This is a genomic window from Noviherbaspirillum sp. FW303-A3, from assembly GCF_058788695.1.
The window spans coordinates 2,883,276-2,939,142 of the sequence record NZ_JBYTAZ010000001.1 but is presented as its reverse complement, the minus strand read 5'-3'; the positions used below and the strand labels follow the sequence as shown (position 1 = coordinate 2,939,142).

The 55,867-nt window shown below is 62.0% G+C and carries 56 protein-coding genes (2 of these 56 only partly in view); 17 read left to right on the top strand and 39 right to left on the bottom strand.

The genetic code is table 11. From position 1 onward, the window contains the following. The 3 genes in view from AC3WOY_RS14220 to AC3WOY_RS14210 are tightly spaced (each overlapping or abutting the next) and all read left to right on the top strand, a layout consistent with a single transcriptional unit that may run on beyond the window. On the top strand, positions 1-797 hold the 3' portion of the coding sequence (locus tag AC3WOY_RS14220) for an HlyD family secretion protein (RefSeq protein ID WP_492424836.1). Its footprint begins 157 nt before the window's first position; the window shows 797 of its 954 coding nt (coding positions 158-954); the start codon falls outside the window, past its left edge; its stop codon occupies positions 795-797. Beyond that, positions 797-1,714, top strand: a complete 918-nt coding sequence (locus AC3WOY_RS14215; protein ID WP_492424834.1) for an ABC transporter ATP-binding protein — start codon at positions 797-799, stop codon at positions 1,712-1,714. Before AC3WOY_RS14220 ends, AC3WOY_RS14215 begins: the two co-directional genes overlap by 1 nt. Beyond that, a complete protein-coding gene (locus tag AC3WOY_RS14210; RefSeq protein ID WP_492424832.1) occupies positions 1,711-2,835 on the top strand; it encodes an ABC transporter permease in 1,125 nt (374 codons plus the stop codon). The genes AC3WOY_RS14215 and AC3WOY_RS14210 overlap by 4 nt, the downstream gene beginning before the upstream one ends. A 61-nt stretch (positions 2,836-2,896) precedes the next feature. Here the strand turns inward: AC3WOY_RS14210 and AC3WOY_RS14205 are convergent, their stop codons facing one another. The 3 genes from AC3WOY_RS14205 to AC3WOY_RS14195 form a co-directional block, all read right to left on the bottom strand. After that, on the bottom strand, positions 2,897-3,712 hold the full coding sequence (locus AC3WOY_RS14205; RefSeq protein ID WP_492424830.1) for an amidohydrolase family protein: 816 nt from the start codon (positions 3,710-3,712) through the stop codon (positions 2,897-2,899). After that, positions 3,709-3,921, bottom strand: a complete 213-nt coding sequence (locus AC3WOY_RS14200) for a hypothetical protein (protein ID WP_492424828.1) — start codon at positions 3,919-3,921, stop codon at positions 3,709-3,711. The genes AC3WOY_RS14205 and AC3WOY_RS14200 overlap by 4 nt, the downstream gene beginning before the upstream one ends. 78 nt (positions 3,922-3,999) lie before the next feature. Next, on the bottom strand, positions 4,000-4,341 hold the full coding sequence (locus tag AC3WOY_RS14195; RefSeq protein ID WP_492424826.1) for a DUF2917 domain-containing protein: 342 nt from the start codon (positions 4,339-4,341) through the stop codon (positions 4,000-4,002). Positions 4,342-4,515: 174 nt separating this feature from the next. Here AC3WOY_RS14195 and AC3WOY_RS14190 point away from each other — a divergent pair, with 174 nt between their 5' ends. The 5 genes from AC3WOY_RS14190 (at position 4,516) to AC3WOY_RS14170 (ending at position 10,263) form a co-directional block, all read left to right on the top strand. After that, on the top strand, positions 4,516-6,009 hold the full coding sequence (locus AC3WOY_RS14190) for an aminotransferase-like domain-containing protein (RefSeq protein WP_492424824.1): 1,494 nt from the start codon (positions 4,516-4,518) through the stop codon (positions 6,007-6,009). A gap of 118 nt (positions 6,010-6,127) precedes the next feature. Continuing rightward, positions 6,128-6,826: an ABC transporter ATP-binding protein gene (locus tag AC3WOY_RS14185; RefSeq protein ID WP_492424822.1), complete on the top strand. Its 699-nt coding sequence runs from the start codon at positions 6,128-6,130 to the stop codon at positions 6,824-6,826. Further along, on the top strand, positions 6,823-8,220 hold the full coding sequence (locus AC3WOY_RS14180; RefSeq protein WP_492424820.1) for an ABC transporter permease: 1,398 nt from the start codon (positions 6,823-6,825) through the stop codon (positions 8,218-8,220). The genes AC3WOY_RS14185 and AC3WOY_RS14180 overlap by 4 nt, the downstream gene beginning before the upstream one ends. Before the next feature lie 13 nt (positions 8,221-8,233). Then, a complete protein-coding gene (locus AC3WOY_RS14175) occupies positions 8,234-9,022 on the top strand; it encodes an outer membrane lipoprotein-sorting protein (protein ID WP_492429307.1) in 789 nt (262 codons plus the stop codon). After that, positions 9,019-10,263 carry a hypothetical protein gene (locus tag AC3WOY_RS14170; protein ID WP_492424818.1) on the top strand — a complete coding sequence of 415 codons (1,245 nt, stop codon included), beginning with the start codon at positions 9,019-9,021 and terminating at the stop codon, positions 10,261-10,263. The genes AC3WOY_RS14175 and AC3WOY_RS14170 overlap by 4 nt, the downstream gene beginning before the upstream one ends. Positions 10,264-10,269: 6 nt before the next feature. On the opposite strand, the gene AC3WOY_RS14165 is transcribed toward AC3WOY_RS14170, so the two are convergent. After that, positions 10,270-10,719, bottom strand: a complete 450-nt coding sequence (locus AC3WOY_RS14165; protein WP_492424816.1) for a DnaJ domain-containing protein — start codon at positions 10,717-10,719, stop codon at positions 10,270-10,272. 84 nt (positions 10,720-10,803) lie between these two features. Here AC3WOY_RS14165 and AC3WOY_RS14160 point away from each other — a divergent pair, with 84 nt between their 5' ends. Genes AC3WOY_RS14160 through AC3WOY_RS14150 form a run of 3 tightly spaced genes read left to right on the top strand, consistent with a single transcriptional unit; the run spans position 10,804 to position 12,698 of the window. Beyond that, the gene (locus AC3WOY_RS14160; RefSeq protein WP_492424814.1) at positions 10,804-10,953 is read left to right on the top strand and encodes a hypothetical protein; all 150 of its coding nucleotides are present in this window, start codon (positions 10,804-10,806) and stop codon (positions 10,951-10,953) included. A gap of 17 nt (positions 10,954-10,970) precedes the next feature. Continuing rightward, entirely contained in the window at positions 10,971-12,182 is a 1,212-nt protein-coding gene (locus tag AC3WOY_RS14155) for an EAL domain-containing response regulator (RefSeq protein ID WP_492424812.1), read from the top strand. A 42-nt stretch (positions 12,183-12,224) separates the two neighbouring features. Next, a complete protein-coding gene (locus tag AC3WOY_RS14150) occupies positions 12,225-12,698 on the top strand; it encodes an SRPBCC family protein (protein ID WP_492424810.1) in 474 nt (157 codons plus the stop codon). A gap of 127 nt (positions 12,699-12,825) precedes the next feature. On the opposite strand, the gene AC3WOY_RS14145 is transcribed toward AC3WOY_RS14150, so the two are convergent. Both AC3WOY_RS14145 and AC3WOY_RS14140 read right to left on the bottom strand, forming a co-directional pair. Further along, entirely contained in the window at positions 12,826-13,950 is a 1,125-nt protein-coding gene (locus AC3WOY_RS14145) for a DUF2382 domain-containing protein (protein WP_492424808.1), read from the bottom strand. Positions 13,951-14,032: 82 nt separating this feature from the next. Next, on the bottom strand, positions 14,033-14,671 hold the full coding sequence (locus AC3WOY_RS14140; protein WP_492424806.1) for a YsnF/AvaK domain-containing protein: 639 nt from the start codon (positions 14,669-14,671) through the stop codon (positions 14,033-14,035). Positions 14,672-14,891: 220 nt separating this feature from the next. Here AC3WOY_RS14140 and AC3WOY_RS14135 point away from each other — a divergent pair, with 220 nt between their 5' ends. Further along, a complete protein-coding gene (locus AC3WOY_RS14135; protein ID WP_492424804.1) occupies positions 14,892-15,491 on the top strand; it encodes a hypothetical protein in 600 nt (199 codons plus the stop codon). Here AC3WOY_RS14135 and AC3WOY_RS14130 read toward each other — a convergent pair whose 3' ends face one another. The 4 genes from AC3WOY_RS14130 to AC3WOY_RS14115 are packed head-to-tail and all read right to left on the bottom strand — an operon-like array spanning position 15,492 to position 19,715. Beyond that, positions 15,492-16,238 (bottom strand): endonuclease/exonuclease/phosphatase family protein, encoded by a 747-nt coding sequence (locus AC3WOY_RS14130; protein ID WP_492424802.1) that lies wholly within the window; start codon positions 16,236-16,238, stop codon positions 15,492-15,494. It lies immediately after the preceding gene. Then, positions 16,235-18,490 carry a VTT domain-containing protein gene (locus AC3WOY_RS14125; RefSeq protein ID WP_492424800.1) on the bottom strand — a complete coding sequence of 752 codons (2,256 nt, stop codon included), beginning with the start codon at positions 18,488-18,490 and terminating at the stop codon, positions 16,235-16,237. Before AC3WOY_RS14125 ends, AC3WOY_RS14130 begins: the two co-directional genes overlap by 4 nt. Positions 18,491-18,508: 18 nt before the next feature. Continuing rightward, entirely contained in the window at positions 18,509-19,066 is a 558-nt protein-coding gene (locus tag AC3WOY_RS14120; protein WP_492424798.1) for a dihydrofolate reductase family protein, read from the bottom strand. Further along, positions 19,047-19,715, bottom strand: a complete 669-nt coding sequence (locus AC3WOY_RS14115; protein ID WP_492424796.1) for a glutathione S-transferase family protein — start codon at positions 19,713-19,715, stop codon at positions 19,047-19,049. Before AC3WOY_RS14115 ends, AC3WOY_RS14120 begins: the two co-directional genes overlap by 20 nt. Positions 19,716-19,973: 258 nt before the next feature. Here AC3WOY_RS14115 and AC3WOY_RS14110 point away from each other — a divergent pair, with 258 nt between their 5' ends. Next, positions 19,974-20,387, top strand: a complete 414-nt coding sequence (locus tag AC3WOY_RS14110) for a hypothetical protein (protein WP_492424794.1) — start codon at positions 19,974-19,976, stop codon at positions 20,385-20,387. A gap of 130 nt (positions 20,388-20,517) precedes the next feature. On the opposite strand, the gene AC3WOY_RS14105 is transcribed toward AC3WOY_RS14110, so the two are convergent. From AC3WOY_RS14105 to hemE, 7 genes are all read right to left on the bottom strand, one after another. Continuing rightward, complete coding sequence (locus tag AC3WOY_RS14105) at positions 20,518-21,477, bottom strand: alpha/beta hydrolase (protein WP_492424792.1); 960 nt, start codon at positions 21,475-21,477, stop codon at positions 20,518-20,520. Positions 21,478-21,562: 85 nt separating this feature from the next. Further along, a complete protein-coding gene (locus tag AC3WOY_RS14100) occupies positions 21,563-21,925 on the bottom strand; it encodes a DUF2784 domain-containing protein (protein ID WP_492424790.1) in 363 nt (120 codons plus the stop codon). Positions 21,926-22,510: 585 nt separating this feature from the next. Continuing rightward, a complete protein-coding gene (locus AC3WOY_RS14095) occupies positions 22,511-23,869 on the bottom strand; it encodes a hypothetical protein (RefSeq protein ID WP_492424788.1) in 1,359 nt (452 codons plus the stop codon). Further along, complete coding sequence (locus AC3WOY_RS14090) at positions 23,838-26,633, bottom strand: type VI secretion system Vgr family protein (RefSeq protein WP_492424786.1); 2,796 nt, start codon at positions 26,631-26,633, stop codon at positions 23,838-23,840. Before AC3WOY_RS14090 ends, AC3WOY_RS14095 begins: the two co-directional genes overlap by 32 nt. 128 nt (positions 26,634-26,761) lie before the next feature. Further along, positions 26,762-27,511, bottom strand: a complete 750-nt coding sequence (locus AC3WOY_RS14085) for a hypothetical protein (RefSeq protein WP_492424784.1) — start codon at positions 27,509-27,511, stop codon at positions 26,762-26,764. Beyond that, positions 27,512-29,536 (bottom strand): primosomal protein N', encoded by a 2,025-nt coding sequence (locus tag AC3WOY_RS14080; protein ID WP_492424782.1) that lies wholly within the window; start codon positions 29,534-29,536, stop codon positions 27,512-27,514. It abuts the gene before it with no gap. Positions 29,537-30,369: 833 nt separating this feature from the next. Next, positions 30,370-31,458, bottom strand: a complete 1,089-nt coding sequence (gene hemE, locus AC3WOY_RS14075) for a uroporphyrinogen decarboxylase (RefSeq protein WP_492424780.1) — start codon at positions 31,456-31,458, stop codon at positions 30,370-30,372. A gap of 238 nt (positions 31,459-31,696) precedes the next feature. Here hemE and AC3WOY_RS14070 point away from each other — a divergent pair, with 238 nt between their 5' ends. Then, entirely contained in the window at positions 31,697-32,797 is a 1,101-nt protein-coding gene (locus tag AC3WOY_RS14070) for an ABC transporter substrate-binding protein (RefSeq protein WP_492424778.1), read from the top strand. Further along, positions 32,794-34,662 carry a GGDEF domain-containing protein gene (locus AC3WOY_RS14065; protein ID WP_492424776.1) on the top strand — a complete coding sequence of 623 codons (1,869 nt, stop codon included), beginning with the start codon at positions 32,794-32,796 and terminating at the stop codon, positions 34,660-34,662. Before AC3WOY_RS14070 ends, AC3WOY_RS14065 begins: the two co-directional genes overlap by 4 nt. Position 34,663: 1 nt before the next feature. On the opposite strand, the gene gabD is transcribed toward AC3WOY_RS14065, so the two are convergent. The 6 genes from gabD to AC3WOY_RS14035 form a co-directional block, all read right to left on the bottom strand. Beyond that, a complete protein-coding gene (gene gabD / locus AC3WOY_RS14060) occupies positions 34,664-36,118 on the bottom strand; it encodes an NADP-dependent succinate-semialdehyde dehydrogenase (protein ID WP_492424774.1) in 1,455 nt (484 codons plus the stop codon). Positions 36,119-36,128: 10 nt separating this feature from the next. Then, positions 36,129-36,965 carry an ABC transporter permease gene (locus AC3WOY_RS14055; protein WP_492424772.1) on the bottom strand — a complete coding sequence of 279 codons (837 nt, stop codon included), beginning with the start codon at positions 36,963-36,965 and terminating at the stop codon, positions 36,129-36,131. Positions 36,966-36,968: 3 nt separating this feature from the next. Next, positions 36,969-38,252, bottom strand: coding sequence for an ABC transporter permease (locus tag AC3WOY_RS14050; protein WP_492424770.1), 1,284 nt, complete (start codon positions 38,250-38,252; stop codon positions 36,969-36,971). A gap of 351 nt (positions 38,253-38,603) precedes the next feature. Further along, positions 38,604-39,635 carry an ABC transporter substrate-binding protein gene (locus AC3WOY_RS14045; RefSeq protein WP_492424768.1) on the bottom strand — a complete coding sequence of 344 codons (1,032 nt, stop codon included), beginning with the start codon at positions 39,633-39,635 and terminating at the stop codon, positions 38,604-38,606. Between the two features lie 37 nt (positions 39,636-39,672). Next, the gene (locus tag AC3WOY_RS14040) at positions 39,673-40,776 is read right to left on the bottom strand and encodes an ABC transporter ATP-binding protein (protein ID WP_492424766.1); all 1,104 of its coding nucleotides are present in this window, start codon (positions 40,774-40,776) and stop codon (positions 39,673-39,675) included. A gap of 28 nt (positions 40,777-40,804) precedes the next feature. Further along, positions 40,805-42,076, bottom strand: a complete 1,272-nt coding sequence (locus tag AC3WOY_RS14035; protein WP_492429305.1) for a 4-aminobutyrate--2-oxoglutarate transaminase — start codon at positions 42,074-42,076, stop codon at positions 40,805-40,807. A gap of 186 nt (positions 42,077-42,262) precedes the next feature. Here AC3WOY_RS14035 and pdxR point away from each other — a divergent pair, with 186 nt between their 5' ends. Then, the gene (gene pdxR, locus AC3WOY_RS14030) at positions 42,263-43,780 is read left to right on the top strand and encodes a MocR-like pyridoxine biosynthesis transcription factor PdxR (RefSeq protein ID WP_492424764.1); all 1,518 of its coding nucleotides are present in this window, start codon (positions 42,263-42,265) and stop codon (positions 43,778-43,780) included. Here pdxR and AC3WOY_RS14025 read toward each other — a convergent pair. From AC3WOY_RS14025 to AC3WOY_RS13970, 12 genes are all read right to left on the bottom strand, one after another. Beyond that, entirely contained in the window at positions 43,769-44,263 is a 495-nt protein-coding gene (locus AC3WOY_RS14025) for a hypothetical protein (protein ID WP_492424762.1), read from the bottom strand. The two genes, pdxR and AC3WOY_RS14025, sit on opposite strands and share 12 nt — an antisense overlap. Before the next feature lie 68 nt (positions 44,264-44,331). Then, a complete protein-coding gene (locus AC3WOY_RS14020) occupies positions 44,332-45,093 on the bottom strand; it encodes an SGNH/GDSL hydrolase family protein (RefSeq protein ID WP_492424760.1) in 762 nt (253 codons plus the stop codon). A gap of 27 nt (positions 45,094-45,120) precedes the next feature. Continuing rightward, positions 45,121-45,552, bottom strand: coding sequence for a CoA-binding protein (locus tag AC3WOY_RS14015; protein WP_492429303.1), 432 nt, complete (start codon positions 45,550-45,552; stop codon positions 45,121-45,123). A 105-nt stretch (positions 45,553-45,657) separates the two neighbouring features. Further along, entirely contained in the window at positions 45,658-46,080 is a 423-nt protein-coding gene (locus tag AC3WOY_RS14010) for a F0F1 ATP synthase subunit epsilon (protein ID WP_088710632.1), read from the bottom strand. A 110-nt stretch (positions 46,081-46,190) separates the two neighbouring features. Further along, the gene (gene atpD, locus AC3WOY_RS14005; protein WP_492424758.1) at positions 46,191-47,588 is read right to left on the bottom strand and encodes a F0F1 ATP synthase subunit beta; all 1,398 of its coding nucleotides are present in this window, start codon (positions 47,586-47,588) and stop codon (positions 46,191-46,193) included. A gap of 32 nt (positions 47,589-47,620) precedes the next feature. Next, positions 47,621-48,490: a F0F1 ATP synthase subunit gamma gene (gene atpG / locus AC3WOY_RS14000; RefSeq protein WP_492424756.1), complete on the bottom strand. Its 870-nt coding sequence runs from the start codon at positions 48,488-48,490 to the stop codon at positions 47,621-47,623. A 27-nt stretch (positions 48,491-48,517) separates the two neighbouring features. Continuing rightward, complete coding sequence (gene atpA / locus AC3WOY_RS13995) at positions 48,518-50,053, bottom strand: F0F1 ATP synthase subunit alpha (protein WP_492424754.1); 1,536 nt, start codon at positions 50,051-50,053, stop codon at positions 48,518-48,520. A gap of 54 nt (positions 50,054-50,107) precedes the next feature. Continuing rightward, positions 50,108-50,641, bottom strand: coding sequence for a F0F1 ATP synthase subunit delta (locus AC3WOY_RS13990; protein WP_492424752.1), 534 nt, complete (start codon positions 50,639-50,641; stop codon positions 50,108-50,110). A 2-nt stretch (positions 50,642-50,643) separates the two neighbouring features. Next, the gene (locus AC3WOY_RS13985) at positions 50,644-51,114 is read right to left on the bottom strand and encodes a F0F1 ATP synthase subunit B (RefSeq protein ID WP_492424750.1); all 471 of its coding nucleotides are present in this window, start codon (positions 51,112-51,114) and stop codon (positions 50,644-50,646) included. 74 nt (positions 51,115-51,188) lie between these two features. Then, positions 51,189-51,434 (bottom strand): F0F1 ATP synthase subunit C, encoded by a 246-nt coding sequence (gene atpE / locus AC3WOY_RS13980; protein ID WP_088710626.1) that lies wholly within the window; start codon positions 51,432-51,434, stop codon positions 51,189-51,191. Between the two features lie 80 nt (positions 51,435-51,514). Further along, the gene (atpB, locus tag AC3WOY_RS13975) at positions 51,515-52,336 is read right to left on the bottom strand and encodes a F0F1 ATP synthase subunit A (RefSeq protein WP_492424747.1); all 822 of its coding nucleotides are present in this window, start codon (positions 52,334-52,336) and stop codon (positions 51,515-51,517) included. A 1-nt stretch (position 52,337) separates the two neighbouring features. Beyond that, a complete protein-coding gene (locus tag AC3WOY_RS13970) occupies positions 52,338-52,676 on the bottom strand; it encodes an ATP synthase subunit I (protein ID WP_492424745.1) in 339 nt (112 codons plus the stop codon). Positions 52,677-53,099: 423 nt separating this feature from the next. Between AC3WOY_RS13970 and AC3WOY_RS13965 the strand changes: the two genes are divergently transcribed. Continuing rightward, on the top strand, positions 53,100-53,600 hold the full coding sequence (locus AC3WOY_RS13965; protein WP_492424743.1) for an acyl-CoA thioesterase: 501 nt from the start codon (positions 53,100-53,102) through the stop codon (positions 53,598-53,600). Between the two features lie 8 nt (positions 53,601-53,608). Here AC3WOY_RS13965 and AC3WOY_RS13960 read toward each other — a convergent pair whose 3' ends face one another. The 4 genes in view from AC3WOY_RS13960 to leuE are tightly spaced (at most 8 nt apart) and all read right to left on the bottom strand, a layout consistent with a single transcriptional unit that may run on beyond the window. Further along, complete coding sequence (locus AC3WOY_RS13960; RefSeq protein ID WP_492424741.1) at positions 53,609-54,154, bottom strand: RBBP9/YdeN family alpha/beta hydrolase; 546 nt, start codon at positions 54,152-54,154, stop codon at positions 53,609-53,611. Further along, positions 54,151-55,032, bottom strand: coding sequence for a ParB/RepB/Spo0J family partition protein (locus tag AC3WOY_RS13955; RefSeq protein ID WP_492424739.1), 882 nt, complete (start codon positions 55,030-55,032; stop codon positions 54,151-54,153). Before AC3WOY_RS13955 ends, AC3WOY_RS13960 begins: the two co-directional genes overlap by 4 nt. Positions 55,033-55,040: 8 nt before the next feature. Continuing rightward, a complete protein-coding gene (locus AC3WOY_RS13950) occupies positions 55,041-55,811 on the bottom strand; it encodes a ParA family protein (RefSeq protein WP_492424737.1) in 771 nt (256 codons plus the stop codon). Between the two features lie 6 nt (positions 55,812-55,817). After that, positions 55,818-55,867 carry the 3' end of a leucine efflux protein LeuE gene (leuE, locus tag AC3WOY_RS13945; protein WP_492424735.1) on the bottom strand. Its footprint extends 583 nt past the window's final position, so only the last 50 of its 633 coding nucleotides appear in the window; its start codon lies beyond the right edge, outside the window; its stop codon occupies positions 55,818-55,820.

Below are 55,867 nucleotides of genomic sequence, written 5' to 3'. Positions count from 1 at the left end.
AGGTGGAGCCGAACGTGCCCGCCTTCGTGCTGGAACAGGACAGTGAACGCGCGGCTCGCGAGGAAGCGGCATTCCGGGTGCAGCGCGCGGAGGCGCAGCTGGCCAACCTGAAGAAAGGCCGCCGCCCTGAAGAAGTGGCCGCGGTGCAGGCGCAGCTCGTGCAGGCGGAGGCGGCGCTGAAGCTGGCGAACAGCAATTACGCGCGCCAGAAACAGCTGGTGGAGGACAAGTTCATCGCCCCGGCGCGGCTCGATGAAGCACGCAGCGCGGCGGACCGCGACCAGGCGCGTGTCAATGAATTGCGCGCGCAGGTGCGTATCGCCAACCTCGGCGCACGTTCCGATGAGATCGCCGCCGCCGGGCAAGAACTGAAGGCGGCACGCGCACAGCTCGCGCAGGCCGAATGGCGGCTCGCGCAAAAGACGCAGAACATTCCGGTCGCCGGCAGCGTTACCGACGTGCTGTATCGCGAGGGCGAGTTCGTGCCGGCAGGCAGCCCGGTCGTCAGCGTCCTGCCGCCGCAGAACATCAAGCTGCGCTTCTTCGTGCCCGAGTCGCAATTTGCGACGCTGCGGCTCGGGCAGGACGTGGTCGTGCAATGCGACGGCTGCAAGGGCCCGATCCCGGCGAAGGTCAGCTATCTTTCGAGCGCGCCGGAATACACGTCGCCGCTCATCTACAGCAAGGAAAACCGCGCGGCGCTCGTGTTCATGATCGAGGCGCGCCCCGATCCCGGCCAGGCGACCCTGCTGCATCCCGGCCAACCGGTCGAAATCCGTCTCGCGCAGGCACGGTGATGGATGCCGTCATCGACGTGCGCGGCCTGACCAAACGCTACGGCGGCCGCACCGTCGTAGACCGGGTCGACATGCAGGTCGCGCGCGGCCGCATCTACGGCTTCCTCGGTCCCAACGGCAGCGGCAAGACGACCACCATCCGCATGCTGTGCGGCCTGCTCACGCCGGACGAAGGCAGCGGCACCTGCCTGGGTTTCGACATCCGCAAGGAATCGCGCAAGATCAAGCGCCAGGTCGGTTACATGACACAGAAGTTCGGCCTGTACGAAGACCTGAGCATCGAGGAAAACCTGTCCTTCGTCGCGCGCGTGTACGAGATGCCGGATGCGGATGCGCGGGTCGATGCGATGCTGGCGCGGCTCGGACTCGCGGGCAGGCGCACGCAGCTTGCGGGCTCACTCTCCGGTGGATGGAAGCAGCGCCTCGCGCTGGCGGCCTGCCTGCTGCATGACCCGCAATTGCTCCTGCTCGATGAACCGACTGCAGGCGTCGATCCCAAGGCAAGGCGCGACTTCTGGGACGAGCTGCACGAGCTGGCGGCGGGCGGCCTGACGGTGCTGGTCTCCACCCATTACATGGACGAAGCCGAGCGCTGCCACCAGCTCGCCTATATTGCCTACGGCAAGCTGCTGGCGCAGGGCACGGCCGGGCAACTGATCGCCGATGCCGGACTGACTACGTATTCGGTGGCGGGACCGGGGCTGTCCACGGTCGCGCATGCGCTGCGCGCAAATCCCGCGCTCAACGTCGCTTCGTTCGGCACTGCCCTGCATGCCAGCGCAGCCACCGCGGCCGAACTCGACGCGGCACTGGCGTCCTGCCGCAATGCGGACACAACGATCACCCCGGTCGACACCAGCCTGGAAGATGTCTTCATCGCGCTGATGCAGCAGTCGAAGGACAACTTTTCATCATGAACTGGTCGCGCTTCCTCGCCATCCTGATCAAGGAGTTCCGGCAAATCCGGCGCGACAGGCTGACCTTTGCGATGATGGTCGGCGTCCCGATCATGCAGCTCGTGCTGTTCGGCTTTGCGATCAATACCGATCCGAAGCAGCTTCCTATGGCGGTGGTCTCCGCCGACGAAAGCGAGTTCTCGCGCAGCCTCATCGCCGGGCTGGAGAATTCGCAATACTTCCGCGTGACGCAGCGCCCGCGCAGCGAGACCGAAGGCAACCGGCTGCTGGACGAAGGCCGCGTGCAATTCCTGCTGGTGGTGCCGCCGGATTTTTCGCGCCAGCTCGTGCGCGGTGAGCATCCTGTCCTGCTGCTGGCCGCCGATGCGACCGATCCCTCCGCTTCGGGCAATGCACTGGCTTCCGTCAATGCGATTGCGCGGCAGGCGGTGGGACGCGACCTGAACGGGCCGTTGCGCAACCTCCAGCCCGTCGATGCACCGTTCGAAATCCGCGCCCAGCGCCGCTACAACCCGGAAGGCATCTCTCGCTACAACATCGTACCGGGGCTGATCGGCGTCGTGCTGACCATGACGATGGTGATGATGACTTCACTGGCAATGACGCGCGAACGCGAGCGCGGCACGATGGAAAACCTGCTCGCCACGCCGGTCAGGCCGCTCGAGGTCATGGTCGGCAAGATCGCGCCCTATATCCTGATCGGCTACGTGCAGGTGGTCGTGATCCTCGCCGCGGCCCATGTGCTGTTCCAGGTGCCGATGGTGGGCAGTCTCTTCCTGCTGTCGGCCGCGCTGGTCGTGTTCATGGCGGCCAACCTGGCTGTCGGTTTCACATTTTCGACAGTCGCAAAGAACCAGTTGCAGGCGATGCAGCTGACGTTTTTCTTCTTCCTACCGTCGATGCTGCTGTCGGGATTCATGTTCCCGTTTCGTGGCATGCCGGAATGGGCGCAAATGATTGGGGAAGTTTTGCCTCTGACGCATTTCCTGCGTGTGGTGCGGGGGATCATGCTGAAGGGAAATGGCGTTGCTGAAGTGCTGCCGAATGTTTGGCCGATGGCGGTGTTTATGCTGGTGGCGGGAGTGATTGCTTTGAAGCGTTACAGGCAGACGTTGGATTAGCTTGTTTTTTCTTCGGTGACCCGGTGCTGTAGCTCTCCGTGCAGGGTCATCGAAGAAAAAATCAAGGCACAGCAAACATCGCCATCCCATTCCGGTACGCAATCTTCTCCGCCACCTCACGCGGCAGATGTCCCAACATGCGCCGATAGAAGGCCGCGAGTTCCTCCACCTGCCCCCAGCGCGGCGTGATCCAGGTATCGGTCCCCACAACGAAGCGGTCCGGATACTTCATCATCAACGACTTCCAGCGCGGACTGAGCGCGCCGTCCTGTTCGATGTCCATGCGATACGACAGCTCGCCGACGATATTGGGATACTGCGCAAACATCTGCTCCACCTTGTCCATCGGCGTGCTCATGCCGGTATGCGCCCAGATCAGCTTCACGCCAGGCGCATGCTTCAGGATGCGTTCCACCGCGTCCTCGTCGGCGTGCGCATGCAGCCACATGCCGCGCTCCTTCGCCAGCCGTGCGATCTTTGCCATATAGGGAGCATCCGCGTCGGCGCCGAAGATGTGGAACTCGCCGATGCCGCGATAGATGCCGCGTGCGAGCTCCTTCTCCACGTACTCCGCGACGCCGGCGCTGGCGAACCAGTCGTAGCGGTCCGGCTGCACGCGGTACGGACGCAGGAATGGCACGATGACGATGTCCTTCGCCTTCTGCGCAATCAGATCCAGCGTGCCGTCATTCGGACGGCTGGTGGCCAGCACGGCGCGGATGCCGGCCTTGCGCCACAGCGCAACCACCTGCTCCGGCGACAGGAGCGAACGCGCCTCGATGTTGTAATGCATGTGCGCATCGAACAGCGGCAGGGGTTCCTGCGCCTGCGCATTGAAGGCACACGCGGCTGCGAGAAGAAGGACAAGGCGTTTCATTCGACCACCCCCGGTTTTCCGCTATCGCTGCCCATGTGCCAGAGACGGCCCTTCGCATCGACGATCGTCTTGCGTATGCCTTCGTTCTTCGTCGGCAGCGGGAACACTTGGAACTTCTCGCTCGCCGGGTCGAACAGGGCGATGGTGTCGTTGGAGCCGCCCGCGTGAACGATGGCGGGCAGCAAGAGCAGGGACAGAACGGTTCGCATGCTGCGCTCCTTTCTCGAAGCGTTCATTGTCGCGCATCCCGGCCGGACTTGCAGGGGGGGGGGCGCCACCCCCTGGTGTTACGCGGTCCGTTTCGGGCGCAGCTGCAGCAGCCTGACGATGCGGCCGATCAATGCCGGCAGCCTGAGGCGGTAATGCGTGTAGTCGAAGGCGCGCGGCAGGTCGACGCCGATACGGCAGACACCGACTGCCTCGGCCAGCACCAGTCCCCCGTTCGGAACCGTATAAGTGCTTCCCGGGCGCAGGAAGATGTCGACTGGCTGGCCGTAAGCGGTAATCCACACCACGCCCGAAACGCAGTGGATGCGGCGGCCCCCGGCGGCGACCAGTTTGAGGGGGTGGTTTTCGTGCAGTTCGCACTCGACCTGGCTGCGCGAGGCGGCGAGGATCTTCGGCTGCATGGTGCTCTCCTTTCTGTGGGTTGGAGAACCATCCTACGTTGTTGCATTGCAGCGCAACAGGTGCAGCAAGGCGGAATTGTTACCATCACAGGGCCTTTGCATGCAAACTGTACTGGTCGAAAAACCACCGAACTGTATCTTTGTGCCGCAGTGCGGCAAGGTCACAATCAACGCATGTCCGCACAAACCAACCTCTACGAGCACCTTGCCGACGAACTCGCGGCACTGATCGCGAGCCGGGTCTTCGCCCCCGGCGACCGACTGCCGTCGATCCGGCACCTGGCGCAGCAGAAGAGGCTATCGATCAGCACGGTGATGCAGGCGCTGCGCCTGCTGGAGGATCGCGGACTGGTCGATGCGAAGCCGCAGGCGGGCTATTACGTGCGCCCTCGCGCGCGCGGGCTGGTGGCGCTGGCCGATGCGCAGGACATGAAGGAGCCGACCTACGTCGGCATCAACAACCTGCTGATGGAAGTGCTGCGCGCGATGAAGACGCCGGGCGCCCTGCAGCTCGGACTGTCCTGGCCGCCGGATGAACTGCTGCCGGTGAAGCGCATGCAGCAGGTGATGAGCGCGGTGGCGCGGCGCAGCCCGGAATTGCTGACCCGCGAAGGCTGCTTCGATACCAACGAACCCAATTTTGTCCGCCAGGTCATCCGCCGCGCGGTGGACTGGGGGCGCATCAACCCGCAGGAAATCATCGCCACCAATTCATGCACGGAAGCCCTGAGCCTGGGGCTGCGCGCCGTGGCCAAACCGGGCGATACGGTCGCGATCGAGTCGCCGACCTACTTCGTACTGCTGCAATTGATCGAAAGCCTGGGCATGAAGGCGCTGGAGATCCCCACCGATCCGAAGACGGGCATTTCCGTGGACGCGCTGGAGCTGGCCATGCGCGAGGGACTGGTGCAGGCTTGCCTGCTGGTGCCGAACGCGAACAACCCGCTCGGCTGCATCATGCCGGAGGCGAACAAGAAGCGGCTGGCCGGCCTGCTGGCACAGTACGACGTGCCGCTGGTGGAGGACGATGTCTACCGCGACATGTGCTTCCCGGCCGAGCGGCCGTGGCCGGTCAAGGCTTACGACCGATCCGGCCATGTCCTGCTGTGCTCGTCGTTCTCGAAGGTCGTCAGTCCGTCGGCGCGGGTCGGCTACATCGTCGCCGGCCGCTATACCGAACAAGTCGCCTACCTCAAGAATGTGTCCAGCGGCGGCACCAACCACTTCACGCAGGCGGTGCTTGCCGATTTCATCGGCAGCAGCAGCTATGACAGCCAGGTGCGCAAGATGCGCCGGGCCGTGACGCAACGCGTCGCGCGCATGTCCGATGCGGTGTCGGCGTTCTTCCCGGACGAATGTTCCGTCTCGTCGCCGCAGGGCGGATTCGTGCTCTGGGTGCAGATGCCGGACGAGGTCGATGCGCTGGCCTTGCACCGGCAGGCGATTGAAAAGGGGATTGCCTTCATGCCGGGGCAGCTGTTTTCCGCGTCGGGCAAATTCGGCAATTGCATCCGTCTCAACTGCGGCAACGCGTGGAGCGCGGATATCGAGCGCGCGGTTCGCACCATTGGCGAACTGGTCTATCGGCAACTCGACCAGGGCAACTTGCGCGCAGCGCGCGAGCGGCCGCGTGTCATTGAATTTACACGATTGGGCTGCAATCCCTGACATTCCACGCCCTTTTTCCACCATTTCATCGCCGCCACCAACATTTCGTCGCAAACCCCTCGCCTGCATTGCATGCAATGGCTATAGTGGCAACGTTTTCTTTCCCGGAGAGCATTGCATGCATCCTGTCGTCCTCAAGCAAGTCGGCAAGACCTACCATCTCGACGCGGTCGATGTGCCGGCATTAAGCGATATCAATCTCGAAATCCGCCCCAACTGCTTCACCGTGATTTCGGGTCCTTCGGGCAGCGGCAAGACCACGCTGCTCAACATCATCGGCTGCATCGACCGGCCGGATGCCGGCGAAATCATGGTGGCCGGACAGGCGGTGCAGAAGATGCCGGACGACGCGCTGTCCGATTTCCGCGCGCGCCATCTCGGCTTCATCTTCCAGAACTTCAACCTGCTGCCGGTGCTGACGGCCTACGAGAACGTGGAGTATCCACTGCTGCTTGCGAAGATGCCGGCCGCGCAGCGGCGCCAGCGGGTGCTGGCCCTGCTCGATGCGGTAGGCCTGGCCGACCGCGCCAGCAATCGCCCGGGACAGTTGTCCGGCGGGCAGCGGCAGCGGGTGGCGATTGCTCGCGCGCTGGCGCCTGCGCCGAAGCTGGTGCTGGCCGACGAACCGACCGCCAACCTCGACAGCCAGACCGGCGCCGCCATCATCGCGCTGATGCGCAAGATGCAGCGCGAGCACCATGTGTCCTTCGTGTTTTCCTCGCACGATCCGCAGGTGCTAGCGGAAGCCGACGACGCGGTCTTCATCCGCGACGGCCGCATCACCGGCATCGAACGCCGCACGGAGGCGACAGCATGAATACCTTCCCGCTCGCCCTGCGCAACCTGTTGCGCAACCGCCGCCGCTCGCTGACCACGCTGCTGGCGATGATCGTCGGCCTGGTGGCCATCCTGCTGTTCGGCGGCTACAGCCGCAACGTCATCCTGGCGATGCAGACCGGCTATGTGCAGTTCCACGGCCATTACCAGATCCAGCGCAAGGATTACTTCCTCTACGGCAGCGGCAACCCCACCGCTTACGGCATCCCGGATTACGAACGCATCATGGACAGCGTCAAGCGCGATCCGGTGCTGGCGCCGATGCTGACCGTCGTCACGCCGAAGATGCAGCTGGGCGGCATCGCCGGCAATTTCGCGGCGGGCGTATCCAAGACCGTGCTGGCCAGCGGCATCGTGGTCGACGAGCAGAACAGGATGCGCGCCTGGGACGATTTCGGCAGCATGAGCTATTCGCGCCCGCTGGCGCTGACCGGGACGACACCGGATGCCGTGGTGATTGGCCAGGGGGTTGCGCGCATCCTGCAACTGTGCGGCCCGCTGGAAGTCCCCAATTGCCCGCAGGCGGCGGCAAAGCCGGAAGCTTCCGGGCCGCAGGCGCCGGATGACATTGCCGCGCTGTCGGCCATGGAGAAGCCCGTCGATACACCTGCCGGCGCACAGAACGCGACCGCAATCGAGATGCTGGCGGCCAACCTGCGCGGTGCGCCCAACGTGACGCGGCTGAATGTCGTGAAGGCGGAGAACCAGGGCCTGAAGGAAGTCGACGACGTCTTCATGATCATGCACCTGCAGCAGGCGCAGCGCCTGATCTACGGCAGCGAGAAGCCGCAGGTCACCGCGATCCAGCTTCAGCTCAAGCACAGCAGCCAGATGCCGGCGGCCAAGGCGCGGCTGGAAGAACTGCTGGCGACGACCTTCAAGGATGCGCAGCTGGAGATCCAGGCTTTCCAGACGCTGGCGCCGATCTATGGCCAGACCATCCAGTTCTTCAATTCGGTATTCGGCTTCATCTCCATCCTGATCGGCGTGATCGTGCTGTTCACGGTGGGCAATACGATGAGCATGGCGGTGGTCGAGCGCACGGTCGAGATCGGCACGCTGCGCGCCATCGGCCGCCGGCGCGGCGGCATCCGGAGCATGTTCATGTGCGAAGGCCTGCTGCTGGGCCTGATCGGCTCCCTGCTCGGCGTGGCGATCGCGCTGCTGTTCTCGGCGCTGATCAACAACAGCGGCCTGACGTGGACGCCGCCGGGCTATGTCTATGCGTATCCAGTGAAAACGCGGGTATGGGGCGAGGCCGGCCTGATCCTCTCCAGCGTGCTCGGCATGGTGGCGGTGGCGGTGATCTCCGCATGGTGGCCTGCCAACCGCGCATCGAAGATGGTGATCGTGGACGCATTGCGGCATGTATGAGGATGAGATGAACATGCAGAAAAAGAACATGCGAAGAATGACGCTCGCCGCACTGCTGGCAAGCGCCCTGCTCCACCTGCCGGCCATCGCATCTCCCGATGCGCAGGCGATCCTTGCCGCCAGCGACGCGGTGCGCAATCCCGGCTTTGCATTCGGGCTGACCACCACGCTGATCGAATACCGCAACGGCAAGCAGGCCGACACCAGCACGTTGGCGGTCTACTCGAAGGAAGACAAGACCGGCGGGCAGTTCCGAAGCCTGATCCGCTTCGTCGCCCCGGCGCGCGATGCCAACAAGCTGATGCTCAAGAACGGCAACGACCTGTGGTTCTACGATCCATCCAACAAGGCCAGCATCCGCATTTCGCCGCAGCAGCGCCTGCTCGGCCAGGCGGCCAACGGCGACATCGTGACGGTGAACCTGGCCAAGGATTACAAGGCCACCCTCGCCGCCGAGGAAGAGACGCAGGATGGCGAACGCCAGGCGCGGCGCTGCTACAAGCTCGCGCTGGAAGCCATCAGCCCCGACGTCACCTACCACCACATCGAAATGTGGATCGACGTGACCAACAACCGGCCGGTGAAGGCGCGCTTCTACACCGAGAGCAACCGCCTGCTGAAGACCGCCTATTACCGCAAGTACCAGAACCAGCTCGGCGCGGAACGGCCGACCGAGACCGTCATCATCGACGGGCTCGATCCCAACTGGGTGACGGTGATGCGCTTCTCGGATTACGCGAAGCGCGACGTGCCGGAAGCCTGGCTGCAGCGCGACTACCTGCCGCGCTTCAAGCCCGAATGATGCGCCGCCTCGCTTTCCTGCTCGCGCTGGCGGCAGGTCCCGCGCTGGCCCAGGACGCGGAACTCGATGCCCTGCGTCTTGCCGACGAAGCCCAGGCGGAGATCGCGCGCGCATCCGACGGGTCCGCCTTCATCGAAGGCGCGGCCGGCCGCACGATCCTGCGCAACGGCATCGGGTCGTGGGACCAGCGACTGTCGCTCGACGTGCAGCTCGACAAGCGCTTCGCCCCCGGCTGGCGTTTCGTGTTCGCCGACCGGCTGGACATGTTCTGGCAGGACGAACCGGCGCGGCAGCACGGCATCAACACGCTCAAGGAGGCCTATCTCGGCTGGCAGGCGCGCGACGACCTGCTGATCGATCTCGGCCGGATCAATGTGCGCAACGGCGTGGCAACCGGCTACAACCCGACCGACTATTTCCGCACGGGCGCAAACCGGTCGGTCATCTCCGCCGATCCGGCCAGCCTGAAGAAGAACCGCCAGGGCAGCGTGATGCTGCGCGGGCAGACGCTGTGGGATAGCGGATCGATGACGGGACTGGTATCGCCCAAACTGGCCTCGCAGCCGAATCCGGCGGCGCTGAATCCCGATGTCGGCTCCACCAACAACCGCGACCGCTGGCTGCTCGCGTTCAGCCAGAAGCTGTCCGACGGTCTCACGCCGCAGTGGCTGCTGTACAAGGAAGAAGGATTGGCGACGCAGGCCGGTTTCAATCTCTCGCTGCTGCTCAACGATTCCACCGTCGCGCATGTCGAGTGGTCGGGCGGCCGCAGCCCTTCCCTCCTCGCCCAGTCGATGCAAGACGGCGACACGGCCTTTCGCAACCGGGTCAGTACCGGATTGACCTACACCGCGGCCAGCAAGCTGTCGGTGACGGTGGAGGCGCAATACAACGGCGCCGGACTGCACGATGACGAATGGCGTGCGCTGCCGCGCACTTCGCCGCTGGCGTATGCGCGCTACCGGCCCCTGCTGCAGGCGCTGCAGGAAATGCCGACCAGGAAATCGGTGTTCCTGTACGTGTCCTGGCAGGATGCGCTGTTCAGGCATCTCGACCTGAACGCGATGGTGCGCCACAACCTCGCCGACAGCAGCCGCCTGTCGTGGCTGGAGGCGCGCTACCACCTCGACCGGGCCGATCTTGCGCTGCAGTGGCAGCTAAACAGCGGCACGCCGTTCAGCGAGTTCGGCGCCGCGGGACAACGGCGTGCTGTCCAGGCGCTGGTGCGGTATTTTTTCTGAGGAAGGTCAGTCTGCGCGGGAATGCAAGGCCTGAGGCGATGGACGGCCCTCGGCGAGAAGGGCATTTTCGCGCAGTGCGGTCGCGGAGCTGTCCCTGCTTGCCGCCGCCTGTACGCTGGTTTGCCCGTCATAGACCTGCCGGTAGTAACCGCGTGCGATAAGCACCAGTCCCGCAACCAGCAACACCAGGCCGACGGCGGTGCCGAAGCGCTCGATCCTGCGCAGCCGCGCATGCTCCAGCTGGTCGAGCTTGAGGTCGTATTCCATGCGGCGGCTCGGCGATGACAGGATGAGATAGGCCTGGCGCATCTGCTGCAGCCGCAACTGGTCCTTCTTGCGCAATGGGTAGCTGCGGTTGCCTGCGATGTGCTGGCTCAAGCTGTGCCGGTAGCTCAGCTCGATATCGGACGCGCTCGCTTGCCGTGTCACGCCCAGCTTGTCGTAGAGGGTTTTCATCTGGCAGTCATTCCTGCTTTGGCAAGCGGGCACTTTATCGAATGCGGCAGGCCCCAACAATCCCGCGGATATGGGAATTCCGGCATGGCAATTTCCTGGAGAATGGTTCTCTCGCGCAAACCGCTTGTCGCGCAGTGTCGACCATTTGATCTGCTGCCCTTTACAAACAGCGGCAATGCAACCAAACTGACAAAACCGTTGACGGATATCAACATCGCTGTCGCCTCCGGTTGACAGAACAGAAACACGCCATGACCAAAGACAATCCGGTCCCGATTGCCGACCTGCATTTCCTCATTGCGGAGGACGATGAATTCCAGCGCCACTGGCTGCATGTCATGCTGCAGAAGCTGGGTGCGCAGCACGTTATGGAAGCGGAAGACGGCAAGGCGGCCCTCGACATCCTGCAGGCGAAGGACCAGCGGATCGACATCAGCTTCATCGATCTGAACATGCCGAAGATGGATGGCATCGAACTGGTGCGCCATCTCGCCAACAATGAAAGCCAGACCGCGATCGTGCTGACCAGCGCGCTCGGGTCGGCATTGCTGCTGTCGGTGGAGACCATGTCCGAGGCGTATGGCGTCAACCTGCTCGGCACCTTCGAGAAACCGGCCACCCCGGAAATCCTGCAGAAGCTGATCGACAGCTACCAGCCACCTGCGGCGCGACTGGCGCGCAAGAGCCTGCCCGTGTTCACCCTGCAGGAAATCCGCGACGGCATCGCCGCCGCGCAATTCGAACCCTTCTTCCAGCCCAAGGTGGAGCTCGCGACCGGCAAGGTCAAGGCGGTGGAAGCCTTCGTGCGCTGGCGTCATCCGCAGCACGGCATCGTCACGCCGCCGGCCTTCATTCCGGTGCTCGAAGCCAGCGGACACATGGAAGACCTGACCTGGCTGGTCGTGGAGCGCGCGGTGGCTGCCTGCCGCGGCTGGCACGACCGGGGGCTGATGCTGTCGGTATCGATCAACCTGTCGGCCACCTCGCTGGCCGAACCGGGCCTGGCGGAAAGAATCCTCTCGCATATCGGCCAGCACGGCATCGATCCGCAGTACCTGACCATCGAGATCACCGAGCTGATGGCGATGACCGACGTGCCGGTCTGCCTGGAAAACCTGGCGCGCCTGCGCATGAAGGGCTTCGGGCTGTCGATCGACGATTACGGCACCGCCCATTCCAACGTGCAGCAGTTGCTGCGCATCCCTTTCCTCGATCTCAAGATCGACCGTTCCTTCGTCGCCGGCGCATCGCAGAACAAGCAGATGCACATCGCACTCAGTTCCTGCCTGGAACTGGCCAGGAAGCTGCGCCGCAACTCGGTCGCGGTCGGCGTGGAAACGCGCGAAGACTGGGACTTGCTGCGCGACCTCGGTTGCACCTATGCACAAGGCTTCTACATCGCCAAGCCCATGGAGCGCGATGCGATCCCCGGCTGGATCGAGGAGTGGTCGCAGTTTTTCTGACCAGGGGTTACACTGCCCGGATTGAACCGGCACTCCCTCGTCATGAAATTCGAACACCTGATTGAAATCAACGATCCGCTCAACCCGCTGATCGACCGCCTGTCGCGCGAACAACTCTGGCGCGGCCTCGTGCTGCGCGCGGAAACGCCGATGGACTTCGTGCCCCATCTCGACAACTGCAGCATCCTGGAACGCGACGACCGCACCCTTTCGCGCGAACTGCGCTACGGCGATCTCGTCGTGCGCGATAGCGTCACGCTGGAGCCGCTGCACAAGGTGACCTACCACGTGCCGCCGCAGAAGGACATTCCGGAATCACGCCTGACCATGACCATCGAGGAGCCCGAGCCGGATATCCTGTTCGTGCGCTTCGTGTACGACGACGGCGCGAGCGAGGAGCAGGATACGGCCGCAGCGTTCTACAACGACTTCCGCCGCTCGGCGTACAAGGAATCGGATATCGATACGATACGCACCATCCGCGAGATGGCGGAGGCGGGGCGGCTGGGGGAGTAGTGTCGCTCCCCTCTCCCGCCTGCGGGAGAAGGGAGCAACGACCAACATGGCGCGGGGAGCCGCGCTCCGCTTTGGCTCCCCGCTTTGCCCCTACCCGCCAGGGGAGGGATCGTCAGACTGCTCTGTCTTACTGGCCGCGCTGCCGGCCGGTGACCCGCTCAGCGCCATAACGCACCGCATCCTTCACCTTGTCCCATGCGCTCTCGGGATGGTCGCGTTCCCAGTCGCTGCGCAGGTTGGATTCTGCATCTTCCCAGCGGTAGTTCCTGTAGCGCTCGCTGCCGCCGGCCATCGACCCGTAGCGGTATGCGGCATCGTAATCTTCATACCGGCCGCCGGTAGCGCCATAGGCGTTCTGCCAGTGCGTGCGGTAATCCGAATCGTCGGACGTCATTGCCGTGTCCGCAAAATCCTCGCGCATGCCGGTGCCCGATGCCATCGACGTGTCCGCCGCGGTCGTTGCGCCGGTTGTCGACCGGTCGGCCGCGCCGAGCTGCTCGACGTCAACCTCGGTCCTGCGCACGGCGTCGTTGACGTTTTCGGTGCGCTCGGTGGCCTCCTTGAGGGCCGCCATGTCCGCTTCGGATGCAGGCTGATCGACCGGATGGCGTTCGATATTCACATGCTCTTCGCGCAGATTCACCGATTCCTGCACCGGCGTTTCGGTCATGCGCTGGTAGATGCGCACGCCGCCGCGCTGCACCGCGCGCTTGCCGACCTGCAATTCTTCCTCGACGATGGGGATGCGCTGCTGCTCGCCGCGCATCGACTCGGCGGGCGACTCCGTCGTACGGTTCTGGCCGTACAATGCACGATCCTTTTCGATCTCGCTGTCGGAGAATATCGGCGCCGCCTCGTCATAGCCGGTCCACCCCTGGCTCCGCCAGTGCGTTGCCCGTTCGTCAATATCAACCGGATCGAAACGGTTCATCACCTCGATGGCACGCTCGCGATCCTCCTCGCTGTCTGCATCCACCGTGACCACGCAACTGCCGCGCCGCGTCGCTTCGGCATAGATGTCATGATGCTGACGGTACTCGTCATCCTCCATCCCGAACAGCGAACGGAAGAAATGGCCGATGCCCGAACCGGAATGCTGGCTGCCGGTTGTGTCGGTTGCCGCGGAAGTCCTCTCAGACGCCTCCGGGCTAAGCTGGATCTCGTCGCGAGAAAAGCCGCAGGCGATCAGTTCGTTCATCACGTTCTGCGCTTGGGCATAACTGTCGTACACGCCCACTACCGTGTTTTCCATGATCACTCTCTCCTAACATATGTTGTCTGTCCGCCGGAAGGGCCAGGGATGGGCAATGCAGGCATAACCCGTGCCTGCATCATTACGGGTGCCTGCCCTCGTCGAAATGCTCCACCTGCACCTGCTCCGAACGCAGCACGACCGTCTCCGGCTTGCGCACTTCCTCGCGGCGGCGGGTGATGCGCACCTCTTCCTTGAGCAGCAACTGTTTCTGCACCACCAGCACTTCCTCCAGCACGGGCACCACCAGCGTGTCGCCCTCGTAGCGCATCTGGGGCTGGTCGGATTCCGCCACCACGCGGCCGATCTGCACATGCTCGACTTCGAGCCTGTCTTGCAGCAGCGGCTGGTCGAGCACCTGTTCGCGCTCGGCGACGGTCTTGTGGATGCGCACGCCGCGACCGGTATCGACCACGCGTTTGCCGACCTTCACGTCCTCCTCCATCACGGGGAAACTCATCTGCATCGGATGCCGCGTGTCGGCGGAGATATGGAAGGTGAACGGCAGGCGATAGCCACCATCGTGCTGCGCGAGCAGGCTGACCGGCACCAGCACCTGTGTGCCATCGATGAGGCGTATCCATGCCTGCGGTCCGGTGCTGCTGTCGCCGCCGCCCTGCTGGATCGAAACGATGGATGCCGCATTGCCGCCGGCATCGGTCACCTGCGCGCCGACGAGGTCATCCGGCATACCGGGCAGGCTTTCGGAAATGGTCGCCATGAGCTGTCTTCCCTCTCGGGTCAAAGGAAGACATGGGCATGCAATTAGCAGACCGGGCGAAGGAGACGCCGCGCGGCGCTTTGGCATGCGCTGCACGGCGGGCTCTTTTTACCACCCAAGCGAAAAAATTACATGTGCGATGTGAAGCCAGGTGCAGCCGAACTTCTCGAAGTCGTTGCACTCTCACACCTATTCACTTTCGACAATGAAAGGGGCAACCGTGAGCACCATTATTGCCGGACGATTCCTGCAGCAAACGCAGATCGAATACACCATCGAGGAGCTGGTGCGCGCCGGTTTCGCGCGCGACCGGATTTCCACCTTTTACGTGAATCCGCCGGGGCAGCATGACAGCTATCCCATCGGCGGCGACCATGCCGTGTCGCCGGGTGCGCATGAGTCCGGCAAGGGCGTGGCAATCGGCGCAGCGACCGGTGCTGCCGTGGGCGTAGCGGCCACGCCTTTCCTCGGCCCCGTCGGCGCCATCACCGGAGGTTTGGTCGGCGCCCATGTGGGTGGATTGATGGGCAGCCTCTCACAGATGAAAGAGCGGGGAGAAACCGGCGAGCATGCGGAAGACGCCGGCAACGCCATGCCTCTCCGCCATTCGGGCTTGCTGCTGGCAGTCGCCATGGGCGAGCAGGATGATGCAGACCATGCGGCCAACCTGTTGCGTTCCATGGGAGCGATGGAACTTGAACGCGCCGAAGGCACGATCGAGAACGGCGACTGGAACGATTTTGACCCGACCGCGCCCCCACACTTCCTGCAGCATGCGCCACAGCAGCCGCTTCCTGGCGGACCGAACCAGAGGAGGTAATCAACCGTCGATATGCGCGACCAGCGGCAAGTGATCCGATGCGATCCTTGCCAGCGGCGTCGCATGCACCTCCACGTGCACCAGCCGGTGCCGCGGCCGGATCCAGATACGGTCGAGCGCGAACAGCGGACGGCGTGAAGGAAAGGTCTTCGGCGCCGGCACCGGCTGGAAGTGCGACACCAGCCAGCGCAGCGACCTTCCCCACACGAACCACTCGTTGATGTCGCCAAGCAGGATGACCGGCATCTCTTCCGTATCGAATACCTGCAGCAGGCGGCGTATCTGGTCGCGCCGTTCGGCCGGCCGCAGGCCGAGATGCGTCGCGACAATGCGCAGCATGTGGCCGTGGCAATTGACGTCCGCATCCAGCGCGCCGCGCGGTTCGCGGCTGCCGAAACTCAAATCGATGGAACGCAGCGACAGGATGGGATAGCGGGTCAGCACGGCGTTGCCGTAGCGGCGTTCCGGCCTGTCGCAGGCAGGTCCTTCCGCTGCGGCATAACCTGTCGCCTCCTGCAGCAGGTTCAGCACGTTCGGTGTCCTGGTGCCGCCCAAGGGGACTTCCTGCAGGGCGACGATGTCGGCATTCATTTCCTTCAGCACTGCCGCCACCCGGTCGGGATTGAATTTGCCGTCGCAGCCGACGGCGCCATGGATATTGTAGGTGGCGATCGTCAGCGGCCAAGGGTTAAGGGCTGGCACAGCGTCGCGGACCGGCGGTTCCACAAGGGTCAGGTCATCCATCATGCAGTGCGGTCCTCCCTGCGTTTGAGAAGTTTCTGCAGACCCAGTGCCAGCAGGATGAGACTGCCCGCGACGGCAATCAGCACGGCCACGGTGCCGGGACTTGGATTGCGTACCGCCTCGGCGAGATGGTGCACGAAGGTGACCGTCATGGTGATGCCGGGCAGCATGCCCAGCAGCGTGCCGATCATGTAGTCGCGGAAGCGAATGTGCGATGCGCCGGCCACCATGTTGACGACGGTAAAGGGCGCAATCGGCAACATGCGGATCACCACCATCGCAAGGATGCCTCGCCGGGCGATGCGTTTGCTCAATGTGTTGATGCGTGTGCCGAGCAGTTTCTGCACCGCTTCCCGTCCGAGCCAGTGCCCGATGCCGTAAGCCACGGCGGCGCTCAGCATCGAGCCGCCGATGGCATAGAGCGCACCGAACACCGGCCCGAACACGATGCCGGTGACGGCAATCAGCAGCATCACGGGCACCATCATGAGGCCGGCGGCAACATAGCTGCCAACGACTGCCAGCGGCGTGAATGGCATCGCCTCCAGCTGCCGCGCAAGGCCGATCAGCGCGGCAAGGTTGATGGTTTCCCGCAAGGGCGTCCAGCGCCAGGCGACCGCGAGCAGGGCCAGGGCAATGGCGAGCAGGCCTACGCCGATCAGGCGGCGCGGCACCGGCTTGCGTTCTTCACGGGGGACGAATTCGGCGACCAGCTTGTCCGGGTCGATGGGCTGCTCGGGATCGAACAGGGCCTGCTCCGGGATCAGCGCATCCAGCTCCGGCGTTGTCTCGGGTTCCATCGGGCACAGCGTGCGTTCGGAGCGGCGCAGGGAATCGATGGCGGCGTGCAGGCTGCGGCATTTCCGCGCTTCGGCCTCGACGGTTTCCGTCGTCGTATCGAGATGCTCCGCGAGAAGGCGTGCCCGCAGGCGCGCGATAGCGGCCCGAATGCGCGGCGCATCCGGGCCGCGCGCCTCGATGGTGACGTTGCATTCCGTATCGAGCGCCATCGACCGACTGCTCAGGTTGGCCGAGCCGATTGAAAACACATCGTCGTCGATGGCGAACACCTTGCTATGCACGTTCAGGCACTGCTCCAGGCCGGGGATGTGCGGGCAGTACATGCGGTAGCGGCCATGGCGGTCGGCCGCTTTCAGGCGGCGGTGGACGCGGGCGCGCAGCACGCCCATGGTTACCTGCTCGAGCCAGCCGCTCTGCGTCCTGGGCGAGATGATGCAGACTTCCGGGCCGTCCGGTTCGTCAAGACGACGGGCCAGCGCATCGGCAAGCATGCCCGAGGTGAAATACTGGTTCTCGAAAAACAGGGTCCGGCACGCGGCGGCGATCGCGTCGAGATGCAACTGCCGCACCTCATGCACGCCGGCATGTTGCTCGAACACGGGCTCCGTGCGCGAAATGGCGACATCGACATCGTCCAGGTCCGGCACGACATCCGCCGGCCAAGGGTCCGGCCCGTTGCCGATGGCTGGCGGAACGATTTCTCCCGTCGCACGTTGCCATCGCGTACGGGCCAGCTGGCCAAGTGCGCGTGCTGCATCGCCATCGGCCAGCGCCTGCACATCATGAAAGGGACCGTGCGGCCTGCCGTCGCTGTCGCAGCGCAAGGGAGCGCGGCAGGCGTGTTCCGGCGTGTCCCAGCGGCTGCGGGTGAGGTCCAGGCCGCCGACGAAAGCGACGCGGTCGTCGACCACGACCACCTTCTGGTGATGGGAGCCGCCGATGGGGTGCTTCGCATCCATGCGAAAGGCAAGGCGCTGGTGGGTGCGCCAGTCGAGCTTGACCACCGGTAACCACTCGCGCTCGAGCGCATAGAGCATCGCAAAATCCCAGTTGAGCACATAGGCGTGCAAGCCGGGCCGCGCTGCCACGATGGCGTGCAGGAAATCGCCGAGCGGTTCCGGAAAACCGTCGTTGGCGCCGCCGGGGACGAGGCGGGTGCGGCTGTCGATATCCCAGCTCAGGATGAAGATGCTGTGGCGCGCGTTACGGATCGCGGCGCGCACGGCACGGAAGTAGGCATCCGCGTCCACCAGCATGGAAAACCGGTGCGCACGCTCGATGCGCCAGCAATTGCGTCCCGGTTGAAGCAAGGCAGGCGAAACGGGTCGCCGGGTAGTCTGTTCCTCGGGCAATGGCAGGTTCACGATGTCGATTGGAAAATACTGCTTTTCCTCTTCGACGCGCGGCCTCTGCGTTAGTTTCTCCGTACGCAGCGTTTCCCTGGGGCAGGACAAGCCCGCGCTGCGTTGTGATCACTCCCGGCTGATGCGGTAGATACTCTGCACGAAGCCGTTCGGAAAGGCCTGGGTGCGCACATGCTGCAGCGGCAGGTCGCCGCCGGTCGGCCCGAACAGGGGAATGCCATCGCCGAGCAGCACGGGGATGCGCGTCACCGTCAGCTCGTCGATCAGGCCGGCGGCGATGAAGCGCTGGATGGTGAGGCCGCCATCGACATAGAGATGCCGGGCGCCCTCGCCTTCCAGCCGCCGCACCAGCGCGGCCGGCTCCTCCGATGAGGCCGACACGGTGGCGGGCACGTGCGGCGGGAACACGAGCGGCCTGCGCGTCAGCACCACCACGCGCTTGTCGTCATACGGCCAGCCGCCGAAGCCGAGCACCGTCTCATAGGTATTGCGGCCCATGACCAGCACATCGACCGACGCGAAAAATGCCTTGTACCCATAGTCCTCGCCGCTCGCCTCGGGATCGCCGAGCCAGTCGATGCTGCCGTCCCTGCGTGCGATGAAGCCATCCACGCTGGCGGCGATGTAGACCGAGGCGCGCATGGCGTCAGCCCAGTCCGTAGGCACCGCCGCGCTCCAGCGCGCGCTTGTAGGCGGGGCGCTTGTGGATGCGGTCGAGGAAGTCCATCAGCTTCGGCCGGGTCGCATTGAGCCCGCCGCGCGCGGCTGCCGCTTCGAGGGGAAAGCTCATCTGGATGTCGGCGGCGCTGAACGACTTGCCGGCAAACCACTTGTTGCGGTCGATCTCGCTTTCGAGATAGTCGAGATGACGATTGATCTGCGGCTCGATAAAGGTGCGCTTGGCGCGCTGCGCGATGGCCTTGGCAATCGGCTTCACGATGAAGGGCATGGGTCCCTTCTCGATACGGTCGAAGACCAGCTTCAGCAGCAGCGGCGGCATGGCGGAACCTTCCGCATAGTGCATCCAGTAGGTGTAGCGCAGGCGCTCGGGGCTGCCGTGCGCGGGTGCGAGCCGGCCGGCACCGTAGCGTTCGACGAGATACTCGATGATCGCGCCGGATTCGGCAATCGTGAGTCCATCGTCGGTAATGACCGGCGACTTGCCCAGCGGATGGACTTCACGCAGTTCGGGCGGCGCCAGCATGGTCTTCGCGTCGCGCTCGTAACGCTTGACCTCGTAGTCGAGGCCGAGTTCTTCCAGCAGCCACAGCACCCGCTGCGAACGGGAATTGTTGAGGTGGTGGACGATGATCATGGGGAGTTTTCTTTTTTAGGTTGAGCGACCTATTCTCCCACGGACGGGGAAAGTCTTCAGGGTGTTATTTGAACAACGGGAACACGGGTATAAACTTGGTGGCGTATTTCACGGTTAATTATTGCTGTGTTTTTATGCAGCACATCGTTAAGACACCACGGTGTAACGGTTTACGATGGATTCCGATTCCAGGTTATACGGAGAGCGAGCCGGGTTAATCAGACAGCCGTTGCCTGATTAACTAGAAAGTTAGCATTTATGATCACTGATCCCATTTCATTGACCGCAGTTCGCGAGAACTGGGCTGGTGTTGAAAAACTAAAGGCGCACGACCGTGTTGTAACCATGATTCCTGGTTATTGCTTTGTCGACGCGGGAAGTCTTGCACCAGAAGGCTTCTGGAATCTTCCATTCGTTCTCGCATATTCGGTGCTAGATCAGGTATTGACTGCGTTAAAAGACGAGGGCGTTTTTGTTTGTGGATCTTGGATGCTTGGGGCGAAGATGGAGGCATCGAAACTGCATCTTCCATGGCAGGACTATGACTTGATTGCGCGAGGACGCGATGCGCGAAATGACTTGGCGCACGAAGCAGTACTGCTAAATAAGGGGGACTGTTTCCTATACATTGATGCTATAGGCATTGAGTTAAAGGTTTGGGGCATACTTTAACGATAAAAATGGCTCACCGCTTAGCAGAGCTAACCCACCAATCAACTGGACGTTCTAAAGCGTGCCAGTTATCGCCACGTTGCGGCACCCGGTATGGTGCCTGCACCTTTATCAAAGAATCCACCAGCGGCTATTTGAACAACGACGCTATGTAGCCATCGACTGCGGCCGTGTAAGCGCCGCGCAAACCCAGCTGCTCGTTGATCTCGCGATGCGTCAGCGCCTGTTCCAGAACCTGCACGCGGACGCCCAGTGATACCGCCTTCCCGGCGAAATGGCGGGCCTGCGGCACGGCGCTCTTGCGTTCGGTGGACGCGACGGCAAGCATCGGGGGCGCGCCTGCGGTGAGGTGGTGATAAGGCGATGCACGCCGCCAGTACGCCGGATCGCTGCCGAAGGCGCGGTCGTGCAACGGCAGGTGCGGCCCTTCCATGGTCTGCACCACGTCCAGCGAGGCGCTGTCGAGCAGGATGGCGCCGAGCCACGGCGTCGCGCCCTGGCGTAGCGCACGCTCCGGCGCAGCCGAGACCAGTGCCACAAGATGCGCCCCGGCTGAATGCCCCATCAGGATGAACTTCGACGGATCGCCGCCCCAGGTGGCCGCATTGCGCTGCGCGGCGATGAGGGCGCGCGCAATATCCTCGGCCTGCTCGACAGGCGTCGCCTGCGGCAGCATACGGTAATTGGTCGAGATGAAGACATAGCCCTTCGATACCCAGTGCGCCATCTTGTTGGCGACCACGGAGCGCATCGCCTTGTCGCCGCGATACCAGCCGCCGCCGTGCGCCATGAAGATCACCGGCGCGTTCTGCACACTCCGGCGCGGAAGGTAGACGTCGAATCGCTGGTCGTTGTCGCGGCCGTATGCCACGTCGCGGATGACCTGCACGTCCGGCCCGATTTCGTTGCCCGCCATGGTGTCATTATCGGCATCGTCAAGCTCGTCCCCGCGCCGGTTCGCGATCCGCTCGCGCAATGTCTGCGCAAATCCGGAGGGGCTGGCTGCCGCCAGCATGAGCATGGCGAGGATGATGCGGCGCTGCTGGTTGTCGCTGGACTGCATGTCGCGTTCTCCCGGGCTGGTTGTCATGCCGGAAGCGTAGCGCGGCGGGCACGTCCGCTTCAACACAGGATTTGTATCGGAACGTAGGTTCCTGCAGCGGGATGTAAGCAAGTTATGCGCGCTTGCGAAAGATCAACCATGCATAGACCGCGACGTTGACAATGAGCAGCACCGCGCCAAGGATATAGCGCAGCTCCAGAGTGAGGTTGCCGGGATAGAGCAGCAGCATCAGGTAATGCTCGATGAAGCCGCCTGCGTAGCCCGCTTCGCCTCCGAGCAGGCGGAGGTGGTTTTCGAGCGGCGTCAGCGGGCAGATCCAGTCCGCCCATTGCACGGCGATACCCCACAAGAGCGCAGGCAGGTGCAGCCAGGCGACGCGCGGCCGATGCAGGACAAGCAGTCCGCCGAGCAACGCAAATGCGACGAAGGCGAAGTGCAGGACCAGGACAGTATCGGCAAGCAGGCGGTAGAACATGGTGAAGAGGGCGCTAGTGGATCACTTGGCAACCAGATCATTTGTAGGACTTGGATTCTTTAGCGATTTGCTGTAGTCCTCTAATTTCTCAGTTTATGGACGATGCATTTCGTACTGTCGTGTGTAATTGTGATTTTCTCCGCGATGCCACTTGAATGCCCGCAATTCAATGGGCTGACTTCCTTGAAGTCAAACGTATATCCTGCCTTTGTTCTTTTTATGGCCACTTGGTCGTCTACATTCGCGGAATTGACTAACTTGACGACGTATCCGAATGTAGTCTTATTCCAGATCGAGTCTTTTTGACCTCTCTTGTTCTCAAGTTTTGAGGCGTCGATACTGCACGAGGGATTCGGCCCGCCGTTATTGATGTGTGTGACGGCCGTATAACTAAAACTGACCAGATCGCCCTCGGCTACCTTTAGTTCCAAATGGTTGGCTAGCCCTCCAGACTTAACGGTACATGTCATTTCCGGCACTGCGGCATATAGTGCGCTACAGCACAAGAGAGAAAGTACAAAAACATATGCTTTCAAATGAGCCGATGTGCGATGTGCATTCAACATTATCGATATCCTTCTGCGCTTAAACGGAAAAGTTCTCCGGATGACTTCCGCCTATGTCGACGACTAATTTAAACATCGGACGGGCAGTTGCAATTTTCTCAGCGTCACAAGCAAAGCTTCTTGGCACGATGTTGCGATCGATGAATTCAATCAACCATCGGCGGTGAGCGAGCATATAACTTTGATTTTGTTCTGCTTCCGCTTTTTTTTCTGCCGCTTCTGCACCGATCTGATCCACGAAAATTCTTTTGGCCTTTGATTCACTAATCTCATTATTTATGAATTTGACGCCGTCCCCATCTCCCAAGTGATGCATTAAGTAAAACAGCTTCGCCTTCTCTGAATCATTGATGCCCGATAGCTTGAATTTGTTTCTTTCAAGTATCCTGAAGTTTTGCAGCCCATAGTCGACTGAGACGATGATTGCCGTTTTTGGATCATCGCGCATGGCAAGAAGCTTTGCGTCATTTTTGATTACCAGCTTTTTGGTTTCAACTTCTTCGACGGTTCCTTTTTTCTTGCCCGGCTTATTAATTTTCTTGACTTCCTCAACTACGTATCCGCGATTAATTGCTTCGGTATTGAGGTAACTTCCCTTAAGTAGGGCCTGGCCTCTCCATGAGCCAACGAGGAATTGCGTTAGCCCGCGTGCGGTTGATCTCGGATTGGTCGAGGTCGGTAGCCATTCATTTGTCGAGACTTTGACTTTCCTGCTTTTGGGTTGCCCGTCTTTCCCGGGTACTGGCTTGCCCTTCTTGTCCAGTACGGGCTTCTCGTACTCGTAAGCAATTCGCCCTGCTTCGGTATTGATAAGTACCGCTACTCCTTGCGGAATCATATTGCCGTGCTTGGCGGCTGCCAGGATATATTCCTTGTATTGCTGGTTCGGACATAGGCGCAAGTTATCTGTATTGGGACAATCCTGACCAGTACATTGCTTGACGGGATTTCCTGCCTTGCTTCGTTTGTCCTCGGTATCGCCGGGGGATTCTTTCTTATCGCTCTTGACTTGAGGGGTAGGTGTGCCGTTATGACCAAACGTCTTACCTGGTATTAGCAAATATGGGCTTTGGCACACATAGCTGTTCATCCCAAGTGAAAGTTCAAATTTTAGAACCGGCTCTTCGTTTCCTGTCGGGAGTAATGCGCAAATCTTGCCTTTAGCTTTGCCTTCACCAAGACTAATGACGGGGATGGTTCCGTTTTGATCCGTTTGCAATTCAAGTACGTCGCTTCCGGATTCGATTTTGATCTTGAGGTCGGCAATTGGGCGTCCAATTGCATCTATGAACGCGGCAAATAATTCCGCGTCTTGGGACTGATTGTCGTCTTGGTCAAGAATTTCTTCACTCGTTTTTGTCGATGTCTTCGAGTTCATTTTGCTCGTGCTCTTTCTTGTTAAACAGAGTGGGTTCCGCACTATGAGTTGACCAGCTGCCGGAGCCAAGAAGAACTTTCATCGGCATGCTCCATGTTTCGCTGAAAAGTCGATCTGTTCTTCCATCCGAGCCTGTTTCTCCCTCGCTTATGATTTTGTTTTCACTGATTACCTGATATCGCATTGCAGCAAGCGGCTTGCCGGTGTCGGGTGAAATTGCTTGCCAGCGTAAGCTTGATTTCTCTGGTGGTGACGTCGGTAATTCCGGTAACCGTGGTGTTACTCCGGCAGGTCCGGTCAAATTCTTTACACTGCCATGAATGTTGACTGGCCCTGGTGCCTTCAACGTAATCTGGCCGTTACCAACCTCGATCTGACATCCGCCTGCAGTAAGGCGGATGGTTTTCGGTGCAGTGATTTCGATATGGCCGTCAACTGAAGTAACCTTGATATCCTTCTTCGCAATCGCCTCGATCTCATCGTCCTGTGCCTGGATCTGCACCTTGCCCTTGCCGGCGAAGAGCTTGATGCCGGACTTGGCGACGAACACGCTCCAGGCTTCCTTGATGGCCATCGACAGCTTGTTGCCGACCGCGATGTTGGTGTCCTGCTGGCTGGAGAAGTGGATGTGCTCGCCGGCGGCGATTTCATGGCTCTTCGGCGTCGCATTGATGATGCCTGCCGGGCTGGAGAAGGCGAGGATCGGTTCTTCATAGCCCGGCACATCCGCCTTCTGTCCTGTGCCGCCTTGCTGTGTGTACGTCTTGCTGGCGGCCTTGATCAGTCGTTCCGCTTCCGCATTCGCTTCCAGCGGATCGGCGTTGTGGTCCTTCGCCGCATCCGACAAGGTCTTGGATAGTTCCAGGTTGCTCGTGAGCTGGTTGGTCAGTTCCTTGCTGTCCAGATGCGTGCTGCTTTCATTGTTCCTGGCATCGGTGCTGATGAGCATGCCTCGACCTGCACGCAGCGCACCGTACTGGTCGGTCCTCAGTTCGAATCCCTCGCCCCGCGGTTCACCTTTTCCATCCCTTCGCGGGTGGACGAGGTAGCCTTGATTGAGTGCGGTCTTGCCATGATCCGTCGCGACCCGGATGCGCTGCTCGTTCGTGCTGTCGTCCCAGACCACTTCGTTGAGCCCCCGCCCCTTATACATCTTGCTCTTGATGCCGGACAGCGCCTTGTTGCCGGGGAGATTGCCGGCATCGGTAAAGGCCGCCGGACGGTGCGTGCTGTTGTAGACCGAGCCGATCACGATCGGCCGGTCGATGTCGCCGTTGATGAACTGGATCAGTACTTCGTCGCCGATGCGTGGAATCCACACTTGCCCATAGTGGCTGCCGGTCCAGGATTGCGCCACTCTGATCCAGAGGGAATCGCGGTCGGTGCCGCTTGCGCCCGCGCCTTCGGCAAATGCGTGGTCCAGGCTGCGGGTGAACGGCATTCTTATCTTGATGCAGCCGTACTCGTTGACGTGGATCTCTTCGCCGGGCGGGCCGACGACGATGGCGGTCAAGAGTGTTGGTGCGACCGGCTTCGCATGTTCGGTGGTGCTGAACGCGGGAATGATGGGGATGTGACGACGAGTGGCGTCGAAGTCGGTGCGGAACACCGGTTCACCACCCTTGTCCTCCTGCAGCAGGTTGTTGCGGGCGAACAGGCGGGTGCGCAGCACCGTGAACTGCCGGTCTTCCGGCGCATCCTGGTCGTGCACCGGGTGGTCGGCCAGTTCGAAAAATCGACCGACGGCCAGTTCACGGTGGCTGCCGCTGCCGTTGAAGGACTTGCTGGCGAATTCATGCGCGCCGATGCGCAGCTTGCCGTAGCGCGCGTAATCGTCGTCGTCGTTGGCGCTGTGGTGCGGTTCGTAGCGCACGTCTTCCAGCGTGCTGGCCAGTTTCTCGCCGTGCTCTCCCTGGTCGATGCCGGCGCCATCCTGCTGGGTGCTGGTGACGACGGACTTGTAATCGTAGCTGGCGCGTTCGGTGCCGCCGGGTTGTAAAGTCCGTACCCCCTGCCATGCGGTGATGCTGTCTTCCGACTCGGTGCCGTCGTCGCGGTGGAAGCGGATCTTGTCTGCAGAAGCCGGTTCCAGCACCGATACATCGTCGAACAGCACCAGCGTCAGTTTCGGGTGTTCTCCCGGCAAACCCGCATCGCCATGCTCGAAGTACCAGGAAATCCCCTCCTGCGCGAGCCAGCGGCAAATGAACGCGGTGTCGGATTCGTTGTACTGGGTAACCCAGGACTGGGCGGGATGCTCTCCCATGCAGCGGTCGTCGAGATCGAAACAGGACGCCAGGACAGGATTGTTCTGGCGGTGTTCCTGCAGCAGCACATCGACAAACTCGCGCACCGACAGGTCCTGGAACACGCGGCTGTTGACGCGGCGGGACAGCACCGCGAAGGGATCCTGCAGGGTGAGCACATAACGGGTGAAGCCGCCGTCGGAGCCGCCGAATTCGGCGCGGGTGACCAAACCGCACAATGCACGCTCCTCGCCGCTATCCGTCAGCAGTGAAACCTGCACCGGCAAGCCGATGAACTGCTTCAGTTCGAGGTGGGCATCGGAAGACAGGCAAGTCAGGGAGTAGGTGAAGCCTTCGGAAACAGCTTCATCGCCGGACAGCTCCTGCGGCAGCAGCGTGCCTTCGTCGATGCCGGAACCGGGCGCAAACGACAGCGTGAACAGGCGGTCGGACTGCGCAAAGGCCAGAGCGTCGGATAAGAGTGAGGTCAGCCGGTCGGCGCTGGGAGAGGGGTGCATGATTGCCTTTTTTGAAACAAATCAAGGCCGCAAACAATATCATGCAGTTGTCACAAATACAATTAACTACTCAGCTTACGTCACCTTTTCAACAACTTCTATTTCGATCTGGTTGCCAAGTGACTGACTTAGCGCGAGAGCACCTTGCCAATGGAGTTTGCATCCGGTGCGACTGTTTGCAAGCCCCATCCGGCAGCGGCGACGAAGCAGGCCGTGACGAGGAACGGGAGGGCGGTACGGCGCAAGGCGGTTTCCAGCCAGTGCCGCGCATCGATGCCGCGCAGACGGCGATACAGGCTGGCGGCCAGCGCGCCGTCTATGAGCAGTTCCGCAAAGAGCAGCGGTGCGGAGTAGATGACGAACAGGGAGGACAAGGCGATCGCGGCGACCAGGACAATGGCAACCAGGGGAATGGCAAACTCGTCCGCCTGTGCGGCCGATCCCAGCGCCTCGCCAACCGGGTCCGCCGCGTCGGACACAGAAAGGCTCCCGTCGTCCGGCAGGTCGAAGTTCCCGCTTGCGCCACCTCCGTCGGCCTCGCCGCCCTTTCCAACAAATGGCTCTTCCCTGGCCCCTGCTGACGAGCGCCGCGGCATGGGAAGGAACGAGGGATCGAGTCCGTCCGCATAGTCGCGTGCGCTCGTACGCAGCCACAGCCAGAGCAGGAAGAGAAAAACGAGATAGGCGATGCCGACAGCCACCGGATAGCGCATCGACATCGCGTCCACGCCGGCCTCCAGCAGCGAGAACGAGGCAAGAAATCCCGCGCCGCCGGTCAGCAAGACGAGAAAGGACATCTGCAGGCGCGGATAGCTGTCGCGCTCTATCTGCAGGCGCATGCGGCTCACTTGTTGCTGGCGAAGGCGTTCGTTGTGCATTCAGATATCCACGGGGTCCACTTCCAATGACCATTTCGCCCGCGTCTTCGTCGCCCGCAGCGTCTCCATCCATACTTTGAGGAAGGCCTGCAGCGCCGGGCGCGAGGGCGACTCGACCAGCAGTTGCGCGCGCTCGACGTTGGCCACGCGCGTCATGGTCATCGGGATCGGGTCATTGATGGTGATGCCCTGGTGTTCGACACATTGCGCGGCGTGCTTGAGGAAGGCGATCGCGGTGTCCAGCTCGCGCGCCTCGGCACGCATCAGCGCCTGGTACATGAAGGGCGGAACGCCGGCCTGTTTGCGCTCTTCCAGCAGGTCGCCGGCAAAACGGTCGTAGTCGTGTGCCATCACTGCCCCGTACAAGGGATGCGTCGGGTAGCGCGTCTGGATCAGCACCTCGCTGGCATTGCCGCCCTCCCGCTGCCCTGCCCTGCCCGCGCGTCCCGCGACCTGCATCAGTTGCGCGAACAGGCGCTCGCTGGCGCGGTAATCATGCGAGAACAGCGCGGTGTCGGGATTGAGCACGCCGACCAGCGTGAGGTTGCGGAAGTCGTGTCCCTTGGCGACCATCTGCGTGCCGATGAGGATGTCGACCTCGCCCCGGTGCACGCTCTCGAAGGCGGCCTGCGCGCTGCCCTTGAGGCGCGTGGAGTCGGCATCGATGCGCAGGATGCGCGCCTGCGGAAAGACATTCTGCAGCCCTTCTTCGATGCGCTGCGTGCCGCGCCCGAGCGGCTGGAGGTCGACGTTGCCGCAGGTGGGACAGGATTTGGGAATGCGCAGTTCGAGGCTGCAATGATGGCAGCGCAGCCGGTGCTCCGGTTTGTGCAGCACCATGAAGGCGGTGCAGCGCGGGCAGTTGCCGATCCAGCCGCAGGCGTCGCAGGCGAGCACGGGGGCGTAGCCGCGGCGGTTGAGGAAGAGCAGCGATTGCTCGCCGCAGTCCAGCCGGCGCTTGACCGCGCTGACCAGCGAGGAGGTCAGGCCTTCGCCCGGCTTGTCGCGTTCCATGTCGACCAGCCTGACCTTTGGCAGGACCGCGTCCTTCGACGCGCGCTCGCGCAGTTCGAGCTTGCGGTAGCGGCGCGACTGCACGTGCTGCCAGGTTTCCAGCGAGGGGGTCGCGGAGCCGAGCACGATCGGAATCTGCAACTGGCGCGCGCGCCATACGGCGAGGTCGCGCGCGGAATAGCGCAAGCCTTCCTGCTGCTTGTAGGAAGGATCGTGCTCTTCGTCGATGATGATCATCCGCAGGCGCGGCAGCGATGCGAGGATGGCGAGCCGCGTGCCGAGGATGATGCGCGCATGGCCGAAGTGGGCGGACAGCCAGTTCACGAGGCGTTCGCCCTCGGCGAGGCCGCTGTGCAGGGTGGCCATGCGCACGCCGGGGAAGCGCGCCCGCACGTTGGTTTCGAGCTGGGGCGTGAGATTGATTTCCGGGACCAGGATCAGGATCTGCGCATCGGGATGCTGCGCCAGGACTTGCGCGGCCGCCTGCAGGTAGACCTCGGTCTTGCCGCTGCCGGTGACGCCGTACAGCAGCGTCGGCGCGAATCCTTCGACCTGCGCGATGGCATCGGCCGCCTGCTGCTGGGCGGGATTGAGCGCGGGGGCGCCGGCGGGCGCGGGATCGTGCGACAGGTCGAGCTTCGCGATTTTCTTCAGGGCGCGCTCGAGGGAAACCGGATTTTCCGCCCGCAGGTTCTTCGGCAGGCCGGGCACGGCGACTTCTCCCAGCGGCCGCTGGTAATAGTCGGCGGCGAATTCGCACAGGGCGAGCCATTCCGCCGGCAGCGGCGCAAGCTGCGAACGCACGGCCAGCACATCCTTGAGCTTGTCCGCCGGGACCTCGGTGGACTGGCTCACGCCGACGATGAGGCCGACCACCTCGCGCCGGCCGAAGGGGACGAGCGCAAGCTGTCCCGCCACCGGAACGGCGGCATCCGGGTCGCCGCTCCAGCGGTAATCGAAGCAGGTATCGAGCGGCGTATCGAGTGCGATCTTCAGGTAAAGCGGGGTCACGGGATCTCGGTGCGGGGACGGATGCACATTGGCATCCTGTCAGCTGTTGTTAATGTAATGCTTGAAGAAAAGGGCTAAAGCCACGATTCATAAAGACTTTTTGAGAAACCCACAGAGTCTGTGGATAACTTTGTGGGCAACTCCCTCTTGACAGGCGGAAAGCCCAGAATTCATGCGGGTTCCAACAAATTGCCCATTTGAAAAGCAGAAAAAATATCCTTTAAAATCAATCACTTAAAATGTCAACTTGGCGACAAAAAATATTTCTTTCCACGAAATCGCATTGGAGGATACAAGCATGGCGGCAATTAGTTTGTGTGAGTAAGTCCGGCGCGCCCCTACAATTTCTGCCCGATTTTTTCCTACAACGCTTGACAAAACGACTCTTTTTTCCATTGCAAAATTGGAAACGGAAAACTGTTTTTGCCATTCGCTTATCCTGGATCAAGAACCGATTCCGGTTTGCAATTCCAGCAATACTTAATGTGATTGTTGAAGAATCGACCTAAATATCCGTTTCATAAGCGATTTTTCCGCTATCCACAAAGTCTGTGGATAACTTTGTGGACAAGCCCCTATTGACAGCCCGCAGAGCCCGATTTTATGCGGGTTCCGACAAAATGCTAAATTGAAAAGCAAAAAATTAACCCTTTAAAATCAACCACTTGCAATTACGATGTGAGCCGGAAAAATTAATCAGAATAAATTTTTATGCTGCTTTGCACCATAGCCGCCAATGTGAATAAGACGAAGCCGCCCTGTCCGAATGTGTCCATTGGTGATAGTTTCTTTCTACGCCGAATCGCTGGCGATTGCAGCATGCAATGGCCAGTTCAATTGTCCTGGCACAACGCCCGGCTCATCTCGTGCACGGCCTCGACCAGCACCGACACCGATTCCGGCGGGGTGAATTGCGAGATGCCGTGGCCGAGGTTGAACACATGTCCATGCCCGGCCGCCGGCTTGCCGTACGAATCCAGCAGGCGCGCCACTTCGTCGCGGATCTGCTCCGGACCGGCGAACAGCACGTTCGGGTCCAGGTTGCCTTGCAGCGCCACCTTGTGGCCCACGCGCTCGCGCGCCTGGCCCAGGTTGACCGTCCAGTCCAGGCCCACCGCATCGGCGCCGATGTCGGCGATCTCTTCCAGCCACAGGCCGCCGCCCTTGGTGAACACGATGGCCGGGATCTTCGCGCCGTCGTGTTCGCGCTTGAGCTGCGACACCACGTCGCGCATGTAGGCCAGCGAGAAGCGCTGGTACACGCCGTCGGCCAGCGCCCCGCCCCAGGTGTCGAAGATCATCACGGCCTGCGCGCCGGCGTCGATCTGCGCGTTCAGGTAGGACGCGACCGCCGCCGCATTGGTCTTGAGGATGTGGTGCATCAGGTCCGGGCGGTTGTACAGCATCGCCTTGACCTTGCGGAAGTCGTCCGAGCCGCCGCCTTCGACCATGTAGCAGGCCAAGGTCCACGGGCTGCCGGAGAAACCGATGAGCGGCACGCGGCCGTTCAGTTCGGTGCGGATCTGGGTCACGGCATCGAACACGTATTGCAGCTCGGAGAGTTCCGGTGCCTTGAGCGCCAGCACGGCTTTCTCATCCTGCAGCGGACGCTCGAACTTGGGGCCCTCGCCTTCGGCGAAATACAGGCCCAGGCCCATCGCATCGGGTACGGTCAGGATGTCGGAGAACAGGATGGCTGCGTCCAGCGCGTAACGGTCCAGCGGCTGCAGCGTGACTTCGGTGGCGTAGTCCGGGTTCTTGGCCAGGCCGAGGAAGGAGCCGGCGCGCTTGCGGGTGGCGCAGTATTCCGGCAGGTAGCGGCCGGCCTGGCGCATCAGCCACATCGGCGTGTACTCGGTCGGCTGGCGCAGCAGCGCGCGCAGGAAGGTGTCGTTCTGGAGGGGAGCAAACTTGGATGACATGGCAAAACCTTTCACGAATCCGCCATTATCGCCGATGCCGACGCCACCCGCGCATGATGAAAATCCCGCATCCACATCAAGGAAATCGCTGCGCGAAGCGAAGCAACCGGAAAAAAGCTTCAGCTCCGGTCGGCCCGGCGCTATAGTGATATTTCCAATCCGCAATCCATAACAAGAAGTCGCTGCTCCGTACGGGCAGCGTGACCAGACTTGCGGTCGTGTCTGACAAGGAGGAGCCATGCGCCGATGGATCGCCGCAGGCTTGGGGGTCGTGCTGAGCCTGGCAGGTCCTGCCGTGTGGGCTGCCGCTATCAATGTCGTCTTCATCAATCCGGGACGCTCGGACGAGCCGTTCTGGCGCAGTGCCACGCGCTTCGCGCAACCGGCCGCGCAGCAGCTCGGCATCAGGTTCGAGGTGCTGTATGCGGAACGCGACCACCTGGAAATGATCGAACTCGCGCGCGAGGTCGCCTCCCGCGCGAAGAAACCCGATTACCTGATGCTGGTGAATGAAAAACTGGCGGCCGGCGAAATGCTCAAGCTCGCCGATCATGCGGGCATCAAGTCGCTGATCGTCTACAGCGGGATAGTCGAGTCGCAGCAGTCCGAATACGGCAAGCCGCGCCAGCACTTCCGCCACTGGCTGGGCTCGCTCACCCCCAACGCAACCGAAGCCGGCAGGCTCACCGCCGAGGAGCTGGTACGGCAGGCGCTCCAGCTGCACGCCATTGCCGACGACGGCAAGATACACATCGCCGCCATCGCCGGCGACAAGGCGACGCCGACCGGCACGCTCAGGCTGCAGGGCGCAGTCGATGTCTTCGCCGCCCATCCTTCCGTGGTGCTGGAGCAGGTGGTCTACGGCAACTGGGATCGTGCGCGCGCCAATGAGCAGGCGGCGGCGCTGCTGCTGCGCTATCCGAAGCTCAACGCCTTCTGGGCCGCCAGCGACCTGATGGCCTTCGGCGCCATCGATGCCGCGGAGGCGGCGGGACGCAAGCCCGGCGCCGACCTGCTGGTCTCGGCCATCAACAATTCCCCGCCGGTGCTGCAGGCGCGCATGCAAGGCCGTATTTCCGCGCTCGCCGGCGGCCACTTCACCACGGCGGCATGGGGTCTTGTCATGCTGTACGACTACCACCACGGCAAGGACTTCGCACGCGAAGGCACCGATATCGTCCTGCCGCTGTTCGTCTTGATGGATGAAGAGCGCGCCCAGCGTTTCCTGGCCCGCTTCGGCGACGAGGATTTCAGCAGCATCGACTTCCGGCAATTTTCCAAGCACCTGAACCCGCAACTGCGCAGCTACCAGTTCAGCCTGCTGCCTGCACTGAAATGACCAAACCTGTTTCGCCCGTCGTCAAGCCTTTCCGCCCGTTGAGCCGCCGCGTGGTCATGTGGGCACTGTTCTACAGCACGCTCGTCACGGTGGCCATGACGGCCATCCTGATCGCGATCGACTACCAGGAAGAGCGCAGGGATGCCATCGACCAGTTGCGGTTCGCCGCCGCCAGCTATCGCAAGAGCCTCGCCAACAGCCTGTGGGACCTGGACATGGCCGCGGTGCGTCTGCAGATGGACGGGCTGGCCAGTTTCCCGATGGTCGGCCATGCGGTGCTGACGACGACAATAGGAAAAAACGTCCATACCCACAAGCGCAACGCCACCATGTTCCGCGACCACGCCACCGAACATGACCCGGTCGATCCGCTGTCCTGGAGGGAAACGCTGATCAGCCCGTACAACCCCGACCTCGTGGTCGGTCATCTGCACCTGTATGTCGACCGTCCTGCCTTCCTGCACCGCATCGAAATCAGCGCCATGCGCATCCTTGCAGGCGAGGCGTTCAAGGGGCTGGTGCTCGGCCTGCTGATCGCCTTGCTGATCGCCCGTCTTGTAACGCGCCACCTGTCGTACATGGCCAAACAGGTCGCGTCGCTGCGTCCCACGGCACTCGGACTGGCGCTGACCCTGCAGCGCCGTGAGAGGCGACATGCGGACGAACTCGACCAGCTGTGCGGCTCCTTCAACCAGCTCAACCATCAACTGGTGGAGTACATCGATAACCAGCGCGTACTGGAAGACGAACTGCGCAATCATCGCGACCGCTTGTCGGAGATGGTGGGCGAACGCACCCGCTCGCTGGAACGCCTGCGCGGATTCCACGGCCTGATCATTCGCGTGCTGACGCGCTTCATCAACCTGCCGCCCGGCCATGCGAACGAAGCGGTCGATCACGGGCTGTCGGCGTTCGGCGATTACTTCGGCGCACGCCGCTGCCTGCTCTACACCTATGCCATGGAAGCGCGGGGATTCAGCGTCGCCAACGCCTGGCCGCCGCTCGCCATGGACAGCGGCCTGCGGGAAATGTTCGTGGCCGACGATGTCCTGCCGCGGCGCATGCTGGCCGACCGCCGTTCGCGGGTCTGGCTGTGCGGCGAGAAAGCGGCAAATGCGGACGATCCCCTGCTCGCGCTGTTGGGCTGCGATGCCTATACCGCGGTCGGAGTAGAAGTGAAAGGCAACACGGTTGGCCTGCTTTGCCTCGTAGGCCGCACGATCACGCAGGACAGTGAGAGCGCCACACTGGTGGAACTGGCCGCGCGCGTGTCGGCCAACATGCTCGATCACAAGGCGGCGCAGATGACCCTGCTCGACACCCAGCAAGCCCTGCAGAAGGCCAACCGCGAACTGCACTCGCTGAGCCGGCACGATCCGCTGACAGGGCTCGCGAACCGCCGCCATTTCGATGAAATGAAGGATGTCGAATTCCGCCGCGCCATGCGCGCCGCCTCGTCGCTGTCGGTGCTGATGTGCGACATCGACGAATTCAAACGCTACAACGACACCTACGGACATGCGCAGGGCGACCGCTGCCTGCAGACGATCGCCGAAAAACTCGCGCCTTTGTTCAACCGCGCCGGCGAACTCCTTGCGCGCCTGGGCGGGGAGGAATTCGTGGTGCTGCTGCCCAATACCGCGCCGGAGCAGGCGCAGGTCCTGGCCGAGCGGATGCGCGAAGCGGTGTGGGAAGCAAATATCCCCCACGAGTCATCCCATGTCGCGGACCGGGTGACGGTCAGCGTCGGCATCGCCTCGCTGAAGCACGGCCTGCACCAGGACTTCGATTCGCTGCTGCAGGATGCCGACCTGGCGCTCTATCGCGCCAAGAACGGCAGGAACAGGACGGTGCTGGCTGAATGAGTCAGATGCCGCCCATGCAGAGATACTTGATCACCAGGTAATCGTCCATCCCGTACTTCGATCCTTCGCGCCCGAGGCCGGACTGCTTGACGCCGCCGAAGGGCGCCACCTCGTTCGAGATCAATCCGGTGTTGATGCCGACCATGCCGCTCTCCAGCGCCTCCGCGACGCGCCAGATGCGGCCGATGTCGCGCGAGTAGAAATAGGCGGCCAGGCCGAACTCGGTATCGTTGGCCATCGCGATCGCATCGGCATCCGTCTTGAAGCGGAACAGCGGTGCGACCGGCCCGAAGGTTTCCTCCTTCGCCACGCGCATCTCGGTCGTCACGCCGGCGATCACCGTCGGCTCGAAGAAGGTATGGCCGAGTGCATGGCGCTTGCCGCCGGTCAGGACTCGGCCGCCTTTCGCCGTTGCGTCGGCGACGTGCAGCTCCACCTTCTTCACCGCATCCTCGTCGATCAGCGGTCCCTGCGTCACGCCGGGTTCGATGCCGTTGCCGATCTTCAGCTTGCGCACGGCCGCAACCAGTTTGTTGGCGAAGGCGTCATACACGCCGTCCTGCACGTAGATGCGGTTGGCGCACACGCAGGTCTGACCCGCGTTGCGGTATTTCGACGCCATCGCGCCTTCCACGGCCGCGTCGAGGTCGGCATCGTCGAACACGATGAAGGGTGCGTTGCCGCCCAGTTCGAGCGACAGCTTTTTCACGGTGGCAGCGGATTGCTGCATCAGCAGGCGCCCCACTTCGGTGGAGCCGGTGAAACTCAGCTTGCGCACCGTCGGGTTCGAGGTCATCTCACCGCCGATGGCGCGCGCGTCGCCGGTGACGACGGAGAACACACCGGCGGGAACGCCGGCACGCTCCGCCAGCACGGCCATTGCGAGCGCGGAGAACGGCGTGCCTTCCGCCGGCTTCACCACCATCGGGCATCCTGCCGCCAGAGCCGGGCCCACCTTCCGCGTGATCATGGCGGCAGGAAAGTTCCACGGCGTAATGGCGGCGCAGACACCGATCGGCTCCTTGGTGACGACGATGCGCCGGTCGGCCCAGGGCGATGGCAGCGTGTCGCCCGACACGCGCTTGGCCTCTTCGGCGAACCATTCGATGAAGGATGCGGCATAGGCGATCTCGCCTTTGGATTCGGCCAGCGGCTTGCCCTGCTCCACCGTCATGATGAGCGCGAGGTCGTCCGCGTTGGCTAGCATGAGGTCGTTCCACTTGCGCAGGATGGCACTGCGTTCCTTGGCGGTTTTCGCGCGCCAGCCGGCCCAGGCTTCATTGGCGGCGGCAATCGCGCGGCGCGTTTCCGCGGCGCCCATGTGCGGCACGGAGCCGATGGTTTCGCCCGTGGCGGGATTGGTGACGGGAAAAGTTGCGCGCTCGTCGGCATCGCACCACTGGCCGCCGATGAAGGCTTGCTGGCGGAACAGGGAAGGATCTTTCAGGTTCAGCATGATTTACTCCTCAGAATTTGGCGGCGGCCTTGTTGCGCCCGCGCAGCCATTCCAGCGCGAGCAGCAGGCAAGTTGAGAACACAATCAGGATAGTCGCCAGCGCGGCGATTGTCGGGCTGATGTTCTCGCGGATGCCGGCGAACATCTGGCGCGGCAGCGTGGACTGTCCCGGGCCGGCGACGAACAGCGTGATCACCACTTCATCGAACGAGGTGGCGAACGCGAACAGCGCGCCCGACACCAGTCCCGGCGCGATCACCGGCAGCGTGACGCGGAAGAAGGTCGTCAACGGGCTGGCGCCGAGGCTGAGGCTGGCGCGCACGAGGTTGTGGTTGAATCCCTGCAATGTCGCCGACACCGTGGTCACCACGAAAGGTGCGCCGAGGGCGGCATGTGCAAGGATCAGTCCCGTGTAGCTTTCCGACAGGCCGATCTGCGCAAAGAACAGGTACACGCCGACGCCGACCACGACCACCGGCACCACCATGGGCGAGATCAGCACGGCCATTACCAGCGCCTTGCCGCGGAACTCGGCCTTGTTCAGTCCGACCGCTGCCAGCGTGCCGAGCACGGTGGCGATCAGCGTGGCGGCGGGCGCGACGATGAAGCTGTTCTTCGCGGCGCGCATCCACTCATCCGATTCGAACAGGTTCTGGTACCAGCGCAGCGACACGCCGGGCATCGGATAGGACAGGAAGGAACTCTCGGAAAACGAGAGCGGCACGATCACCAGGATGGGCAGTACCAGGAACAGCAGGGTCAGCCCGTTCAGGCCGCGCAGGATGAAGAACCAGGCGCGTTCGGTGAACGACTGGTACGGTGCAAAGACAGGAAGGAAATGTTTCATCGCTTACCCCATGCTCACATCGATCTTGGCGAAACGCCGGTACACCCCATACAGCAGCAGCGTCGCGATGAACAGCAGCGCCCCCAGCGCGCAGGCCATGCCCCAGTTGATCGTGACGTTGATGAAATATGCCACGTAATAGCTGACCATCTGCTCGTTGGTCCCGCCCAGCAGCGCTGGCGTGATGTAGTAGCCCAGCGCGAGGATGAACACCAGCAACGCGCCGGCGCCCACGCCCGGATAAGTCTGCGGCACATACACCCGCCAGAACGCGGCAAAGGGATGGCTGCCCAGCGACACCGCCGCGCGCAGGTAGCTCGGCGGGATGGACTTCATCACGCTGTACAGCGGCAGGATCATGAACGGCAGCAGGATGTGCGTCATCGAAATGTAGGTGCCGGTACGGTTGAACAGCAGCTCCAGCGGCGCGTCGATGAGGCCGGTCGCGATCAGCGACTTGTTGACCAGGCCTTCCGCCTGCAGCAGCACCATCCATGCGGCCACGCGCACCAGGATCGAGGTCCAGAACGGGATCAGCACGAGGATCATGAACAGGTTGGCGCGGCGCTCGGACATCGTCGACAGCCAGTAGGCAAGCGGATAGCCGAGCAGCAGGCAGCACAGCGTCACGCCGAGGCTGATCATGAAGGTGCGTGCAAAGATCGCGCGGTAGGCGGAGTGCGTGTCGTCGACCTGCTCGATGCGGCCAAAGGCATCCTGTTTCAGGTCGAGCGACGCCAGCAGGTAGTACGGCGAATAGTTCGAGCCGTTGCGGGCGATCGCCTGCCAGTATGCCGGCTGCCCCCAGTGTTCGTCGATATCGACCAGCGCCTGCCGTGCCTCGGCCGCCTTCAGCCGTTTGCCTTCGGCATCCTGCAGCGGCATGGCGCGCGCGGTCTTCATGATGATCGAGCGCGAGCCGGGAATTTCGGCATTGATGCGGCGGGCCAGCACGCCGGCCACATTCTGTTCCTTTGCCAGCGCGAGGTCGTCCGCCAGCGCGGCAAATGCCTCGTCCGGAGGCATGCCATGCCGGTCCCATGCCGCAAGCACCTGCACGGTCTTCGGCAATACGGTGACGACTTCCGGATTCTCCACCGCACGCTTGAGCAGGATGACGATGGGCGCAACGAAAGTGACCAGCAGGAAAATCATCAGCGGTGCGATCAATGCAATCGCAGCCATGCGCTTGCGCAGCTGCGCACTGCGCAGTTCACGCTTGAGCTGGGCCGTGGAAGGTTCGGCCGGGAGGGTGTCGAAGGCAACCCCGATGGCGGGAGAAGTCATGTCTCTGTCACTCGTTCTTGTTAGGGAAAAAGGTGCCACCCCGAAGGGCGGCACCAAACGCCGGATGACCCAGAGGGTGTTATGAACCAGGGAAGGGGGCGCGTTCGGTCGAGAAGGGATGCAGTGCTAGGCGCGGTGCGCCGCGCAGGCTGGGTGCCTGCGCAAGCGCCGCAACACCGCAATGCGTCCCTTCTCGACCGAACCCGGAGGGCAGCCCCGAGAACCGGCCGCCTGCGGTGTTGCAGCTCCTTGCCGTGGAACCACCACGGCAAGGAGCTGCGCCTTGCATTCGGCCGGTTCTCGGGGCTGCGCGCCCCTTCCCTGGTTCATAACACCCTCTAAGAGACACTGTTACTTGGCCGCCCAGGCAGTGAAGCGCTGCTCCAGCTCTTCACCATGGTCGGTCCAGAACTTCAGGTTCTGTTGCACGGAATCCTTCACGTTCGCGGTCGAAGTCGGCAGATTCGCGAGCATCTTGTAGTCCATGCGCTTGAACGCCAGGTTGTTGACCGGGCCGTAGGCGATCTTGGTGGCGTAGTTGTGCTGCGCTTCCGGCGTGCTCGAGAAAGCGATGAACTTCTCGGCGGCTTCCTTGTTCTTCGCGCCCTTCGGGATCACCCAGTAGTCGAGGTCATAGATCGCGCCCGCCCACGAGATCGCGAGGTTCTTGCCTTCGCGCTGCGCGGCGTCGATGCGGCCGTTGAACACGGTGGACATGGCAACGTCGCCCGCGACCAGGAATTGCGGCGGCTGCGCGCCGGCTTCCCACCACTGGATATGCGGCTTGATCTCGTCCAGCTTCTTGAACGCGCGGTCGACACCGGCCTTGGTGGACAGGACGTTGTAGACCTCCTTGGTCGGCACGCCGTCGGCCATCAATGCGAATTCGAGGTTGTAGCGCGCGCCCTTGCGCATGCCGCGCTTGCCGGGGAATTTCTTGACGTCCCAGAAATCGGCCCAGCCCTTGGGGGCGGTCTTCAGCTTGTCGGCGTTGTAGCCGAGCACGGTGGACCACACGAAGGCGCCGAAACCGCATTCATGGAAGGCCGCCGGCATGAAGTCGTCCTTCTTGCCGAACTTGCCGTGGTCGATCTTTTCCAGCAAGCCTTCCTCGCAGGCGCGGCCGACTTCGCCGGATTCGACTTCCACCAGGTCCCAGCTCACTTTCTTCGCTTCGACCATGGCCTTGACCTTGGCCATTTCGCCGTTGTATTCGACCACCGTCACCTTGTTGCCGCTCGACTTCTGGAAGGGTTCGACATAGGCAAGCTTCTGGGCATTGCTGTTGGCGCCACCGAAGTTGACGACGGTGAGTTCGTTCGCCTGCGCAAGGCCGGCAGTGGCAAGGGCGGCAAGCAGGATGGAGGGGACGTGCAGTTTCATGAAGGCTCCTTGAATGTTCTTGTGACGGTGGAAAAAACTACTGGAAGACGCGAAGACGGTCCGGCTCGATGCCGAGCGTCACCGATGACCCGGTGCGCAGCGACGGCAAGGCGGTATCGTTGAGCGCGAGCTTGACGAAGCAGTCGTCCTGCTGCGGCACGGCACAGCGCACACGCACGTGGTCGCCGAAATAGATCAGGTCGGAGACGGTGGCGGCGAGCGTGTTCCTGGCCTGCTCGGCGCTCGATACGAGACGGATGCGTTCCGGACGCACGCAGGCAGTGACCTGCTGCCCCGGCCCCGCGCTGCTCACATTCAGGCCGGTCAGGATGCGGCCATCGGGCAGGCGCATGCCACACTGGCTGCCGTCGATGGCGGCAACAGTGCCGCTGAACCGGTTGTTGTCGCCGATGAAGCCGGCCACGAACTGGTTCTGCGGATGCTCGTACAGGTCATCGACTTCGGCCAGCTGCTGGATCACGCCCTGGTCGAACACGGCAACACGGTCCGACATGGTCAGCGCCTCGCTCTGGTCGTGCGTCACGTAGACGAAGGTCAGGCCGAGGCGCTGGTGCAGCGCCTTGAGTTCGAGCTGCATGTGCTCGCGCAACTGCTTGTCGAGTGCACCCAGGGGTTCGTCCATCAGCACCAGCTTCGGCTCGAACACGAGGGCGCGCGCGAGGGCGATGCGCTGCTGCTGGCCGCCGGAAAGCTGCGCCGGATAGCGGTCGGCGAATTTCCCCATCTGCACCATGTCCAGCGCCTGCTTCACTTTCGCAGCGCGGGTCACGGTGTCGATCTTGCGTACCGACAGCGGATAGGCGACGTTCTGCGCCACCGTCATGTGCGGGAACAGCGCATAGTTCTGGAACACCATGCCGATGTTGCGCTTGTGCGGCGGCACCTTGTTGAGCAGCTGTCCTTCGAGGCGGATCTCGCCGCCCGTGGGGAATTCAAAGCCTGCCAGCATCATCAGGCAGGTCGTCTTCCCCGACCCCGAGGGACCGAGCAGCGTCAGGAATTCGCCGCGCTCGATGTCGAGGTCGAGATGCTTGACGACGAGATGTTCGCCGTCGTAGGTCTTCTTCACGCCGCGAAAAGCGACGAGGGTGTCACGTTGGATATGTTCTTCATTCAGCACGTTTTGTCTCCCCACTCGTTCTGAAAAGTCAGCTCTCTCGCAGCGCGTCGGCGAGGATGCCGAGCGCCTCTTCCATCAGCTTGTCGCTGATGGTCAGCGGGAACAGGAAGCGGATGACGTTGCCGTACACGCCGCAGGTCAGCAGCAGCAGGCCGTTTTCCATCGCACGTGCCTGGACCCGCTTCGTAAAGTCCACATCGGGCTCGCGCGTTCCGGGCTTCATGAACTCGACCGCGACCATGGCGCCGAGGCCGCGCACGTCGGCGATCTCTTTCACGCCGGCTTCGCGCAGGTCGTTGAGCTTGTCCTTCAGGCGCTGGCCGAGGACGTTGGCGCGTTCAACGAGTTGTTCTTCCTTGATCACGTCGAGCACCGCGTGGGCGGAGGCCACCGCCAGCGGATTGCCGGCGTAGGTGCCGCCGAGACCGCCGGGCGCGGGTGCGTCCATGATCTCGGCACGGCCGCACACCGCGGATAGCGGCATGCCGCCGGCGAGGCTCTTGGCCATCGTCATCAGGTCGGGCAGCACGTCGTAGTGCTCCATCGCGAACAGCTTGCCGGTACGGGCGAAGCCGGTCTGCACTTCGTCGGCGATCAGCAGGATGCCGTGCTGGTCGCACAGCGCGCGCAGGGCACGCATGAAATCCACCGGAGCCGGGTAGAAACCGCCCTCGCCCTGCACCGGCTCGAGGATGATCGCGGCGACGCGCTTCGGGTCGATGTCGGACTTGAACAGCGACTGCAGCGCATCGAGCGAATCCTGCGTGGAGATGCCATGGACCGGAATCGGGAACGGCGCGTGGTACACCTCGCCCGGGAAGGGACCGAAGCCGACCTTGTACGGCACGACCTTGCCGGTGAGCGCCATGCCCATCATCGTGCGGCCGTGGAAGCCGCCGGAGAAGGCGATGACGCCGGTGCGTCCGGTCGCGGCGCGGGCGATCTTGATCGCGTTTTCGACGGCTTCGGCACCCGTCGAGAAGAACGCGGTCTTCTTCGCATGGCTGCCCGGAGTGATGGCATTGATGCGTTCCGCCAGCTCGACGTAGCTCGCGTACGGCACGATCTGGTAGGCGGTATGCGTGAACTTGTCGAGCTGCTTCTGCATCGCTTCGATCAGCTTCGGGTGGCGGTGGCCGGTATTGAGCACCGCGATGCCGCTGGCGAAATCGATATAGCGGCGGTTCTCGACATCCCAGATTTCGGAGTTGGACGCGCGATCGGCGTAGAACTGGCACATCACGCCGACGCCGCGCGGGGTGGCCGCGTCTTTGCGGCGCTGTAGTTCGGAATTCTTCATCATCGTCCCATTTGCCTTGTGTAAATGCGATGACGCATCGTACTTCCGCTTTGGCTCCATAAAATAGATCCACTTTGGTTTAATTGATGGTGCCACTTTGGAAGTGCGGAGCCGGCGGGATTGACAGGATGCAAGGGAACATGGCTCTATAGCTGTTTGCACATCGCACTTTTCGATGGAGCCACTTTGCGAATCGCCGCCCTTTCCGACTTCCTCCTGCAACGCATCGACCGCGCCGCCGGCACACCGGTCAACCGCCAGCTGTACCAGGTGATCCGTGAGGCAATCCTTGCCCATGTGCTGCCGGTCGGGCTGCAATTGCCCAGTTCGCGCGACTTGGCGCGCGAACTGGGCATGTCGCGCAATACTGTCACCTATGCCTACGAGCAGCTGGTGGCGGAGGGTTTCCTCGAAACGCGCGTGGGTGCGGGGACTTTTGTCGCGGATACCGTGCCGCATGAAATTCCCGAAGCGGTCGCCAAGGGAGCGGCCCGTTCGAACCTGGCCGGCAGCCTCGGGCTGTCGCAGCGCGGGGCGCAACTGGTCGAGCATGCAGGCGCCTACCGGCTGCAGTGGGGCGCTTTCATGCCGGGGGTGCCGGATGTGACGCATTTCCCCACCAAGACCTGGAGCCGCCTGCAGAACAAGTACTGGCGGCGTGCGCGGCCGGAGATGCTCACCTACGGCCAGGGCGGCGGCTATCCGCCGCTGCGGGAAGCGATTGCGGAGTACCTGCGCGTGGTGCGTTCAGTGAATTGCACGGCGGACCAGGTGATCGTGACGACCGGCATCCACCAGTCGATCGATCTGGCGACGAAACTGCTGGCGGATGTGGGCGACCGCGCTTGGGTCGAGGACCCGTGCTACTGGGGGACGCGCAGCGTGCTGCGCTCGCTGAACCTGCATCCGGTCCCGGTTGCGGTCGATGGCGAAGGCATTGACCTGCGCTGCGGCGACTGGCAGAACCCGCCGCGCTTCATTTTCGTCACGCCATCGCACCAGTATCCGCTGGGGCCGGTGATGAGCCTGTCGCGGCGCCGCATGCTGCTGGAGTATGCGTCTGTCCATAATGCGTGGATCATGGAAGACGATTACGACAGCGAGTTCCGCTACAACAGCCGTCCTCTGGCTTCGCTGCAGGGAATGGATACGCATGATCGGGTGCTCTATCTCGGCTCGTTCAGCAAGACGCTTTTTCCCGGCCTTCGCATCGGCTTCCTCGTGGTCCCGCAGGCGCTCGCCTCGCCTTTTGCAACCGGGCTGTCGGAGCTCTATCGCGGCGGACAGGTCTTTACCCAGGCGGTGCTGGCCGATTTCATGGCGGAGGGGCATTTCGCCTCGCACATCCGGCGCATGCGCGTGCTGTACGAGCAGCGCCTGCGCCTGCTGCAGGAAGCCATCGTGCGCAATTTCGGCGACGACCTGCCGATGACGGGCGGCGACGCCGGCCTGCACCTGACGCTCGGCCTGCCCGACAACTGTGACGATGCGGTAGTCAGCCGCCATGCGCAGTCGGAAGGCATCATTGCCCGCCCCTTGTCCCGGTACTACATGGACGCGAAGACGGCACGCCGCGGACTGCTCCTCGGCTACGCCTGCGTGCCGAACGAGAATGTCGCCCCCACCTTCGACCGGCTGGCAAGGATCATTCGTCCTTACCTTGCCGGGCAGGGCACGCGGAAGCGGCAGGCGTCAGGAGACTAGCCTGCCGTGCTGCTCTTCGTCGGCGATGCGCCGGATGTAGGCGGCAAAGTGCGGATCCTCGCCGCGCAGCAGCTGGGGGAGAAGGTAGTAGAAATCTTCACGCTGACACCATTCCCGCATGTAGTCGTCCCATGAATTCCAGCGGCGCAGGGCGACGCCTTTCAGGTCCGGTTCGTAGGAAACGATGTAGGCGCGCTCGAACAGGGCGATGAGCATCTCGAAGATGATCAGCATGCGCTCGCGCTGCTCGTCGCTCAGGTTGGGCGTCGGCGGGTTGGTGCGCAGCTTGAGGTCGGGATTGTCGAGGACGATCTTCAGGAAATCGTTGTACGCATTCTGCAGCAGCTGGTACGCCTCCTCGTCCTCGGCGTCGCGCTCCTTGCGCTGTTCATACAGGAACAGGAAGATCGCGAACGGCAGGCCGAACACGGTGACGATGAAGCTGGCGGTTTCCCAGAAGTCGGGATCAAGCAGGAATTCCATGACAATCTCTCTGGTGGTCACCTATCCTACCGCCATTTACCACCGGAATCATCCTCTGAAGCAAGCAATCACACTCGGCTTGCGTTTGAACAGATCGTGGTGAAGCGAGGCACTGCGGCATCGGCGAGCAGTTGCGCCCACGCCGTACAGCCCTTTTCGGAGGGATGGTAGCCGTCGGATGCCATCATCGTCCTGTCGCGCGTATCGAGGGCGAGCGGCACATGGCAGACGGCTTCGTGCATGCCCGCGAGTTCCGTCGCGGCGTGGTCAAGGACGGCAGCCTTCAGGCCCATGACCCAGCGCAGGGGCTGCGGCAAGGCAGGAAAATGCGCCACGGGCGGCACACCGGAGAGCAGGACCAGCTTCGGCTGGCAGCGATGGGCAATGGCCTGCAATACCTCGCCCAGGTCGCGCGTCCAGCGCCCGGCAGGACTGAAGGCCGTCGTATCGTTCACCCCGAAGGCAACCAGGGCGATGTCCACCGGCTCCTCGGGAATCGCCAGGATGAAGGACTCGAGCGCTTCGCGCGCCGTCACGCCATTTTTGCCGCACGCGCGCCACGCCACCGGTCGCTGAAGACGGTTTGCCAGCGCAATTGCCAGCTGGCCGGAAATTGCCTGCTCGTGTGTGCTTACTCCGACACCGGCAACCGGTGACTCCCCGACCGTCAGCAAACGCAAGGGCCCGCCAGCATGCGCGCCTCCGGCGATACCTTCCACCGGCCCGCCGGCCTCGGGAAGGCGCGGCGTGACCTTGCGCGTATGCCTGCCCTGCACGATCAGGAAAGGCAGCATCGGCAAGGCGACCAGTTCCGGCAGATAGCGGCGCATTCCGGGTTCCTGTTGTTTGGGTGCGCTTCAGCGCAACTGCATGTGTTCGATCTTGATGCACTTGTCCATCACGACCTCAAGTCCCGCCTTCACGGCGCAGGCGGCGGCCTCGTCATCGATCACGCCAAGCTGCATCCAGACGGTCCGCGCGCGGATCGCAATCGCCTCATCGACGGCTGTACCCACTTCCGCCGACTTGCGGAAGCAATCGACGACATCGATCCGGCCACCCTCCTTCTTGATTGCCGCATCTGCCTCTGCGAGCGTCGCGTAGCATTGCTCGCCGAGGATGCGCGTGCCTGCATACGAAGGGTTCACAGGAAGGATACGATAGCCATGGGCCTGCATGTATTGCGCAACTTCATGGCTCGGCCTGTCAGGCTTCGAGGACAAACCGACTACGGCAATGGTGCCGCTTTCCACGAGAATGCGGTTGATGATTTGCTGTTCCTGGTCCATGCGGATTCCTGCGGGAAGTAGTGACATCGACGCCGTTCCTTCAACGGCGAAGCGCCAATAAAAAAGGCAGCCGAAGCTGCCTTTTCATTGTACTGCCAACATCGCTTAGCGCTTGCGGCGCAGCTTTTCGATTGCTGCCAGCTGCGCGACGGCAGCGGCCAGTTCAGCCTGTGCCTTTGCGTAATCGATTTCCGATTCGCGGTTGGCCAGCGCTTCTTCAGCCAGTTTCTTCGCTTCAGCCGCCTTCGCCTCGTCCAGGTCGTGACCGCGGATCGCGGTATCGGCCAGCACGGTGACGCCGTTCGGTTGCACTTCGAGGATACCGCCCGCGACGAATACGAATTCCTCATCCGCCTGGCCCGGTACCTTGATGCGCACCGCACCCGGCCTGATGCGCGTGATCAGCGGGGTGTGCTGGGGATAGATACCCAGTTCACCTGCTTCACCCGGCAACGCGACGAATTCGGCCTCGCCGGCGAAGATTTCCTCTTCGGCGGAGACGACGTCTACGTGAATAGTGTGTGCCATGTTAGAACCTTTCGTCTGAAGATCAGACCGTGTGCGCGCAGTCCGCGGCCGTCAGGCAGAGCACGGTACCTTGTGCTCTGCCCGGCTGCGGCGCACTGCGCCGCGCGCGATTAGATCTTCTTGGCCTTTTCGATTGCTTCCTCGATCGTGCCGACCATGTAGAACGCCTGTTCCGGCAGGTGATCGAGTTCGCCGCTGGCGATCATCTTGAAGCCCTTGATCGTGTCCTTCAGCGAAACGTACTTGCCCGGGGAGCCGGTAAACACTTCAGCAACGTGGAACGGCTGCGACAGGAAACGCTGCATCTTGCGAGCGCGTGCCACGACCAGCTTGTCTTCCGGTGCCAGTTCGTCCATGCCCAGAATCGCGATGATGTCGCGCAGTTCCTTGTAGCGCTGCAGCGTGCCCTGAACGGCGCGCGCGGTCTCGTAGTGATCGGCACCGACGACGTTCGGGTCCAGCTGACGCGAGGTCGAATCGAGCGGATCAACCGCAGGATAAATACCGAGCGAAGCGATGTCACGTGACAACACGACGGTGGAGTCCAAGTGAGCAAACGTGGTTGCCGGCGACGGGTCGGTCAAGTCATCCGCAGGGACGTACACGGCCTGGATCGAGGTGATCGAACCGGTCTTGGTCGAGGTAATACGCTCTTGCAGGCGGCCCATTTCTTCGGCCAGCGTCGGCTGGTAACCCACCGCGGAAGGCATACGGCCCAGCAGCGCGGACACTTCGGTACCGGCCAGCGTGTAACGGTAGATGTTGTCGACGAAGAACAGAACGTCCTTGCCTTCATCACGGAAGGATTCCGCAATGGTCAGACCGGTCAGCGCCACGCGCAGACGGTTGCCCGGCGGCTCGTTCATCTGACCGTAGACCATCGCAACCTTGGAGTTGCCCAGGTTGTCCAGGTCAACGACCTTGGAGTCAGCCATTTCGTGGTAGAAGTCGTTACCTTCACGGGTACGCTCACCCACGCCGGCGAACACGGACAGACCCGAGTGTGCCTTCGCGATGTTGTTGATCAGTTCCATCATGTTCACGGTCTTGCCCACACCTGCACCGCCGAACAGACCGACCTTACCGCCCTTGGCGAACGGGCAGACCAGGTCAATCACCTTGATGCCGGTTTCCAGCAGTTCCTGCGACGGGGACAGCTCGTCGTATGCCGGCGCCTTGCGGTGGATCGATGCGGTCTGGGTTGCGTCGACCGGACCGCGTTCGTCGATCGGGTTGCCCAGCACGTCCATGATGCGGCCCAGGGTTGCCGGACCAACCGGCACGGAGATCGGTGCGCCGGTGTTCTTGATGACCATGCCGCGACGCAGACCGTCGGAAGAGCCCAGCGCAATGGTACGGACGATGCCGTCGCCAAGCTGCTGCTGCACTTCGAGGGTCAGCGCGGTGCCTTCCATCTTCAGGGCATCGTAAATCTTGGGCATCGCGTTACGCGGAAACTCCACGTCAACCACGGCGCCGATACACTGAACGATTTTGCCTTCAGCCATTTTCGTTCCTTCAATATAAGTAGATTCTTTAGTTAAACCGCAGCCGCACCGGCGACGATCTCGGACAGTTCCTTGGTAATCGCAGCCTGGCGAGTCTTGTTGTACACAAGCTTCAGTTCGCCGATCACGTTACCTGCATTGTCGGAAGCAGCCTTCATCGCCACCATGCGCGCCGATTGTTCCGACGCCATGTTTTCGGCGACGGCCTGGTAAATCAGCGCTTCGACATATCGCACCAGCAGTTCGTCGATCACGGACTGGGGATCCGGCTCGTAGATGTAATCCCACGAGTGCGAATTCTTGTCCGCTTCCATACGCTCTGCCGACAACGGCAGCAACTGGTCCATCATCGGTTCCTGTTTCATCGTGTTGATGAACTTCGTGTAGAACAGGTAAACCGCGTCGAGCATGCCTTCCTGGTACGCATCGAGCAGCACCTTGACGGGGCCGATCAACTTGTCCAGGTGCGGCGTGTCGCCGAGGCCGACAGCCTGCGACACCACCTTGGCACCGATACGGTTCAGGAAACCGAGACCCTTGTTGCCGATTGCGACTGCTTCAACCTTCTTGCCCTGACCTTCGAGCTCGCGCACCTTGTTGGTCACCTGACGCAGCACGTTGGTGTTCATGCCGCCGCACAGACCCTTGTCGGTCGTGACGACGATGATGCCCACCTTCTTTGCCGTGTCCTGCTTGACCAGGAAGGGGTGCGTGTACTCCGGGTTGGCCTGCGCCAAGTGAGCGGCGATATTACGAATCTTGTCACTGTAGGGACGGGCCGAACGCATCCGGTCCTGCGCCTTGCGCATCTTGGATGCGGCGACCATTTCCATCGCCTTGGTGATCTTCTTCGTGTTCTCTACGCTCTTGATCTTGCCGCGTATCTCTTTGCCTGCAGCCATGAGTAATTACTCCTTCAGCTCCAGTGATCAGAAAGTTTTCTTGAAGGCGGCAATCGCGGCAGCAAGTTCGGCGTCACCGTCCTTGTCGAGTTGCTTGGTGTCTTCAATCTTCTGCAGCAGGGCGCCGTGGCTGGTCTTCATGAAGTTGTGCAGGCCGGCTTCGAATGCCAGCACCTTCTTCACGTCGACGTCGTCGAAGTAGCCCTTGTTCACGGCATACAGCGACACGGCCATCAGCGAGATCGGCAGCGGGGAGTACTGCGTCTGCTTCAGCAGTTCAGTCACGCGTGCGCCGCGGTCAAGCTGCTTGCGGGTGGCTTCGTCGAGGTCGGAAGCGAACTGCGCGAACGCGGCCAGCTCACGGTACTGCGCCAGGTCGGTACGGATACCGCCGGACAGGCCCTTGATGACCTTGGTCTGCGCTGCACCACCGACGCGGGACACCGAGATACCTGCGTTGATCGCGGGACGGATACCGGCGTTGAACAGCGAGGTCTCCAGGAAGATCTGGCCGTCGGTAATGGAAATCACGTTGGTCGGAACGAACGCGGAAACGTCACCTGCCTGGGTTTCAATGATCGGCAGTGCGGTCAGCGAACCGGTCTTGCCCTTCACTTCGCCATTGGTGAACGCTTCGACGTAGTCGGGGTTCACGCGTGCTGCGCGCTCGAGCAGGCGGGAGTGGAGATAGAACACGTCGCCCGGGTAGGCTTCGCGGCCCGGCGGGCGGCGCAGCAGCAGGGAGACCTGGCGGTAAGCGACAGCCTGCTTGGACAGGTCGTCATAAATGATCAGTGCGTCTTGACCGCGGTCGCGGAAGTATTCGCCCATGGCGCAGCCGGAGTAAGCGGCGACGTACTGCATCGCGGCGGATTCGGAAGCGTTGGCGGCAACGACGATGGTGTACTCCATCGCGCCGTGCTGCTCGAGAGCGCGCACGATGTTCTTGACCGTGGAAGCCTTCTGGCCGATCGCGACGTAGATACACGTCATGTTCTGGCCCTTCTGGTTGATGATGGTATCAACCGCGACGGCGGACTTGCCGGTTTGACGGTCGCCGATGATCAGCTCGCGCTGGCCACGGCCGATCGGCACCATCGAGTCAATTGCCTTCAGGCCGGTTTGCATCGGCTGGTCAACAGACTGACGTGCGATAACGCCCGGGGCGATCTTTTCGATCGGGGCGGTCAGCTTGGCGTTGACCGGGCCCTTGCCGTCGATCGGCTGACCCAGTGCGTTGACGACGCGGCCCTTCAGTTCCGGACCGATCGGCACTTCCAGGATGCGGCCCGTGCACTTGACGGTATCGCCTTCGGAAATGTGCTCGTATTCACCCAGGATAACGGCGCCGACGGAATCGCGCTCGAGGTTCAGCGCCAGACCGAAAGTGTTGCCCGGGAATTCCAGCATCTCGCCTTGCATCGCGTCGGACAGACCGTGGATGCGGCAGATACCGTCGGTCACGGAAATCACCGTGCCCTGATTGCGAATCTCAGCGGTGTCGCCAAGGCCTTGAATCCGGCTCTTGATCAGTTCGCTGATTTCAGACGGGTTGAGTTGCATGTTAACTCCTAAATTTTTTAATCTCTGCTTACGCTAGCGTCAGCATGGCCGCGATCACGACGCGAGGGCTGTGTACATCTTCTGCAGCTTTGCGCGGACGGAAGTGTCGAGCACTTCGTCGCCAACAGCGACGCGCACGCCGCCGATCAGCGAGTTGTCCACGTTCACGGTCGGGTTCAGCTTGCGGCCGAATTTCTTTTCCAGCGTCGCCACCAGGTCTTTCACTTGTGCGTCGGTCAATGCGAACGCGCTCGTGATCTCCGCATCTGCGGCGCCTTCGGATGCATTTTTCAATGCATGGAACTGCGCGCCGATTTCCGGCAGCAGCGCGAGGCGGCCGTTTTCGACCAACATGCCAACGAAGTTTTTCGCTTCGGGGGAGACATTGGACTTCAACAGCGACAAGAACGTTTCGGAAACCTGCTTATCCGAGATCTTCGGATTGCTGGCAAAAGACTTGACGTCGGGGAGAGCAGCAACGGCCGCCATTTCCGACACGAGGTCGGACCAGGCGGCGATATTGCCGGACTTGGCTACACGGAACAGTGCTTCTGCGTAAGGACGAGCAATCGTTGCGAGTTCGGCCATGATTACAGCTCGGTCTTGAGTTGGTTCAGCAGGTCGGCGTGGGCCGCTGCGTTCACCTCACGCTTGAGGATCTGCTCGGCGCCCTTGACCGCGAGAGTCGCGACCTGGGCACGCAGTTCGTCGCGTGCACGAGTGACTTGCTGTTCTGCGTCGGCTTTGGCGGCGGCGATGATGCGCGCAGCTTCTTCGGATGCAGATTTCTTGGCGTCTTCGATGATTGCCTGGGCGCGCTTCTCAGCGTCGCCAATGCGCTTCTGGCCTTCGTCACGGGCGGTAGCCAGTTCAGCCTGCGCGCGCTTTTCAGCGGCAGCCATCTCTGCTTTGCCCCGGTCGGCGGCGGCCAGGCCGCTCGCGATCTTCTCGGCGCGCTCGTCGAGCGCCTTCATCAGCGGCGGCCACACGAATTTCATCGTGAACCACGCGAGGATGAAGAAGACCACGAACTGCGCAAACAAGGTTGCATTTAAGTTCACGGTGTTTTCCTTCTCAGAATAACGAGAGCCGAACCAGGAACCGGTTCGGCTGTTGGAAATCAGCTATACGCTAATTACTTCGCGATGAACGGGTTTGCGAAAGCAAACAGCATTGCGATACCAACACCGATCAGGAATGCAGCGTCGATCAGACCAGCGAGCAGGAACATCTTGGTCTGCAGGGTGTTCATGAGTTCAGGCTGACGTGCGGATGCTTCGAGGTACTTGCCGCCCATGATAGCGATACCGATACATGCACCGATAGCACCCAGGCCGATGATCAAGCCGCAAGCCAAAGCAACAAAAGAGATGTCAGTCATGAGAGTTCCTTCAAAAGGTTAAGGTTAAAAACAAAAACTAAAAAACAAACTTCGTTACGTACAACTATCCTGAGGATTCTTTAGTGCGCTTCGTGGGCCATGCCGATGTACACCAGGGTCAGCATCATGAAGATGAAGGCCTGGAGGAACACGATCAGGATGTGGAAGATTGCCCACATCGAGCCGGCGATAACGTGGCCGATGAAACCGAATGCGGTCGCCATCGAGCCGAGCAAGGCGATCAGCAGGAACAGCAGTTCGCCTGCGTACATGTTGCCGAAGAGTCGCATGCCGAGGGACACGGTGCGGGCGACATATTCGATCAGGTTCAACAGGACGTTGAACGGCGCCATGTAGATGCCGAACGGTGCCGCGAGCCACTCGTGCAGCCAGCCGCCCATGCCTTTGATCTTGATGTTGTAGTAAATAACGACTGCCAGAACGCCGAGGGACATGCCCAGGGTGCCGTTCAGGTCGGCGGTCGGTACGACGCGATGGTAGGGAATGACGTTTTCCAGGCCGAGCAGGGCGAACAGCGAGGAGAACATGTCGACCGGCAGGAAGTCCAGCGAGTTCATCAGCGCGACCCAGACGAAGACGGTCAGGGCCAGCGGGGCGATGAAGCGGCGGTCGCCGTGGACGATGGCCTTGGACTGGTCTTCGACCATCTCGACGACCATTTCAACCGCAGCCTGGAAGCGGCCCGGCACGCCGGAAGTCGCCTTGCGCGCGGCCAGCCACATCAGGAAGCAGCCGAGCACGCCCATCGCCACGGACCAGAAAACGGTGTCCATGTTGATGATCGAGAAATCGACGATCTTGTCTTGATGATGGGTGGAGAAGTGTCCGAGGTGGTGGACTATGTATTCTGATGCGGTTGGAGCGTGTCCAGTGGATGCCATGTCAGTGCCTAAATATTAAGATGATGTAACTTTTCAGCGCCACGATGAATGCGGCGAGTAGCGCCAGCCAGTTCAAATCGCGGTACAGCCATACCACCGCGCCGAGTAGCGCGACGGTCAATGCAATCTTGATAAATTCGCCGATGAAAAACGTCATCGGGTTGACAGCCCCGGGCTTGCGCGCGTTGGTAAACAAACGCAGGGCGAACAAGCCGTTCGGCACAACACAGCTCAAGCCGCCAAGAAGCGCAGACAACAGCGCGTGCCATCCTCCAATCAGGCCGGCAATCAGGCCGGTAATGATCGTAGTTAAAAGCTGCAGGAGGACGACGCGTAGCATTGGTGATCCGCTTTGGTGCAATCCGTGGGACTTCCTGTTCCTGAAAGCACCCGCTACGGGCCGCGATATTTCTTCGTGGGCGTCTTGTTAAACCACGGGATTATAAGTGTTTTCCACAGGGATGGTCAAACCTTTGGCGGAAGGAAAGTCTTATATAAGACTATAGTAGAACTACGATATTGGCCTACGTGAAAATGCGGAGTATGGAGCATCAAACCCGGCGCTTGCGGAAGTCCGGACATTGGCGAATAGTCCTAGTCGGACTATTCGCACCTTCTTGGTGCGCATCTTGCCAAAGATTTGAGCTTTCCCCTTTCAAATCAAGTAGTTATTGAAAGGTTAATGAAAGCTGTCCGGTGGCATGCTTATTGTTATGGATGCCATGCGTGCATTTCGCATGCGCCTTCTTCAAAGGACATGAATATGGATTCCCACCGGCCCGCCCCTCGCGCCATCACCCTTCGCTTCCTGGCGGAGCCGACCGACGTCAACTTCGGCGGGAAAGTCCATGGCGGCGCCGTCATGAAATGGATCGACCAGGCGGGCTATGCCTGCGCGGTCGGCTGGAGCGGCTATTACTGCGTGACGGTCTTCGTCGGCGGGATCCGCTTTTACAAGCCCATCTTCATCGGCCAGGTCGTCGAGGTGACTGCGACTGTCGTGCATACGGGGAATTCGAGTATCCATATCGCGATCGATGTGTCGGCAACCGATCCGAGGACGGGCACGCGCAAGAAGACGACGCGCTGCCTGATTGTGTTCGTCGCAGTCGATGGCGGCGGCGATACGGTGCAGGTGCCTGAATGGGAGCCTGTGACCGAGGAAGACCTGCGCCTGCAGAAATACGCGATGCGGATGGCGGAGATGCGCAAGGCGCAGGAGGATGAGCTGGCGTTGATCGGCGAAGGCACCGCCCTGCCCTGACAGCGTCCTCAGCCTGCGACGCTGTGCAGCCAGTCCCGGCCTTGCGGCCAATCGCCGAGCCCGCTTTCGGAATTGATGTGGCCGTGCGCGCCAAGGTCGTGGAAATCGGCGCACCAGGCATTCGCCCAGGCTTTTGCCTTGGGCAGTTCGCACCACGGATCGTTGGATGAGGCGACGACCACCGTCTTGAATGGCAGCTTCGCTTGCGGCATGGGTGCGAAGCCCCTGACGAATTCGGGGAAGTCCGTGCGTTCAACATCGGGCGGCGCGACGAGCAATGCCCCCTTCACTTTCGAGGCGTGAGGCTTGTCTGAGTGCATCGACGCCCACCATGCAGCGGTGGCGCAGCCAAGGCTGTGTGCGGCGAGGACCACAGGTCCATTCGCGGAGGCGATCGCCGCATCAAGCGTATGCACCCACTCATCGCGGTTAGGTGTAAACCACTCGCGCTGCTGGACGCGATGCACGTTCGGCAGCATGCCTTCCCACAACGTTTGCCAATGCCCCTCGCCTGAATTGAACAGGCCGGGATGAATGAGGATGGTCGGTGTCATTCGCCGCGCAGCTTCGCAATCAATCCATCGAGCGCATCGAGGTTGGCGAAGTCGATGATGAGCTGGCCCTTGTTCTTGGCGCCGACCTTGATCACGACCTGCGTGGCCAGGGTATCGGACAACTCTTCTTCAAGGCGTGCGAGGTCGCGCGATTTTTCCTTGCCTGCGCGATTCTTGTTGCCGGCCTGTTCCGTCGTTGTTTTCACCACCAGCTTCTCGGCTTCGCGCACGGACATGCGCTTGGCGACGATCTGGTTGGCGAGCGTGATCTGCGTGGCGGAATCGACGGCGAGCAATGCGCGCGCGTGGCCCATGTCGATGTCACCGGCCATCAGCATCGTCTGCACGGGCTTGGCGAGATTCAGCAGGCGCAGCAGGTTGGACACCGCGCTGCGCGAACGTCCTACCGCACCGGCCGCCTGCTCATGCGTGAAGTCGAAGTCGGTGATCAGGCGATGGATGCCTTGCGCTTCTTCCAGCGGATTGAGGTCTTCGCGCTGGATGTTTTCGATCAACGCCATCGCGGCAGCGGCCTGGTCGTCGACATCCTTCACCAGCACCGGCACTTCGTTGAGGCCGGCGATCTGTGCGGCGCGGAAGCGGCGTTCGCCGGCGATGATTTCGTAGCGGCCGTCACCGTTGACCGGGCGCACGAGGATGGGTTGCATCAGGCCTTGCGCCTTGATCGATGCAGCGAGCTCCTGCAGCGCGCCTTCGTCCATGCGCGTGCGCGGCTGGTATTTGCCGGCCTGCATCTTCGTGACGCTCAGCGTCGACGGGGCGCCTGCGACGGTGGGGACAGCTTCCTCGAAGTCGGATGAACCGCCAAGCAGTGCGTCGAGGCCGCGGCCGAGTCCCTTGGTTTTCTTGAGTGCCATGTTCTGCCTTACATAGTCTTGATGCGCTCAACCATCTCCGTGCCGAAGGAGATGTACGCCTGCGCGCCTTTCGACGCGGGATCGAATGTGACACCCGGCATGCCGTAGGACGGTGCTTCGGCAAGGCGCACGTTGCGCGGGATGATGGTCTTGAATACCTTGTCGCCGAAGTGCTGTTCGAGTTGCGCCGAGACCTGCTGCGACAACGTCATGCGCGGGTCGAACATCACGCGCAGCAGCCCGATGATCTTGAGGTCGGTATTGAGCTTGCCGTGCACCTTCTTGATCGTGTTGACGAGGTCGGACAAACCTTCGAGTGCGTAGTATTCGCACTGCATCGGGATGATCACGCCGTGCGCGGCGCACAGGCCGTTCAGCGTGAGCATCGACAGGGCGGGGGGACAATCGATCAGCATGAAATCGTACTCGCCGGCGACGGCGGCGAGTGCGTCTTTCAGGCGTTTCTCGCGGTTCTCGAGTTCGACCATTTCGACTTCGGCACCGGCCAGTTCGCGATTGGCGGGCAGCACGTCGAAGCCGCCGGTCTCCGATGTCTTGCGCGCGGTCTTGACGTCGGCGAGTCCGAGCAGCACTTCATAGACGGACGATTCGAGCTGGGCCTTGTTGATGCCGGCGCCCATCGTGGCATTGCCCTGCGGATCGAGGTCGACCAGCAAGACGCGCTGATCGATCTTGGCGAGGCCGGCTGCGAGGTTGACTGCGGTTGTTGTCTTGCCGACGCCGCCCTTCTGGTTGGCGACGCAGAATATCTTGGCCATGTTGTTTTAGTTTGTCGTGAGTTTGATGCCGAAACCGATCAGGAACATGCCCGCCA

Bases quoted from the DNA above. Each gene is read 5' to 3' on its own strand.
- AC3WOY_RS14215 (WP_492424834.1), top strand. From the start codon at position 797: ATGGATGCCGTCATCGACGTGCGCGGCCTGACCAAACGCTACGGCGGC.
- AC3WOY_RS14210 (WP_492424832.1), top strand. From the start codon at position 1,711: ATGAACTGGTCGCGCTTCCTCGCCATCCTGATCAAGGAGTTCCGGCAA.
- AC3WOY_RS14205 (WP_492424830.1), bottom strand. From the start codon at position 3,712: ATGAAACGCCTTGTCCTTCTTCTCGCAGCCGCGTGTGCCTTCAATGCG.
- AC3WOY_RS14200 (WP_492424828.1), bottom strand. From the start codon at position 3,921: ATGCGAACCGTTCTGTCCCTGCTCTTGCTGCCCGCCATCGTTCACGCG.
- AC3WOY_RS14195 (WP_492424826.1), bottom strand. From the start codon at position 4,341: ATGCAGCCGAAGATCCTCGCCGCCTCGCGCAGCCAGGTCGAGTGCGAA.
- AC3WOY_RS14190 (WP_492424824.1), top strand. From the start codon at position 4,516: ATGTCCGCACAAACCAACCTCTACGAGCACCTTGCCGACGAACTCGCG.
- AC3WOY_RS14185 (WP_492424822.1), top strand. From the start codon at position 6,128: ATGCATCCTGTCGTCCTCAAGCAAGTCGGCAAGACCTACCATCTCGAC.
- AC3WOY_RS14180 (WP_492424820.1), top strand. From the start codon at position 6,823: ATGAATACCTTCCCGCTCGCCCTGCGCAACCTGTTGCGCAACCGCCGC.
- AC3WOY_RS14175 (WP_492429307.1), top strand. From the start codon at position 8,234: ATGCAGAAAAAGAACATGCGAAGAATGACGCTCGCCGCACTGCTGGCA.
- AC3WOY_RS14170 (WP_492424818.1), top strand. From the start codon at position 9,019: ATGATGCGCCGCCTCGCTTTCCTGCTCGCGCTGGCGGCAGGTCCCGCG.
- AC3WOY_RS14165 (WP_492424816.1), bottom strand. From the start codon at position 10,719: ATGAAAACCCTCTACGACAAGCTGGGCGTGACACGGCAAGCGAGCGCG.
- AC3WOY_RS14160 (WP_492424814.1), top strand. From the start codon at position 10,804: ATGGCAATTTCCTGGAGAATGGTTCTCTCGCGCAAACCGCTTGTCGCG.
- AC3WOY_RS14155 (WP_492424812.1), top strand. From the start codon at position 10,971: ATGACCAAAGACAATCCGGTCCCGATTGCCGACCTGCATTTCCTCATT.
- AC3WOY_RS14150 (WP_492424810.1), top strand. From the start codon at position 12,225: ATGAAATTCGAACACCTGATTGAAATCAACGATCCGCTCAACCCGCTG.
- AC3WOY_RS14145 (WP_492424808.1), bottom strand. From the start codon at position 13,950: ATGGAAAACACGGTAGTGGGCGTGTACGACAGTTATGCCCAAGCGCAG.
- AC3WOY_RS14140 (WP_492424806.1), bottom strand. From the start codon at position 14,671: ATGGCGACCATTTCCGAAAGCCTGCCCGGTATGCCGGATGACCTCGTC.
- AC3WOY_RS14130 (WP_492424802.1), bottom strand. From the start codon at position 16,238: ATGATGGATGACCTGACCCTTGTGGAACCGCCGGTCCGCGACGCTGTG.
- AC3WOY_RS14115 (WP_492424796.1), bottom strand. From the start codon at position 19,715: ATGATCATCGTCCACCACCTCAACAATTCCCGTTCGCAGCGGGTGCTG.
- AC3WOY_RS14110 (WP_492424794.1), top strand. From the start codon at position 19,974: ATGATCACTGATCCCATTTCATTGACCGCAGTTCGCGAGAACTGGGCT.
- AC3WOY_RS14105 (WP_492424792.1), bottom strand. From the start codon at position 21,477: ATGACAACCAGCCCGGGAGAACGCGACATGCAGTCCAGCGACAACCAG.
- AC3WOY_RS14100 (WP_492424790.1), bottom strand. From the start codon at position 21,925: ATGTTCTACCGCCTGCTTGCCGATACTGTCCTGGTCCTGCACTTCGCC.
- AC3WOY_RS14095 (WP_492424788.1), bottom strand. From the start codon at position 23,869: ATGAACTCGAAGACATCGACAAAAACGAGTGAAGAAATTCTTGACCAA.
- AC3WOY_RS14090 (WP_492424786.1), bottom strand. From the start codon at position 26,633: ATGCACCCCTCTCCCAGCGCCGACCGGCTGACCTCACTCTTATCCGAC.
- AC3WOY_RS14085 (WP_492424784.1), bottom strand. From the start codon at position 27,511: ATGCACAACGAACGCCTTCGCCAGCAACAAGTGAGCCGCATGCGCCTG.
- hemE (WP_492424780.1), bottom strand. From the start codon at position 31,458: ATGTCATCCAAGTTTGCTCCCCTCCAGAACGACACCTTCCTGCGCGCG.
- AC3WOY_RS14070 (WP_492424778.1), top strand. From the start codon at position 31,697: ATGCGCCGATGGATCGCCGCAGGCTTGGGGGTCGTGCTGAGCCTGGCA.
- AC3WOY_RS14065 (WP_492424776.1), top strand. From the start codon at position 32,794: ATGACCAAACCTGTTTCGCCCGTCGTCAAGCCTTTCCGCCCGTTGAGC.
- gabD (WP_492424774.1), bottom strand. From the start codon at position 36,118: ATGCTGAACCTGAAAGATCCTTCCCTGTTCCGCCAGCAAGCCTTCATC.
- AC3WOY_RS14055 (WP_492424772.1), bottom strand. From the start codon at position 36,965: ATGAAACATTTCCTTCCTGTCTTTGCACCGTACCAGTCGTTCACCGAA.
- AC3WOY_RS14050 (WP_492424770.1), bottom strand. From the start codon at position 38,252: ATGACTTCTCCCGCCATCGGGGTTGCCTTCGACACCCTCCCGGCCGAA.
- AC3WOY_RS14045 (WP_492424768.1), bottom strand. From the start codon at position 39,635: ATGAAACTGCACGTCCCCTCCATCCTGCTTGCCGCCCTTGCCACTGCC.
- AC3WOY_RS14035 (WP_492429305.1), bottom strand. From the start codon at position 42,076: ATGAAGAATTCCGAACTACAGCGCCGCAAAGACGCGGCCACCCCGCGC.
- AC3WOY_RS14025 (WP_492424762.1), bottom strand. From the start codon at position 44,263: ATGGAATTCCTGCTTGATCCCGACTTCTGGGAAACCGCCAGCTTCATC.
- AC3WOY_RS14020 (WP_492424760.1), bottom strand. From the start codon at position 45,093: ATGCGCCGCTATCTGCCGGAACTGGTCGCCTTGCCGATGCTGCCTTTC.
- AC3WOY_RS14015 (WP_492429303.1), bottom strand. From the start codon at position 45,552: ATGGACCAGGAACAGCAAATCATCAACCGCATTCTCGTGGAAAGCGGC.
- AC3WOY_RS14010 (WP_088710632.1), bottom strand. From the start codon at position 46,080: ATGGCACACACTATTCACGTAGACGTCGTCTCCGCCGAAGAGGAAATC.
- atpD (WP_492424758.1), bottom strand. From the start codon at position 47,588: ATGGCTGAAGGCAAAATCGTTCAGTGTATCGGCGCCGTGGTTGACGTG.
- atpG (WP_492424756.1), bottom strand. From the start codon at position 48,490: ATGGCTGCAGGCAAAGAGATACGCGGCAAGATCAAGAGCGTAGAGAAC.
- atpA (WP_492424754.1), bottom strand. From the start codon at position 50,053: ATGCAACTCAACCCGTCTGAAATCAGCGAACTGATCAAGAGCCGGATT.
- AC3WOY_RS13990 (WP_492424752.1), bottom strand. From the start codon at position 50,641: ATGGCCGAACTCGCAACGATTGCTCGTCCTTACGCAGAAGCACTGTTC.
- atpE (WP_088710626.1), bottom strand. From the start codon at position 51,434: ATGACTGACATCTCTTTTGTTGCTTTGGCTTGCGGCTTGATCATCGGC.
- atpB (WP_492424747.1), bottom strand. From the start codon at position 52,336: ATGGCATCCACTGGACACGCTCCAACCGCATCAGAATACATAGTCCAC.
- AC3WOY_RS13970 (WP_492424745.1), bottom strand. From the start codon at position 52,676: ATGCTACGCGTCGTCCTCCTGCAGCTTTTAACTACGATCATTACCGGC.
- AC3WOY_RS13965 (WP_492424743.1), top strand. From the start codon at position 53,100: ATGGATTCCCACCGGCCCGCCCCTCGCGCCATCACCCTTCGCTTCCTG.
- AC3WOY_RS13960 (WP_492424741.1), bottom strand. From the start codon at position 54,154: ATGACACCGACCATCCTCATTCATCCCGGCCTGTTCAATTCAGGCGAG.
- AC3WOY_RS13955 (WP_492424739.1), bottom strand. From the start codon at position 55,032: ATGGCACTCAAGAAAACCAAGGGACTCGGCCGCGGCCTCGACGCACTG.
- AC3WOY_RS13950 (WP_492424737.1), bottom strand. From the start codon at position 55,811: ATGGCCAAGATATTCTGCGTCGCCAACCAGAAGGGCGGCGTCGGCAAG.